Origin of the sequence: Hyphomonas sp., assembly GCF_018402285.1 — a bacterium.
Classification (GTDB): Bacteria; Pseudomonadota; Alphaproteobacteria; order Caulobacterales; family Hyphomonadaceae; genus Hyphomonas.
Window position 1 is genome coordinate 164629 of sequence record NZ_JAGYJH010000003.1, and the last position, 54248, is coordinate 218876.

The window sequence follows — 54248 nt, forward strand, 5'->3', positions numbered from 1 at the left end:
CATTGGCGACAAAGTCGGACGGGATTGCCATCACGGGCTCGGTAAAGCCCGGCTCCGGGGCGCGGCGCGCCTCATACATTGGCTCGAAATAGCCGGTGAAGCGCGGCTTTCCGGCCGGATCGATTATCTCCACCGGGACGAACAGGGATTCAAACACGCGCCGTGCGGCGGCCTCATCGAGGGGCGCGGACAGGGACGCGCAGGCCGGGGACCAGTCTTCAGCCGTGCCCGCCCAGGCGGCACTGCGCGAGAGCGGAGCATCCCAGGCGCGGCGGCCAAAGCGGTCGCAAGTCCGGCGGAAAGCTTCCAGGGACGCGGCAAGCGGCGCGGACTGCCAACCGGGAAGGTCGCGGTAGCTTGCGGGGGTGGATGCAGGCGGCGGCGTTGTCAGCCCGGGGATTTCCCCATGCCCGGCTGGCGGCAGGGCAGCAGGCGGAGGGGACGACTGGCAGGCAGCCAGCAGCGCGGCGGAAAAAAGAAGCGTGGCAAAGCGGATCATGGCCCCGTTGTTATGCCGCGAAACCTCTCGAGCTGTCACCTGAGAGATGTGTCAGCCAGCGGCATCCACATCATCCAGCAGCCAGTTGGGGTCGCTGGAGGAAACGTCGCGCATGAAGGTCCAGATTTCGCGGGCGAGCCGGGTCGTCTCGCCATCGCCAAGCTCGGCCTCATAGCGAACCATGACCCGGGCCATGCTGCCGTCGAGTTCGGCGCGGTCGATTTCCGCCTTCTTGATGCGCAGCAACTCAAAAGGACGTGCGCCTGTGGTGTCGCGCTCGGCAATGGCTGCGTCCCAGGCTTCGTAGACGTCATCATCCAGCAGTGGGCGCAGCGCCGTGCGGTCGCCGCGCGCATAAGCGGCCACGATCATCTGATAAGCAGCCTTGGCACCGCGCATGAACTCTTCGGTGCGGAAAGTCTGATCGGCATTGTAGATGTCTTCCAGGCCACCCGCCGCCGGGCCGGTGAAGACCGGGCGCTCGTTGTCCACACGGCGTGGCATCGGGGTCGGCGCCTCAGACTGAGGCGCGCGCTTGTCCGGGGCCGGCGCGGGACGCTGCATCGGGCCATCATCCCCTCCCCGGCCAAGGGCAGAGTAAAGACGCCACAGGACGAACAGGGCAACAGCCGCAAGGATTAGGACTTCAATCAGCGGATTGGACATGTTGGCGGCGAAATCCTTCAGTCGGAGAAAAGTGTCTTGGGCAGACATAGTGCCAACACTGCCCGGTTGCCAGCCCATGCGTTGCACCTGGCAGGGCTGCATGCTAGGCGCGTGACCCTAACTTAGAGGTGGATAATGACAGATACGACCGCCCCCGGGAACCCCACGCCCGGTCAGCAGCCCGCCAATCCGCCGAGCCTTCGGGTGCTCGGCCAGTACGTGAAGGACCTTTCCTTCGAAAATCCGGGCCATCCGCCGGTTCAGACCCAGCCCAACATCGATCTGGGGATTGACGTGGGCGCTGCGCCGCATGCCGATGGCAACGGGATGTTCGAGGTATCCCTCAAGCTTTCGGCCAAGGCGTCTGCAGGCGAGACCGTCCTGTTCATCTCCGAACTCGACTATGCTGGCCTGTTCCAGCTGCAGAACGTTCCGGAAAACCAGGTCGAGGCGATGCTTCTGATCGAATGCCCGCGCCTTCTCTTCCCGTTTGCGCGGCGCATCATCGCCGAAATCACGCGTGAAGGCGGTTTCCCGCCGCTGCTCATCGATCCGGTAGATTTTGTCGCGCTCTATCAGTCCCAATACCGGCGCGCTGCAGAGCGGGCCCAGAACGGAAACGGCCCTGCGAGCTGATCGCGTCCTAGAGTGAAGATTTCCAGAGCGCGTCAGGCCCAAGCTTTTCGACAAACGCAGCGTGGGCGGCGCGCTCTGCTTCGGTCACCAGCGACGGCAGCGGCTCCGGCCGCTGCAGCGCCATGGGCCGCTCGTAGCCTTCCCCGCCAAAGTTTGGCTCGAAACTGAACGCGCGGGCCCGCCCGCCGAGCAGCTCGAGATAGACGCTCGCCAGCAACTGGCTGTCGAGCAGCGCGCCGTGGAAGGAGCGGCTTTCCAAAGAAATATCAAACCGCTTGCAGAGCGCGTCGAGGCTGGCGGGCGCCCCGGGATAACGCTTGCGCGCGATCTGTACGGTGTCGATCCAGCGGTCCTCCGGGATGATGTCGCGCCCGCAGCGCTTTAGTTCCATGTTGAGGAAGCCGCGATCAAAGCTGGCATTGTGGGCCACAAGGGTCGCGTCTCCGAGAAAGTCCAGGAACGCATCGACGATGACCGGATTATCAAACGAAGGCTTGTCGCGCAGATCGGCGTCGGTGATGCCGGTAATCCGGATCGTCGCTTCGGAAACGGGCATGCCGGGATTGATCAGGCGACGGAATGTCTTGCCGGTCGGAATGTGATTGATCATCTCCACGGCGCCTATCTCGATGATCCGGTCGCCTTCATTCGGGCTGAGGCCCGTCGTTTCGGTATCGAATGCGATTTCACGCACGCGCTCGCTCATACGGCCTCTCCTGAAGCGATTCGGTTCATCAACGAGATGATGGCGCGGACATGGTCGCGTGCAAAGTCGAAACCATGGGCTGTCGACAGGATAAAATCAGCGCGGGCGCGTTTTTCGGCGTCCGGCATCTGGCGGGCAAGGATCGATTCAAAGACGTCCTGCGTCATGCCCGGGCGGGCGAGCACACGGGCCTTCTGGATATCGGGCGGCGCGGAGACGACAAGCGTATAGGTGCAATGCCGGTTGCCGCCGGTTTCGAACAGCAGCGGGATGTCCAGCACGGCGAAGGGCGCGCCCTCCTCCTTTGCGCGGCGGCGGAAGTCGAGTTGGGCCTCCCCGGCGAGCGGGTGGACGATGCCTTCCAGGCGTTTCATGGCGTCTGGATCACCCAGCACCCGGGTGCGCAGTTTCTGTCGGTCGATAGCGCCCTGAAGGCTGACGCCGGGAAAGGCTTCTTCCAACGGGGCAACGGCAGCGCCACCTTCAGCGTAAAGGGCGTGCACCGCTGCGTCCGCGTCATAGACCGGCACGCCTGCATCGCGGAAGAGGCTCGCCGTGGCAGATTTGCCCATACCGATGGATCCAGTGAGCCCCAGGATGATCATGAGGTTGCCTCCACGAGCTTGCGGCATCGTGCATGGGCTTCGGCCATGTCCGGCAGGACGCCGAACCAATGCTCGAAGCTGATGGCGGCCTGGGCCACAAGCATGCCGAGCCCGTCCAGAACGCGCCAGCCCTTGCTGCGAGCTTCGGCCAGGGCGGCCGCTGCGCCCCGGCCATAGCTGATGTCATAGAATATGCCGCCCACCGTTTGGGGCAGCTCCAGGTTTCCGCCTGAATGGCCAAGGCTCAGCGTGTTGACGGCAACTGCCGCCGAGGAAAGATGCTGCATCGCCTCTTTCAATCCGAGCACCCGCGCGCCGGGCGCAAGGTCGCGCGCCAGCGCTTCGGCGCGGGCGACTGTCCGGTTGCAAATGGTCAACTGGGCGCCGCGTTGGGCAAGCACGGAGGCAACCGCGCGGGCCGAGCCCCCTGCCCCGAGAAGGAAGATGTCGCGCCCGGCAACATCGATGTCGCCATAGTCGAGGGTCATGGCAAAGCCCGGCGCGTCCGTGTTCTCGCCAATCCAGCCATTATCCCGGCGCACGAGGAAGTTCACCGCGCCGAGGCGTTTGGCTGTTTCGCTGGCAGAGGTGGCGAGCTGCAGCGCCTCTTCCTTGTGCGGAAGCGTGATGTTGAGACCGATCACCCCCTGACGACCAAGAGCGTCGAGACCGGAGGGCAGCTCGCCTGCCTTGACCTCAAAGGCCGAATAGACCGCGTCGATGTGGTTGGCACGCAGCCATCCATTTTGGATGAAGGGTGAAAGCGAATGGGCAATCGGATCGCCCACAACGCCGAGAAGATGCGTCATGTAGGTAGCACTTTCCGGATACGGAGGTAGTCAAGAAGCGGCAACAGCGGCAGGCCGAGAATGGAGAAATAGTCTCCCTCGATCCGCGTGAACAGCTGCGCGCCTGGACCCTCGAGCTGGTAGGCCCCCACAGTCGAGAGAAGCGCCTCGCCGCAAGCCGAGACATAACTGTCTATGAACTCTTCAGTCAGCGGGCGTATGGTCAGTTTCGGACGGGCGAGATGGCGCCAAACAGGCGCGCCATCCTCGCAGATGACAATCGCGGTTTCCAGCGTGTGGGATTTTCCCGATAGCTGGCGCAGATGGTTCTTTGCAGCCTCAAGGTCGGCGGGTTTGTCGAAGGCTTGGTCGCCGAGCGCGAGCATCTGGTCGCCGCCAATCACCAGGCCGGGGCGTTTGGCTGATATCCGCATGGCCTTAAGTTCAGCCAGCTGCATCGCCTGCTCACGCACAGGCAGCTGGTTGGCACGCATGGAGTTTCGGAAGGCTTCCTCGTCCACGTTGGGCGCGGCGCTTTCCGCCACGACACCTGCAGCGGCCAAAATGGCGCGACGGCTCTTGCTGGTGGAGGCAAGCGTAACGGCGAGGCTCAAGAATGCCCCCAGCGCTCATGCAGCAAGTTGAGAATGCCAGCCGCAGTTTCTTCCACAGAGCGGCGCGAGACATCGATCGTCTTCCAGCCATTGCGCTGGAACAGGCGGTTGGCCTGGGTGATCTCGTCGCGAACTGCTTCCTCATCGGCGTAGTCTGTGACCTCGTCCTGGTTCAGCGAGATGAGCCGCTGGCGGCGGATCTGCACGAGTCGTTCGGCAGAAATCTTGAGGCCGACAACGAGGGGTCCCTTCTCGCCAATCTTTTCCATGAATTCGGGAAGCGGCACACCGGGAACCAGCGGGATGTTTCCTGCCCTCACCTTGCGGTTGGCAAGATAGACGCAAGTCGGCGTTTTGGAGGTTCGGCTGACACCTAGAAGGATGACGTCCGCGCCAATCAGGCTTTCCACATTCTGGCCGTCATCATGGGCGAGGGTAAAGTTGATCGCTTCCATCCGCTCGAAATAGTCCTCGTCTAGGGCATGCTGACCGGCAACCCGGTTATTGGCCGCAACGCCCAGATGGCGGCTCAGCATGGCGATCGAGGGGTCAAGCACCGGCAGCATCGGAATACTCCGCTCACGGCAGAAGGCTTCAAGCCGGGAGCGGAGGGCTGCATCTGAAATCGTGAACCAGACAACGCCGGGAGCCGCCTCGATCTCGCGCATCACGCGCTCGAGTTGCCGTTCGGACCGGACAAGGTAGTAATTGTGCTCAAGGGGCTGCACATTCTCGAACTGGGCACAGGCAGCGCGCTGGATGGCGTTCAGCGTCTCGCCCGTACTGTCGGAAACGAGATGCACATTGAAATAGATACTGGGGCGTTGAGGCTGGGTCACGATAGCTGTCTTGCCGGTCTGAAACCGATTTCACAAGGGGTGTGACTCGCTTGTGGAATTCCAAATCACACACAGGGATTCACAGGCGACTCACAATTGCAGGATTCTCACCTCGGGAGAGTCACCCTGCGTTCTCCTCTGTGACTCCCACACGGTCATTTATACCCTGTTAACCATTGACTCATTTCGGGTTTGAAACGTCATAGGGTCGCGGGTCAATCTGTGACTTGCCTGTGGATTTGCCGGGATAACCCGTTAACAGACAGGTTATCCTCGAATCCCTCGGGGTTATAATCATAAGCGCCCTGACGGGCATTTGAGTTAGATCGGGAAGGGGGCTGCGTGGCAACGTCCGTTAAGAAACTGCTGGCTGTACTGTCAGGTGAGGCTGTGAAGCCGCCACCGGTGTGGATGATGCGCCAGGCTGGGCGGCATCTTCCAGAATATCTGGAGACAAGAGCGCGGGCGAAGGACTTCCTGGATTTCTGTTACACTCCCTCTCTAGCGAGCGAAGCCACCCTCCAGCCCATCCGCCGTTATGGAATGGACGGGGCCATCCTCTTTGCCGACATTCTGCTCATCCTGGACGCGATGGGTCTGAAAGTGGCTTTCGAGAAGGGTGAAGGTCCGCTGGTCGAGCAGATTGAAACCCCTCTCGATCTTGCTCGGGTTACCCCCCAGAAGGCGGCAGACCGCCTGTCACCTGTTTACGAGACAGTGTCGCGGGTGAAGGCTGCCCTGCCCCCTTCTACCGCGCTGATCGGTTTTGCCGGCTCGCCCTGGACCGTCAGTCTTTATGCGATCGAAGGCCGGGGAAAGACCGACAAGTCCGCCGCCTGGCGCTGGGCCCATGGCCGGCCGGATGATCTGGCCGCTGTCATGGATCTGGTGATCGAGGCAACAGCCGAATACCTCGCCCGTCAGGTAGATGCCGGCGCTGACGCGCTGATGCTCTTTGACAGCTGGGCAGAGGGCTTGCCCGACAACATCTTCCGCGAGGTCGTGATCGCCCCGACGAAAAAGCTCGTGGCCCGGCTGCGGGAGATGGCGATTACGGTTCCAATCATCGGCTTCCCGCGCGGCGCAGGTGTTATGCTGCCCGAATATGTCCGCGAGACAGGCGTTACCGCTGTTGGCCTTGATACGGCCGTCTCCCCGACCTTCATCAACGGCGAACTCCCGGCAGGCTTTCCAGTGCAGGGTCATCTTGATCCCCTGCTTCTTATCGAAGGGGGTGGGCGACTTGACGCACGCGTCCGCCAATTGCTGGACGCATACAACGGTCGCCCCCATATCTTCAATCTCGGTCATGGAGTTCGCCCCGAAACCCCCATCGCGCATGTCGAACGTGTGCTCGACCTGATCAGAAACGAATAGAAAGTGAGAGCCGAAATGGGCCGCCGGATCGCTGTTGTGCTGTTCAATCTTGGGGGTCCTGATACTGGAGATGACGTTCAGCCGTTTCTAAAAAATCTATTCCGCGATCCTGCCATCATCCGGGCACCGTTGCCGGTGCGTTGGTTGATTGCCCGGTTAATTTCTTCCCAGCGTGCCCCGATGGTGAAGCAAAACTATGCTCTGATGGATGCTGGCGGCGGGTCTCCCCTCCTCCCGGAAACTCGCAAACAGGCCGATGCGCTTCAGGCCGAACTGGGGCGGCTCCTCCCAGGTGATGAAGTGCGCTGCTTCATTGGAATGCGCTACTGGCACCCCTTCACAGAAGAGGCCGCTACCGAAGTGGAGAAATGGGGCGCGAACGAAGTGATCCTGCTGCCGCTCTACCCGCAATTCTCGACCACGACGACCGGGTCTTCCCTCACCGCCTGGAAGAAGGCTTTCAAGGGAAACTATCGCACGATCTGCTGTTATCCGTTTGAAGAGAGTTTCGTTTCTGCCCATGTCGACCGCATCATGGAAGCCTGGGAGCGGGCGGGCCGGCCTGACAAAGTCAACCTCCTCCTCTCCGCGCACGGGTTGCCGGAAAGTGTCGTCAAGGCGGGCGATCCCTATCAATGGCAGTGCGAGGCCATGGCGGAAATGATCGCCGGGCGCGTTCCTGCCGACTGGGAAGTAGGGGTCTGTTACCAGTCCCGTGTGGGCCCGCTGAAATGGATCGGCCCTCCTACCGAAGAAGAAATCGCCCGGATTTCCGAACAGGGCCGCAACATCCTGATCGCGCCGATTGCTTTTGTCTCCGAGCATATCGAGACGCTGGTGGAACTGGGCGAAGAATACCGGCTGGTCGCCGAAAAGCACGGCGCAGCGAGCTACACCCGCGTGGAAGCGCTTGGCGTTCATCCTGGTTTTATCGGGACGCTCGCTGGGGAAGTCCTTCAGGCGCTTGGCATGAAAGAAGCGATCCGGTCCTGCGCCGGCGGTCGTCTCTGCCCGTCAGGCTGGAGCGGCTGTCCGCATGCAGAATTGAAACAGAAAGCCGGCCTGCGTATTACGGAAACCGCCGGCTGATGGGAGCGCACCAGTGGATATCTACAACTGGCTGAAGGCCGGTCATATCATATTCGTGGTCGCGCTAATGGCAGGCCTGCTCGTTTTCCCGCGCTACAAGATCCACCAGCTTTCGAGCCAGCCGGGCGAGCCCCTGTTTGAAACCATGAAGAAATCATCCGGCCAGCTCCGGATGATCATCCTCAATCCCAGCCTGGTCCTGGTTTGGCTCTTTGGCTTGGGCATGGTCTATGATGACTGGCAGCGTGGGGGCAGCTTTATCTGGAAGGATGGTTTCACGCGAAACTTCTTCTGGTCCTCGTCCTTTCAGGGCTGCACGGATACTTCATCGGACTCGGCAACAAGGTCGACCGCGTGACTGGAACGGTTCAGGCGAAGACACTTCGGATGCTGAACGAGGTTCCGTTCCTCCTGATGATTGGCATCGTCATCCTCGTGATCATTCGGCCTTTCTGACACGCGCCCCGCCACAATCGCTTGACGCGCGGCCCGTTTCTGACAGATAACCCTCTTGCTGGTTCGCCAAGTCCTTTGGCGCCGCGATGTTTTTTCGCCCGGCCCCTCCCCTTTTGACTTCTAAAGTCCGGATACTGCCCGAATGGCTTCCACGATGCTCGACAACCTTACCAGCGTGACTCTGCGCGAACTCAAGGCGAAGTCGCCTGAGGAACTTCTGGCCTATGCCGAAGAACTTGAGGTCGAAAATGCTTCCTCGATGCGGACGCAAGACATGCTGTTCGCGATCCTCAAGGAGCTCGCCGACAGCGAAGTCGAGATCACCGGCCAGGGAGTTCTGGAAGTTCTCACAGACGGGTTCGGCTTCCTGCGTTCGCCGGAATCCAACTACCTGCCTGGCCCGGACGACATATATGTCAGCCCCGAAGTGCTGAAGAAAGCCAACATCCGCACCGGGGACACTGTCGAAGGCCCGATTGTCGCCCCCCAGGACAGCGAGCGTTATTTTGCCCTCACCGATGTGAGCCGTATCAATTTCGAGGAACCGGAGAAGGCCAACAAGAAGGTCCACTTCGACAACCTCACCCCCCTCTATCCGGAACAGCGTCTCAAGATGGAGAGCCGCGATCCGACCAAGAAAGACCGCTCCGGCCGGGTCATCGACATCGTCTCCCCGATCGGCAAGGGCCAGCGCGCCCTGATCGTCGCGCCGCCACGGACGGGTAAAACGGTTCTGATGCAGAACATCGCCGCCGCGATAGAAGAGAATCATCCCGAATGCTATCTCATCGTCCTGCTGATCGACGAGCGCCCTGAAGAAGTGACGGACATGCGCCGCACCGTGAAGGGCGAGGTGGTTGCCTCAACCTTTGACGAGCCGGCAACACGCCACGTCCAGGTTGCCGAGATGGTCATCGAAAAGGCGAAGCGCCTTGTCGAGCACAAGCGCGATGTCGTCATCTTGCTCGACTCGATCACGCGTCTGGGCCGTGCCTACAATACGACCGTCCCCTCCTCCGGCAAGGTTTTGACCGGCGGTGTGGACGCCAACGCGCTGCAGCGCCCGAAGCGCTTCTTTGGCGCCGCGCGCAACGTTGAAAATGGGGGCTCACTCACAATTGTTGCCACCGCGCTGATCGATACCGGCAGCCGCATGGACGAAGTGATCTTCGAAGAGTTCAAAGGCACGGGTAACTCCGAGGTCGTTCTCGACCGGAAGATTGCCGACAAGCGTACCTTCCCGGCGATCGACATCATGAAGTCGGGCACGCGGAAAGAGGAACTCATCACGCCCCAGGACCAGCTGTCGAAAATCTACATCCTTCGCCGCATCTTGGGCCCTATGGGCGCCAACGATGCCGTGGACTTCCTGCTCGACAAGCTAAAGCAAACGAAGACCAACGACGAATTCTTCGAAGCGATGAAAAACTAGAGGCAGGACCAGATGGCCGCGCGCGACACAATCTGCGCTCTGGCTTCCGGCTCGCCGCCTTCGGCCATTGCCGTCCTTCGGATTTCCGGTCCCGGTGTCTCCGGGATCGCAGCCTGGATGCTGGCGTGCGGTTTGCCGGAACCGAGGCGCACCTCTCTTACATATGTATATGACGCAACTGGCACGCTGATCGACCAGGGCCTCGCGCTCTACGCCAAGGCCCCGCAGTCCTATACCGGCGAAGACACTCTGGAGCTTTACCTGCATGGTGGGCCGGCGGTCATAGACCATGCTCTCCGCGCGCTTACCTCCACTCCCGGCGTGCGCCTCGCCGAACCGGGAGAATTCACCCGCCGGGCATTCGAGAACGACAAACTCGATCTCACAGAAGCCGAAGGCGTAGCCGATATTATCGAAGCCGAAACCGGCGCCCAGAAGGCCCAGGCTCTTCGCCAGCTCGGTGGCGGCCTCACCGAAATTTATGATGGCTGGCGCGATGCACTGACCGGCGCGCTCGCTCTCGTCGAAGTCATGATCGACTTTCCGGATGAAGGCGATGTTCCGCTCGACACCCTTCGCCCAATCCTTGAGCTGCTGGACAAGGTAATTGCAGAGATCGAAGCCGCGATCGGGGACCGGGGTGTGGGCGAGCGGATCCGGGATGGTTTCCGCATCGCTATTGTCGGCCCGCCGAATGCCGGCAAGTCCTCCATCCTAAACCGGCTCGCCCGCCGCGAAGCCGCCATCGTAACTGATATTGCCGGGACCACGCGCGACATTGTCGAGGTCCGCGTTATCCTCGGCGGCCAGGTCGTGTGGATTGCTGATACGGCAGGGCTGCGCGAAACCGAAGATGTAGTCGAAGCCGAAGGGGTCCGCCGCGCGCGGCGCGCTGCCGCCGAAGCCGATCTACGCATCCACGTCATCGATGGCGCAGCCCCCTCCCCTACCCCGGGGCCGGTCGAATCCCAGGACATCGTCGTCTTCAACAAGGCCGACGCGTGCCCGGCGGTCCTTGCGCCCGATGGCGCGCTGCAGGTTTCGGCGGCGACCGGCGAAGGCATAGACACGCTTGAATCCTGGATCGCGCGCTTTGTCTCCGGCCGCGCCGCTTCTGTCGAAGCTCCTGTCATCACGCGTGCTCGCCACCGAGAGAAACTCGCCGCCGGCCTCATGAGCCTAACCGCCGCGAGGGTGGCTCTTGCTGATGATGCCGGCGCCGAACTCGCCGCCGAAGACATCCGCATGGCCCTTCGCCAGCTCTCCTCGGTGATCGGCAAGATCGATGTCGAGGACGTGCTCGGCGCGGTCTTTTCCCGCTTCTGCATCGGAAAATGACCCCTAGGGTTTGGCGCCCTCCGGCGTTATATACCCGCCTCTAGCTGCGCTTAAGGGTTGGTTAATGCCGGACTTCCCGGATTTCGACGTTATTGTCATTGGCGGCGGCCATGCCGGCTGTGAAGCGGCTGCCGCCTCTGCCCGCTTTGGCGCGCGCACAGCGCTCATCACCCACAAGCGCTCGACTATCGGCGAGATGAGCTGCAACCCCGCAATCGGTGGTCTCGGCAAGGGTCACCTTGTCCGCGAGATCGACGCACTTGATGGAGTCATGGGGCGTCTCGCCGACAAGGCGGGCATCCAGTTCCGGATGCTGAACCGGTCCAAGGGTCCTGCCGTCTGGGGCCCCCGCGCTCAGATCGATCGCAAACTCTACCGCGAAGCGATGCAGGCCGAGCTGGCCGACTATCCCAACCTCACGATCATCGAAGACGGCGCCGAAGACCTCATCGTCGAGGGCGGCGCAATTGAGGGTGTCATCGGGCTCACCGGCCAGCGCTATGGCGCGGCCAAGGTCGTGATCACGACGGGTACCTTCCTGAAGGGCGAAATCCATATTGGCGCCAAACGCCTCCCTGCCGGCCGGATTGGCGAAGCGCCAGCCATTGGCCTTTCCGACCGGCTCTACTCCATCGGACTCCCGATGGGCCGTTTGAAGACCGGCACGCCCGCCCGCCTCGATGGCCGGACCATCCATTGGGACCGGCTCGAGATGCAGCCGGCTGATGATCTGCCGATCCCGTTCTCCTTCCTCAGTTCGGAGATCACGGTGCCCCAGGTCCAATGCGGCATCACCTGGACCACGCCTGAAACCCACTCGATCATCGAAGCTCATATGAGCGAGTCGGCGGTTTATTCAGGCGCCATCTCCGGGCGTGGGCCACGCTATTGTCCTTCCATCGAGGACAAGGTGAACCGCTTCGGAGACCGCGACCGGCATCAGGTCTTCCTGGAGCCCGAGGGCCTGGACGATAACACTGTCTATCCGAACGGCATCTCCACCTCGCTCCCCGAAGACGTCCAGGAGACATTTATCAGAACGATCCCCGGTCTTGAGGACGTGGCCATCCTTCAGCATGCCTATGCCATCGAATACGATTATGTCGATCCGCGTGCGCTCAGCCCCGCTCTGGAAGTCAAACTCTTGCCGGGCCTTTACCTGGCCGGCCAGATCAACGGCACGACCGGATATGAAGAAGCCGGTGCCCAAGGCCTCATGGCGGGTCTCAATGCGGCGCGCGCCGCTGCCGGAAACGAGCCCGTCATCTTCGATCGCGCTGAAGCCTATATCGGCGTTCTGATCGACGACCTTGTCACGCGCGGCGTGACTGAACCCTATCGGATGTTCACTTCGCGCGCTGAGTACCGTCTCGCCCTGCGCGCGGACAATGCGGATCAGCGGCTCACTCAGCGCGGAATAGAGGCGGGCGTTGTGGGTGAAAGGCGGGCCGGAATGTTTCACGTGAAACATCGGGCTCTGGAATCGGCCCGTACACGTCTCAAATCGCTCAATCTCAGTCCGGCCGCTGCCGTGAAGAATGGTTGGTCCGTCAATCAGGATGGCCGGGTCCGCTCGGCCTGGGAGTATCTCTCTTACAAGGAGATCACCTTTGCCCATCTGACCGCAGTCTGGCCGGAGCTTTCCGACCTGCCGGCCGACATTGCTTCACAGATCGAGATCGAAGCGCTTTACTCGGCCTATCTTGATCGCCAGGCCGACGACGTCGCCGCGCTTCGCCGGGATGAAGCGCTCAGCATCCCCGCAGATCTGGATTTCGATCTCATCGGCGGCCTCTCCAATGAGGTCCGCCAGAAACTCAAAGCGGTCCGGCCGGGCACACTTGGTCAGGCCGCCCGGATCGAAGGCGTCACACCAGGGGCACTGACGGCGCTACTCGGGCATGTCCGCCGCGTCCGCAAAGCAGGGTAGCAGATGACAGGGCAAGACGACCGCGCGGCCTTCCTGGCCGCCAACGATGTTTCACGTGAAACATTGGACCGCCTCGGCCAGGTGATCGCCACACTCGATGTCTGGCGCCAGAAGAGCAATCTCATTGGTCCGAAAGAATGGCCGCAGATTTGGACCCGGCATGTCGGCGACTCATGGCAGCTTCTCGATCATATTGCTCAAACCGCCCGCGTCGTTGATCTCGGATCCGGCGCCGGCTTTCCAGGACTCATCATCGCTGCGGCGCGCCCATCGGGTCACGTGACCATGGTCGAAAGCGTTGGAAAGAAGTGCGCCTTCCTGCGCGCGGCCATAGACGCTGCCGGTCTGCCCGCATCCGTGCATCAGGGCCGCGTCGAAGCAGCGCCACTGATTTCTGCGGAATTCGTCACGGCGCGCGCATTTGCGCCCATGCCGGAACTCCTTGATTATGCTGCGCCCTGGCTTCGGAAAGGTGCGGTTGGCGTCTTCCCGAAAGGCGAACGCTGGAAAGAGGAATTGACTGCGGCTAGGCAAAGATGGAATTTCGCTTATGAAGCGATTCAAAGTCGCTCTGGTGGGTCAGGCGTCATCTTGATTGTCAGGGAGGTGTCTCGTCGTCATGACTAGGCCCAGAATTTTTGCCGTGGTGAACCAAAAGGGTGGGGTCGGAAAGACCACGACCTCGATCAACCTCGGAACAGCCCTCGCCGCCGTCGGCCGCCGCGTTCTCATCGTCGACTTCGACGCTCAGGGAAACGCGTCCACCGGCCTTGGCATTTCACGTGCCGACCGTCTCATGACCTCCTACGATCTGGTCGTGGACCGGGTGGCGCTCGAAGAGGCGGTGCTGTCCACCATCGTTCCGCGCCTCGACATCGTGCCGGGCGATGAAAACCTGTCAGGCGTCGAAACCGAGCTCGCTGGGGATGCCCACCGGTCCTACCGGCTCAAGGAAGCACTTCATTCCTACATCGACCGGGTCGAGCAGGGCGGACTCGTCAAGTATGACTATGTCCTGATCGATTGCCCGCCATCCTTGTCGGCTTTGACGCTCAACGCAATGACGGCAGCTGACGCTTTGCTTGTACCGCTGCAGTGCGAGTTCCTTGCCCTCGAGGGTCTCTCTCAGCTTTTGCGCACTGTTGAAGTCGTCCGCTCCGGTCTCAACCCGACGCTCGAGATCCAGGGCGTCGTTCTCACTATGTATGACCGCCGCAACAGCCTCTCCGATCAGGTCGCCAATGAAGTGCGCGCCTTCTTCGGAACAAAGGTCTACAACACCGTCATTCCGCGCAATGTCCGCCTATCCGAGGCGCCGTCCTTCGGCAAGCCGGCGCTCCTCTATGATTACCGTTGCCCGGGCAGCGAAGCCTATATCCGCCTCGCCTCCGAAGTCCTGCAGCGGGAGAAGGCGAGGGCGGCATGAGTGATCCGGCAGAAGACAATCGTGGGCGCCCCAGCCGCCTAGGCCGGGGGCTCTCTGCGCTCATCGGTGAAGTCGAGGCGATGAATGTCCGCCCGGCTGCGCAGCCTGCAGCCCAGGTCGAGGCAGGCGCCGCTGCGCCACCGGCCGCACCAGGCCAGGGGACGAGCGAGATCGCGCTCGACCTGATCCGCCGCAATCCGGCCCAGCCGCGGCGCACCTTCACCGAGGAAAACCTGCGCGAGCTTGCCGACTCGCTCAAAGCAAAGGGCGTCCTTCAGGCGATCCTTGTCCGTCCCGATCCAAAGGAAGAGGGCAAGTACCAGATCATCGCGGGGGAACGCCGCTGGCGCGCGGCTCGTATGGCAGGGCTCTCGTCCATTCCGGCGGTTGTCCGCAACGTCGATGAGCTCGAACTCCTGGAGATCGGCATCATCGAGAACGTCCAGCGCTCCGATCTCAACCCGATCGAGGAGGCCGAGGCCTATGACGCGCTGATGAAGCGTTTCGGCCGGACCCAGGAAAGCCTCGCTTCCAGCGTCGGCAAGAGCCGCGCCCATATTACAAACACGCTCCGCCTGCTCCAGCTTCCGGAGAGCGCGCGCACTCATGTCCGCGAAGGCCGGATCAGTGCCGGCCACGCCCGGGCCGCGCTGGGCGCTCCCGATCCAGAAGCCCTCATCGAGCTGGCAGTGGATAAGGGTCTCAGCGTCCGCGAGGTTGAGGCCCGTGCCCGCGACGCGCGCAGCAACGCGCCGATCGAAACGAAGTCGATGGACAGCTTTGTCCCGCCAGTGAAGGACATCAACACCGAAGCGCTCGAGGCCGACATCAGCCGCACGCTCGGGCTGGATGTTGATATCCGTCATGGACGGAACGGCGGCGAGATCCGGATCAAGTACCGCGACCTCGAACAGCTCGACGAAGTTTGCCGCCGCCTGACCGCTAAGCGCCGTACGGCGGAGTAGCGTCCAGGCGGGCTTTCTGAATAAATAATCCGTTAACGAACTTTTTCGGCAACCCGGGCCAGATCGTTTATCAGCAGACGGATAACCGGATCTCCCGTAGGCCCGGACAGCTTGATCTGGCGCTCGGCATCATGAATACGCTCCATCACGCGCATAAGGCGCCGTGCCGGCCATTTGCCGAGCCGGGCCCGGTAAGCGGGCCATTCATTCGGCCAGATCGGCGGGCGCAGATATTTTCCGGGATTGGCATCCCCGCCCGCAATCTTTTCATGCGCGCTCAGCATCCGGACGACTTCCATCTGCAGGGAGCGGAGAATCGAGATGCCGCTTGTTCCGTTCTCAGTGAGTTTGTCGAGCGCTGTCTGGGCCTCGCCCGGCAGGCCATCAAGCGTTGCGCTGATGGCGCCGGAGATTGCCTGCTTCACATCCGTCGCGGAAAGTGCGCGCACGTCTTCCAGGGTCAGCGGCCGGCTAAGGCCGCGGGCATAGAGGGCAAGCTTCTCGATCTCCGAATTGGCGAGGGCGCGGTGTCCGGGTAAATCGCCCACGAACGCGTCCAGGGCAGGGGGGTCTATGACGGCCCCTTCGGCGAGCAGCGCGGTCTTCACCCGGCTCGCGACATCGGCTTCCTCTTCAGCGAAAAGCTGCAGGCACGCAGCCCGCCGCGCGCCTTCAACCGCCCCGCGGAGTTTGGACTTTGCCGGAAGGCTGCCCGCTTCGATGATCAGCTTGGTCGCAAACCGCCCCGGGTCTGCGTCACCCATCTCGATGGCTTCCCCGAGCAGGGCGGCAATCTTGTCGCCGCTCGTGCGTACGCGCACCGCCCTTGCATCTCCCAAAAGCGAGACCGCTTCGAGGGCGTCGAACAGCAGGGCGGGTTCTTTCTTGATGGCATCGTCGTCGAGGAGCGTGACATCCATGCCCTGCTTGCCGCCCCATCCTGCGATCAGGGCCTGTCCGGCATCATAGGCTAGGCCTTCATCTTCACTGAAGGCGAGCACGGCCCAGACTTCCGGATCAGGCCGCCGGGCGAAACCTTCCGCCGCGCGCCCCTTGTGCAGCATCAGGCGCCCGTGAATTTCAGGCGGATGTCATCGGCAATCTGTTTGGCCAGTACCCGCATCGCCCGGTCCCCGGCATTGGTCTGTGCGGCGATATCGCCATAGGGCGAGTCTGGAACAAGGAAGCCGGTCTCCACTGAGGAGCGTCCGGTCATGCTGGTATTCTCGCCCTCAAGCCGGTAAACGCCCGTCGCAAGCATGCTGGAGCGCGAGGCGGCACCATCAGGCTGAAGGGCGAGGCGGCTGAGATTGCTGTCAAGATTGACCGTCAGCGTCACCTTCTCCGTCAGCCCGGGAACACCGATGGCCAGCTCCTGCTGAAGCGCGCGGCGAAGCATGTGCCCCTGGCGTCCATCAATGGCAGCCACCTCGATCAACCCGCCTTCGGCATATTTCCCGTTGACCGGTGCATAGACCGGCTGGAAGCCGCAGGCGGCCGTGAATACGAGCAGGAGGGCAGTCAGGACGAACTTCATGAGACCACGATATTCACAATCCGGCCGGGCACAACAATCGTTTTCTTCACGCTCTTGCCCTCGATGAAGGAGGCCACCTCAGGCAGCGCCTTGGCCGCGGCTTCCACATCACCGGCTGCCATATCCTTCGCCACGGTGATTTCCGCGCGCCGCTTGCCGTTCACCTGAACCGCCAGCGTCACGGTATCGTCCACCACCAATGAAGCATCCACCTCCGGCCAGCTTGCCTGTGAAACAAGGTCTGTCTCGCCAAGGCGCTCCCAGCAGGCTTCGGCCAGGTGCGGCATGAACGGCACGAGGCAGCGCGCCAGCATGCCGGCGCCCTCAGCCCGCGCGCCGACGGTCGCCGGATCGCTCTCGGCTTTCTTCAGCGTGTTCACCCATTCATGCACCGTCGCGATGGCGGAGTTGAACCGGAACTCGTCGATCGCCCGGTCGATCGCGGCGACCGCCCTGTGGTTTGCCTTGCGCAGGGCCACCGACGCCTCGTCGCTCCCCGGGGCAGGGAAGGGGCCCGTTTCCGGCAGGGCATCGACGAACGACCAGATACGCTGCACAAACCGCGCCGCGCCCTCGGCGCCAGACTGTGTCCATTCGACATCCCGTTCGGGCGGAGAATCCGAAAGCACAAACCAGCGCGCCACATCGGCTCCATAGGTGGCGACGATGGCGTCGGGGTCGACCGTGTTCTTCTTCGACTTCGACATCTTCTCGATGGCGCCGACCTTGACTGGAAGCCCGGTCGCAATCTCGATCACCTGGCCGTCCTTCCGTTCGATGGCGGTGGGCTCCAGCCATGTTCCAGCCTCGGACTTGTAGGTCTCGTGCGTCACCATACCTTGCGTGAAGAGGCCGGCAAATGGTTCGCCGGTCGGCAGGTCCAGTTCGCCCACATCCCGCATCGCGCGCGAAAAGAATCGTGAATAGAGAAGGTGGAGCACAGCATGTTCCACCCCGCCGATATACTGGTCAACGGGCAGCCAGTAAGCGCGCTCCTCGGGATCGGCCACGCTGGCAAAGCGCGCATAATACCAGGAGCTGTCCACGAACGTGTCCAGCGTATCGGTCTCGCGCCGCGCCGCCTTGCCACATCTGGGGCAATTCACATGCTTCCAGTCCGGGTGCCGGTCCAGCGGGTTTCCGGGCACATCAAACGTCACGTCCTCGGGCAGGCGCACGGGAAGATCTGTCTCCGGAACACCCACGACCCCACAATCCTCGCAATGGATCACCGGGATCGGGCAGCCCCAATAGCGCTGGCGCGAAACGCCCCAGTCGCGCAGGCGGTAGTTCACCTTGCCCTGGCCCTTGCCGGCGCTTTCAATCCTCACAATTGCGGCGCGCTTGGCGTCCTCGATGGAGAGGCCATCAAGGAAACCTGACTTATATATATGTCCGGGTCCGGTATAAGCCTCGGTGCTGACTTCAAACGTTGCTGCGTCTGCACCCGACGGCAGAACCACCGGAAACACGTCCAGCCCGAACTTGCGGGCAAAGTCGAGGTCGCGCTGGTCATGCGCCGGGCAGCCGAAGATGGCGCCGGTGCCGTATCCCATCAGCACGAAGTTCGCGATCCAGACCGGCACCGTCCGTCCCGGCTCGAACGGATGGGCAACTGTCAGCCCGGTATCAAAGCCCAGCTTCTCTGCTTTCTCGATGGCTTCCTCGCTGGTGCCGATCTGCGCGCATTTCGCCCGGAACGCCTGCAGCGCGTCCGATTGTTCCGCCAGCTGAAGTGTCAACGGATGATCCGGTGAGAGCGCCACAAAGCTCGCGCCGAACAGCGTGTCTGGCCGCGTGGTGAAAACGCTGATGCCTTTCTCGAAGCCGGCGGGCGCCGCCCCGTCAAAGGCAAACGTCATCTCAAGGCCTTCGGACCGGCCAATCCAGTTGGCCTGCATCGTGCGAACCTTTTCCGGCCAGCGCTCCAGCTCCTGAACCGCTTCCAGAAGGTCATCCGCATACGCAGTAATCTTGAAGAACCACTGGGTCAGCTCGCGCTGTTCGACGGGCGCGCCCGAGCGCCAACCGCGCCCGTCGATCACCTGCTCATTGGCAAGCACAGTGTTGTCCACCGGGTCCCAGTTCACTTTCGAGGCCTTGCGATAGACAAGGCCCTTTTCCATCAGCTTCAGGAACAGGGCCTGCTGGGCGCCGTAATATTCGGGATCACAGGTCGCAAACTCCCGGCTCCAGTCCAGCGACAGGCCGAGCTTCTTGAACTGCGCCTTCATCGAGGCGATGTTTGAATAGGTCCATTTGCCTGGATGCACCTTGCGTTCCATCGCTGCGTTTTCCGCCGGCATGCCGAACGCGTCCCATCCCATCGGGTGGAGCACATTATAACCCTTGGCGCGCTTGTGGCGGGCAACCACATCGCCCATCGCATAATTGCGCACATGGCCCATGTGCAGGCGGCCGGAAGGGTAGGGGAACATCTCCAGTACGAACGCCTTGGGCGCACCGGGTGCCTCGGCGGGCGACCGGGTCCGGAATATGTCGGCCTGTTCCCAGGCCTCACGCCAGTGGGGTTCCGCTGTTTGCGGGTCATAACGGGTGGCCATCTGCGGCTCCCTTGAAAGGCATTGAAGCGTTACGGGCGATTAACGGCGCTTTAGCCGATCTGCGAGGTTCGTAGAAGTCGCGCTCGTTCAAGAATCTTGTTTTCCAGCTGGATTGCCGTTTCCGGATCGGCTTCGGCATCCGTCCACTGGCCCTCGGTGTTCACCTGCCGGTAAACCGTCACCTTCACGCCGTCGGCGCGCAGGCGGGAGTCGAGGATGAATACAGTTGCCTTGACCCGCTCGTTCGGGGCGTCCGGAAAGGTCTTCCAGTCATAGGCAATGATGCCGCCGATCGGGTCGGTCGTCTGGATGGGAAGCGTGTCCATCGTATCCAGCGTGGCGCGCCACAGGAACGGGTTCGATGCGCCGACCGACTGGACCACCTGAGGGCCATCATTGGCTCCGCTGCGCGATTGGCAGCCAGAAACGAGCAGCAGGCCGGTAAAGGCGGCAGTGAGGATCGGCTTGATCATGTTCATTTTCCGCGTGCAATTCCTTGTTGACGGGCCGTGTATAACAAGGGGGTTGTGGCCTCGCCAGTATTGATATGCGCATGGCTGTTTCCGCCATGCTGCCCGGAAGGGAGAAACATCCGATGCTTAACGCTCGCCTGTTCTGTCTCGCGCTGACGGCGCTTGCGCCTGCCGCCGCCGCACAGGATGTCTGGGATGATCCCGGCGGGGTCGAAACGGATGTCAGCTTCAGCGGCGCTTTGGTCGTCGCCCCAGAGGCAGACGAGTTTGCCCTTGGCTTCGCAAAGGCAGGTCTCTCCCTCAACTATGTCCTGATGAGCGGGGCCGAGATCGGCGCGGTGGCGAGCCTCGAAGCCCAGTTGGACCACCCAGCGCGGGCCGGTTTCAGCGGCGTTTTCTCCTCTGTTGCCGGGGCAGGGGACGCCCCGGGCGGTGCGTTCAGCGGCCTTGCCCGCGGCCCGGCAGCAGAAGACGCAGACCTGCGCTTCAGCCTTGAGACTGCCTTCATCTATATAGACGGCGGATATGGCGAAGCGCGCCTAGGCGCAGATGACGGCATCTCCACCCGCTTCTTTGAAGGCGGGCCTGTCCTCTTTGCCCATGCCGGTCTCGTCAATCCCGCGCTCGATCACTCAGGCGAGGTCATTGCCCGCACAGATCATGATCTCACCGGCCCCGCCGCCAAGTTCAGCTACGCCACCCCCCGCATCCTTGGCCTGCGGGCCGGGGTATCCTACACGCCCGAAGCTGATCGCCGCGGCCTTGACCGGGATCCGGCACGCAGCCTCCCCGGCGCCCCCCTGCCAGAGATTGAGAACGCTTTTGAAGTTGCCCTCAACCTCTCCCGCCGCCTGCCGCAAAGCGGCGTGCGCCTGCGCGCCGGTGCCGCCTACAGCCAGGCCAGCACGCGTTATCCAGCCGGCCCCACGCTCTACGGTGATGTTGAAACCTGGTCGGCGGGCGCCTCGGCAGAATTCTCGCAATTCCGCATCGGCGGCAGTTATCTGGAATCGAACAATGGTGTTTCCGGCCGGCCGGGCGATTATTCCGCCTGGGCCGTCTCCGCTGCCGTCCCCTTCGGCAAGATCGAGGCAGTCGCAGAACTCGCCGGCGCAGAAGATGACGCTGCCCGCCTCACAAGTGACAGCTGGCAGCTGGGTCTTGCCTGGTCCCCGGATGACGCCTGGCGCTTTGCCGCGGGCTGGCGCGAGGTGGATACTGAAAGCTCGATACCTGGACTTCCCCTGGCCGCCCGCGAAGGGCGAAGCAGCGGCATTGTGATCGAAATCACACGATCCCTGTAAATCCCCGATTTTTCAGAATGTTAATCTTCCATTAAGCGGCCTCCCTCACTATCGTCTCTGGTTGGGAGCCATCATGCGCGCAGATATCGTCCTTTCCTTTGCCTTAGCGGCTGCAGCTTTTGCGCTGCCGGCTGTTTCGCAGGAACGCGTGACGGGCGACGCGATTCGCGTGGAAGCACCCACCCTCTCGGAAACCAATTCGGCCCGTTCTGAATGGTATCGCCAATTCTCCGAAGGCAAGTCGCCTGAATCCCGACTCCAATGGCAGGCAGAGCCCAATCAGGACTTCTCGGTCCAGATCGGCAAGGATTCCCGCTGGCAGCTAAATCTCGACAAGGTCACCCGCCCGGGTGAGACCTACCTCCCACGTGAGGAAGTCCAGGCCGGCGCAACCTTCCGCATTACGCCCCGCCTCTCGGTTGGCGGTGAAGTGCGCATCGGCGCAGAAGAGCTCGACTCCTCAACCCGCTGGGAAAACCAGGAAGTCGAAGCCGGTATCCGCCTGAAGTCCGCCTTCAAGTTCTGATCCACTGACCCTCGCATGTTTGCTGGCGGCTCCTTCCTGGCCGCTTCATCCTTTTTCGTCATCCGTTTGGACCCCGAAACACTTCCACCCGTCAATCGCGGCCAGTCCGGCCGCCTTCGCAATTGAGAGCCCATTATCTGGATTCACGCCTCCAAGCGCGTAGACCGGGTAGGGCAGGGCGGCCACCAGCTTTCGAAAGCGCAGCGCGCCGATGGGATCTTCCGCGCTCGTGCTGCGCGACGGGAACACGGCCGAAAAAAGGATCGCATTGATCGGAAATGGCCGGAAATGGCTGGGATTGTCCCCGAAATGGCCGCTCATTGTCTGGATTTCGAACCGCCCGCGCCACTTGCGGGATGTTCCCGCCATCCGCGCAGGCCAGTGCACCCCGTCCGCGCCGATCTTAGCGGCCAGCGCAGCATCTGCCCCGATCAGGAAGAAAATCCCCCGCTTCCGGCAGAGTTTCAGCAGCCGTCGCGCCACCGCTTCTCGGCCATCCGCCCCGAAATGCCGGTAGATCACCCCCCAACCAGACGGCAGCCAGGCCGCAATGGTCTCCGGGTCGGGCGTCCGCTGCGGATCAGTCAGGAAAAACGCTGGCGGCAATCCCACTGGCAAATGCCGCGCGGCAATGCGCGCCGCCATCCTCGCCTTGCGCCGCTGCCGGGATTGGGGTTTCTCACTCATCACCATGACTGATAACCTGAACCAGGACATTGCCAACCGCCGCGTCGCTATCCTCGCTGCGCTGGCGGCCGCGCACGATCCTGCGCCAGAGCTCATCGCGGTCTCCAAATCCCAGCCGGACGAGGCCATCGAAGCCATTCTCGCAGCCGGACAGCGGGTTTTTGGCGAAAACCGGGTCCAGGAAGCCCAGCAGCACTGGGACCACCGGCGGCTAAGCCATCCGGGCCTCATCCTTCACCTCATTGGTCCCCTGCAGTCTAACAAGGCGGCTGATGCTGTTCGCCTGTTCGATGTCATCCAGACGCTCGACCGAGAGAAACTCGCCGGCGCGCTCGCTGATGCCATGGAAAAGGAAGGCCGCCGTCCTAAGCTCTTCATCCAGGTGAACACCGGCGAAGAGCCTCAGAAAGCAGGCGTTTTCCCCTCAAAGGTCGGCTATCTTCTCCGCTATGCGCGGGAAGAAGCGGGCCTGGCAGTCGAGGGCCTGATGTGCATTCCGCCCGTCGATGAACCTGCCGGTCCCCATTTCGCCCTCTTGAAAAAGATCGCTCACGATTATGGCTTGCTGAGCCTCTCGATGGGCATGAGCGGGGATTACGAACTTGCTGCCCGCTATGGCGCCACCCATGTCCGCGTCGGCACGGCCCTGTTCGGCGACCGGGCAAAAGCCTAGGCGCCTATCTCAAGGGTCGAGCCGCCCTCAAGGTGCCGCAACACCTCGCGAAGATCGCCCTCCGCCAGGGCCACGCAGCCTTCGGTAGGCACATAATCTGGCCGCGCCACATGCAGGAAAATCGCGCTGCCCTGTCCTGATACCGGCGGATCGTCATTATATGCCAGCTGCACGACCAGGTCGTAGACCCCGTCCTCCCGCCACATCCGCTCATGGCTGGCAGGGAAGGGGAGGGTCACCAGGCGGTTATAGGCGCGGTGCCCGGGCGCGTCGCACCAGCCATCGTCCGGCCGCAGGGCAATCGCCGGAATACCGGTTTCCGGCGCAGGGCCCTTGTCAGGCCGGTACCAGACCCGGCGCACGGGCCAGATGCCGATTGGCGAGGCGCCGTCGCCCTCGCGCTTCTCGCCGGCCGCCTTCACGCCCCCCTTGCCGAGCGCGCAGCGCACCGAAAGGCCATGCCCCTGTAAGCGTCCCCCCGAAAAGGCAATGAAATGCGCCATGGGATCCGTCCTCCCGTTCTTGTTATTGGCTAATCAGGTGCCACCTTTCTATGCAAGCGATTGGCGTGATCAGCGCAGCGAAGGGTGAGAAAACAAACATGAGTGCAAGGAAGTTCATTCTGATCGTCGATGACGAGGAAGATCTGCGCGAAACCCTTGCCGAGCAGTTCGAGCTCAGCGACGGATTTTCAGCCCTTACCGCCGCTTCCGGCGAGGAAGCCCTTCGAAAGGCCTCCGAAGAGCGCATCGACCTGGTGATCCTCGATGTCGATATGCCCGGCATGAATGGCCGCGAAGTCTGCCGCCAGCTGCGCGAGAAGGGCATTCGTGTCCCGGTCATCATGCTGACGGGCCGATCGGGCGAAAGCGATACGGTCGCAGGCCTTGAGGCCGGGGCGAACGATTATGTCGCCAAGCCCTTCAGCTTTGCCGTCCTCCTTGCCCGGGTCCGCTCCCAGCTGCGCAGCTTCGAGCAGACCGAAGACGCAACCTTCGACATCGGCCCCTATGAGTTCCGCCCGTCCACCAAGGTGCTGCGCACAAAGGAAGGCCGCCGCATCCGGCTCACGGAGAAAGAAACCGAGATCCTCAAATACCTCTACAGGGCAGGGGGCAAGCCGGTCGCCCGCGAGACGCTGCTCGCAGAGGTCTGGGGCTACAACGCAGCCGTCACCACCCACACGCTGGAAACCCACATCTACCGCCTCCGCCAGAAGGTCGAGCCCGATCCCTCCAACGCCCAGCTCCTGCTGACTGATACCGGCGGCTACCGCCTCAGGCCTTGAGCGTCAGGCTGACCGGCGCATGATCGGATGGTTTCCATCCCCCGCGCCAGATGGGGTGGATCATATAGGAACCGACCTGCACGTCCTCCATCGCTAGCTTGTTAGCCCAAATATGGTCGAGTCGGCGGCCCCGGTTGGAAGCGGCCCAGTCAGCCGCGCGGTAGCTCCACCAGGTGTAGAGCTTTTGATGATCGGGCACGGCGAGCCGGGCAATGTCCTCAAACCCGGCTGACTTGCGCGAATCTTCCAGGCGCCCGGTTTCCTCGGGCGTATGGGACACGATGCCGAGCAGTTGCTTGTGCGACCAGACATCGTTCTCATGCGGCGCAACATTCAGATCGCCTACCAGGACGCGCTTCACGCCCTTCTTGAGCTTCTTGTAGCCCGGGCCGAGCCGGTCCAGGAAATCGAGCTTGTGGGCAAACTTGTCATTGGCGTCCGGGTCGGGAACATCCCCGCCCGCTGGCAGGTAGATGTTGTGGATCTCGAGGCCTGAAGGCAGCCGCGCAGCGATCACCCGCGCATGGTTTTCCCGGCATAGATCAGGCGTATCCACCAGCTCCAGCGGCAGGCGCGAAGCGATCGCCACCCCGGCATGGCCTCCCCGCTGGCCGCGCATCACAACATAGGGCAGACCCATGTCCTTGAAGGACTTCAGCGGAAACTCGCCGTCCTGACATTTGGTTTCCTGCAGGCACACCACGTCTGACCCTTCCGCCGCCACGAAGGCTTCGACATTCGGCGCCCGCAGGCGAACCGAGTTGATGTTCCAGGTCGTGATCTTGATCGGGCGGGTCATGCCCCTCGCTAACACCTGCCTCTGAAACGTCAACGCGCCCGAACGCGGGGAGTTCGGGCGCGCCGGACGCAGGTGCATGCGTCTTGATGTCCGGATGTCGCGCACCCGGTTCGGCGGAGGAAGGTATCGCAGCGGGGGGTCGGTGCTGCGCAGTTTCCTATCGTCGATGTGTCATTTATGTCACGGCGAGCAAGTTTCTCCAAATTAACTCGCCGTAACCGCGATCACGCTTTCGTGTCAGTTGTTGTCGAAATCCCGCAGGATGAACAGGCGCGGATTGAGCTTCGCCCCGGTCTCGACATTCGACAGCATCACCGAGGTGGCTCCGCCGTTGGCATCTGTCGTCCGCCAGCCCACGAGCGAGTTGTCGGCCGCGGCCAGCACGAGGGTCAGGGTGCCCTCCATCTCGCCAGTCTTGTCCTCGACCGTGATGTTGGTGCGCCCGTTGGAGCGGCGCACGTCCAGCACATCGGCCTGGCTTTCAAAGTCCATCCGCTCACTCAGGAGCAGCGACAGCGGGGTCGAGCCCAGTGGCACGCGGTCGGTCGTCTCCAGGTCGGCGTCCTGCAGCGCAACGGTCGTCCCGTCGCTCACCATTAGCAGCGGCACAGGGTCATCATAGTCAAACCGCACCTTGCCGGGGCGCTGCATGGCGAACTGGCCGGTCGACAACGTGCCGTCGGGCGAAGTCTGCTCGAACCGGCCGCGGGCCGTCTTCACGCTCGCCAGCGCCTTGGATGCTTCCTTCAGCACGGCGGCGCGCTCGGCGCCTGACAGTTGCGCGGCCACGGCCGGGGTGGTCACAACTGGGCTTGCCGGCGCCTGTTTCAGGGCCGGTAGCAGGGGAGAGGCCCCGGCAATCATTGCGGCAGCGGCAAGGGGAGCAAAAAAGTTCATCATCGTTCTGGCCTCCTTTAACATGACCATACGGGGAGCAGCGCTACACTTAAGCGCCTGAACCGGGCCTAAACAGGGCCAGCAGCATAAATTCACCTGGCAACTGCGGCTGAGCCGCCCGCCTGCTTGCGCAAGCCGGACTTGCGTCCCATCTTTGCGCCCGAAACAGAGGGAGTTTCCATGAGCAACGCTGCGCTTCAGCACACCAAGGACAGTACAGACCAGGGCTTCATGGCCGATGTCGTGGAGGCATCCATGACCCAGCCGGTGATTGTCGACTTCTGGGCGCCCTGGTGTGGACCCTGCCGCACGCTTGGTCCGATCCTGGAAAAGGTGGTCGAGGGCAAGAAAGGCGCGGTCAAGCTCGTCAAGATCAACACCGAAGAGCACCCCGCCTATGCCGGCCAGCTTGGCGTGCGCTCCATTCCGGCGGTTTACGCCTTTGATAAGGGCCGCCCGGTGGACGGCTTCCTTGGCGCGCTTCCCGAAAGCCAGGTGCGCGCTTTCGTCGAAAAGCTCCTCTCAGGCACCGACGACGCACAGATGATCGCCGAAGCCCTCAAGCAGGCCGACGCCGCCAGCCAGCAGGGCGACATTGCCCTTGCCGCAGAAATTTATGTCGCGATCCTGCAGCAGGAGCCGGAAAACATCGCCGCCATCGCGGGCCTTGCCCGCTGCCACCTTGCCAATGGCGACAAGGAACAGGCCGAAGCCACCCTCGCCATGGTGCCGGAAGCCAAGAAAAACGATTCCACCATCAAGGGCGTGCGCCTTGCCATTGAGATGATGGCCGATGCCCCGCCACCAAGCGAACTCGATGCTGCCCTCACCGCTGTCATGGCGACCCCGGGCGATCACGACAAACGCTTCGAGCTGGCCGAGCAATATGCCGCCGCCGGCAAATACCAGGACGCCGCCGATCACCTCCTGATCATCCTCACCGCCAAGCTCGACTGGGAAGGCGGAAAGGCGAAAGACAAGCTGCTGAAAATCTTCGAGGCCGCCGGCCCGACCGATCCGGTAACGATCGAAGGCCGCCGCCGCCTCTCATCCCTGATGTTCGCGTAAGCTCAAACCTGCCCGCGCCGGGCGAAAGGAAAATCATATGGCGCCGTATCGCAAGACAGCAGACCTGCCTGCGACGCTCGCCGTGTTCCCGCTCCCCGGCGCGTTGGTCTTTCCGCGATGGCAGTTGCCGCTCAACATTTTTGAGCCGCGCTATCTCAACATGATCGATGATGCGATGAGCGGCTCGCGGCTCATTGGCATGGTTCAGGCGCTCGGCGGCCCGCGCCACCAGCCTGCTCTGGCTGAGATCGGCTGCGCCGGGCGTCTCACCGGCTATTCCGAAACGCAGGACGGGCGTTACCTGATCACCCTCACCGGTGTCTGCCGCTTCGCCATTCGGCGGGAGCTTGATGTCACGACGCCTTACCGGCAGGTCACGCCGGACTGGGACCGCTTCGCCCATGATCTCGCCGCCCCGCCGGAAGGGGAGGGAAGCGTGCGCCAGTCCCTCGTCGAAGCGTTCCGCGCCTACGCTGTCGCCAACAGCCTCGAAGCTGACTGGTCGGCGATGGAAGACGCCTCTCTGGAAACCCTTGTTCACGCGCTGGCTTCGGGTTGCCCCTTTACACCGATGGAAAAGCAGGCCCTGCTCGAAGCGCCTACCCTTCCTGAGCGGGCAACCGCCTTGACGGCCCTCCTCGAGTTCGGCAGTGCGCCGGGCGGCGACAGCCAGGTGCAATAGGAACCGGAACATGAGCGAGCTGCCTGAAGATACGCCGCGCGACGAGACAGCTGCCTTCACGCCAAACGGCGTTGATCCACGCCTGCTCGAAATACTGATCTGCCCGGTCACCCGCCAGCCGCTGGCCTATGACCGATCGCGCAATGAGCTTGTCTCGAAGAATGCGCGTCTCGCTTTCCCCATCCGGGGCGGCATACCCATTATGCTGGAAGAAGAAGCCCGCGACCTCGATGAGGATAGCGGCGGCCTGGAAACCCCTTCGCCATGAACGCCCAGTCTTGGCCGGTCAAGCTTGCCTTCCGCGCAGGCGCGCAGGAGCTCCTGGCCGAATTCGAGGATGGCCGCTCGGGCCGCGTGGACTATCGCACGCTGCGCCTGGAAAGTCCGTCTGCGGAAGTCCAGGGCCATGGCGGCGGGCCGAAACCACCCCCGCCGATCGTCCCGGATGATATCCGCGTCGTCAAGGCAGAGCCGGTCGGGCGCTACGCCGTGCGCCTCTTTTTTTCCGACGGCCATTCCAGCGGTCTCTACACATGGAATATTATCCGTGCCCTGACGATCAGAGACTAGAAATTGGGCATTCAACGCATCAGGCTGGGAAGGCTTTCCTGATCGGCGCTCGCCTGCCGGGCAAGGGCCTGGCGCACCGGCGCAATCCTGTTGGCCGCTGTCAGCGCGAGCGACCGCAGCGGCTTGAGCAGCACATTGTCATTGGAGAAGGTCCGGTCGACGGCGTCCATGAAGAGGGCGGTGGAGGCTGAGTCAAACCGGCGCCATTCGCGGTAGCGAGCCAGCACGGTCTCGCTCCCCGGATCAAGGCCCACCTCGCGCGCCTCAAGGATCACATCATAAAGGGCCGCGGCATCCTTGAAGCCGAGATTGAGGCCTTGTCCGGCCAGCGGGTTGATACGCCGCGCCGCGTCGCCCAGCAGCGCCACGCGCGGCCCGGTCATGTCGCGGGCAATCTGCATCACCAGCGGATAGGCGAGCGGCGGCCCGTCCAGCGTCATCGGCCCTGCAAACTCTGCAAACCGCGCGTTCAGTTCAGCCTCGATGGCCTCCACCGGCATCTTCGTCAGCGTCTCGGCGGCACCGGTCTTCATGTACCAGGCAAGGTTGGCCCGGTTGCCGGGCAGGGGAAGGGTCGCAAACGGGCCTTCGGGGGTAAACAGCTGCCGGGCGATCCCGCCATGCGGCCGGGAGAGCTGCACGTCTGCGGCAAACACCGATTTGCCATAGCTGCGCCCTTCAGTGCCGATCCCGGCTGCCTGGCGCACCGCTGACTGCATCCCGTCACACGCTGCAATCAGCGCGCAGCGCACGCGGTCTCCGCCCTCAAGCCGCACCGCTGCGCCAGAGGGGAGGGCGTCATAGCCTGAAAAACGGGCGCCCCGCTTCCAGACGAGACCACTGGTTGCGCCTGCCTGACGGTCGAGCGCGGCCTGCAGCGCGGCGGCCGGCACCAGTTCGCCAAGCGGTTCGCCGCCGCCGTCTGGCAGATCGGTACTGGAGAACGCCGCCCAGGGCGCGCCAAACCAGTGGGTGCCACCATCGACCGCCTCCAGCCCGTTGAGGGGCTCGGTCAGGCCTTCCAGATCGGCCTGAACCCCCGCCGCGCCGAGCATCCGCCAGCTGCCGCGCACAATCGCAAAACTGCGTGTATCTGTAGCAGGCGTGCCTGTTTCCGGGCGCGCATCCACTAGCACGGTGCGCAGCCCGGCCCTGGCAGCCAGAACCGCCAGCAAGGTGCCGACCGGTCCGGCACCGATGACCGCAAGGTCAGCCTCGAGAGGGGCGGGGATCGGAGTGTCTGACATGTAAATCAGGTAGCTCTGGCAGCCCTTCGGGTCCAGTGATGGCGCCCGTTTGGGCGATTGGCCGCATCTCTGCACAAGTTCTGACCAGCATGCGGCTGAATCGGATGCCGCCTTTGCGTCATGTGCGACTTTTCCGGGCAGGCACAATCATATCGCGGTGGGAGAGCGCTGGGGGTCAACCGGGCTCTGCGTGACGAAATGGCAAGTAAGGAGGGGCCAATGGGCCAAATGATTGGACGATGGATCCGCGGGGCGATGCTTGCTCCGCTGGCACTGCTCACCGCAGGCATGGCATTTGCGCAGGAAGATGATGTGGCAGCACGTCTGGCCGCGCTCGAAGAGACGGTGGCCGGAAGCGCCAGCGCCTATGTGGACAACAGCTATCTGTTCCTGATTGGCGGCCTGATCGTCATGTTCATGGCGGCGGGTTTCTGCATGCTGGAGGCAGGCCTCGTGCGTTCGAAGAACGCTGCGATGCAGTCCACCAAGAACGTAACCCTGTTCGCCGTTGCCGGACTGATGTTCTGGCTCACCGGCTACAACCTCGCCTATCCGGGCGATGCGACCCTCTTCAGCGGCCTGTTGCCGACCAATTTCGCCTTCTGGAGCGGCGGGGACGTCTCCCTTGAGTCCGAGAGCGGCTACGCCCCGGCATCTGACTGGTTCTTCCAGATGGTGTTCGTCGCCACTGCCGCCTCGATCGTCTCGGGCACCGTGGCCGAACGCGTCAAGCTTTTCCCCTTCCTCATCTTCACCGCTGTGCTGACCGCCTTCATCTATCCGGTCGTTGCCAGCTGGGAGTGGGGCGGCGGCTATCTCGACAGCGTCTGGAGCTTCTCCGACTTTGCCGGATCGACGCTCGTTCACTCGACCGGCGGCTGGGCAGCCCTGACCGGCGCCATCATCATCGGCGCCCGCAAAGGCAAGTATTTCGGCAGCACGGTCAATCCGATGCCGGGCTCCAACATCCCGCTTGCGGCCCTTGGTACCTTCATCCTGTGGTTCGGCTGGTTCGGTTTCAACGGTGCCTCACAGCTTGCTGCCGGCACCGCTGCCGACATCAATTCGGTCGCCCAGATCTTCGCCAATACAAACATGGCTGCAGTCGGCGGCGTCCTTGCGGCGCTCGTCACCACGGCCATAATGTACAAGGGCAAGATTGACGCCACGATGATCTTCAATGGTGCCATCGGTGGCCTCGTCTCGATCACTGCCGAACCGCTCGCTCCCTCCATGGGCATGTCGGTCGTCATTGGCGCAGTCGGCGGCGTGCTTGTCGTCCTCACGGTGCCGCTGCTCGACAAGTTCAAGATCGACGACGTGGTTGGCGCCATCCCGGCCCACCTTGTCTGCGGCATCTGGGGCACGATGATCGTCCCGCTCACCAACAGCGGCGCCAGCTATGCCGGTCAGGCTGTCGGCGTTGCGCTCACCGCGGTCTTCGTTGTGGTCATCTCCTCGATTGTCTGGCTTGCCCTCAAATTCACGATGGGTGTCCGTCCCAGCGAGGAAGACGAGGAAATGGGTCTCGACCGGGCAGAGATCGGCCTGGAAGCCTACCCGGAATTCTCCAACCGCTGATCCAGCGCTCACAAGAGTAGAATTCCACAGACCATTGGCCCCGGCGGAGCGATCCGCCGGGGCCTTTCACATTCCACGCCTGCGCGAAACCCCTGCCAGAATTGCAGTTTCTTTCAAATTTCACGCAGTCCGTTTGCAGGGCGTTAAGCCTAACAGGGGCAAGGTGAAGGCCCGCACCAGAGCCAAGACGGAGCGTCCTCACCGATGACAGATTATGCCAGCCGCGACGCAGAACTCCGCACGGTCAGTGATCCCGTCTGGAGAATTCTGACAGGCGCTGCCGCGTTCGGCGCCGGCGTCTTCGTGTGCGGCGCTGTCGGCTCCTACACGCCCACCGATCCCAGCTGGAACGCCGCCACCGGCGCGGACATCCAGAACCTCTTCGGATCGGCCGGCGCCGTCTTCGCAGACCTTGCGCGCCAGACCTTTGGCTGGTCGGGTTGGATTGCCGGCCTCGCCTTGATGATCGGCGGCGCGATGCGCGCCGTGCTCGTCGGCAAACCGCGCGTGCGTCGCTGGGTGATGGGCGCTGTCTCGGTGCCGCTCTCGGCCGCCTGCTTTGCGGCCTGGCCTGTGCCTGAATCCTGGCCGCTGAGCGCCGGTCTCGGCGGCATGGCTGGGGACGGCCTCTTCAATCTGACCGTCCTGCCGTTCCGTGTCCTGATGCTGCCCTCGCCGGAAGCCTGGGCTGGTTTCCTCACCGGCGGCCTCGCTCTCTGGACCGCGCTTTCAGCTCTCGGCTTCGGCCGCCGCGATGCCCAGCTCCTCCAGGAAACTGCCACACGCGGCGCCCTCCAGGCGCGCGGGGCAGGGGGCATGCTGCTGCGCATCGGTCAGAAGCTCGTCACCCGCGCTCCGGCCCTGCCGCACGACACCGTTACCACCACGACGACCTCCACCCGCGAAGAGCGCACGCTCATCATCAAGTCCGATGACGACTATGTGCCCACCTCCCGCTACCTGCGCGACCTCGATGACGAGGACGAAGACACCTACGCCCGCAACGAAGACGATGAGAGCTGGGACGACGAAGACGAGGAAGACGGTTACGCCGCTGCCAATGACGAGGACGAAGACGCTGCCCGCCCGCCGCGCTTCACCTTCTCCAAGCCCGCCCAGGTGCCCCGTTCGGCCTCGGTGCCCAAGGTTGCCCAGCCTGAGCGCCGCCGCGCCGCTGCCACCCGCCTGCCGTCGATAGACCTGCTGCAGGAACCCGAAGAGCGCCGCGAGATCATCGATGAGGAAGCTCTCATCGCCAAGGCCGCGCGCCTTTCCGAAGTCCTCAAGGAATTCGGCATTCGCGGCCGCATCAAGGAAGTGCGCCCCGGACCGGTGATCACCCTGTTCGAAATGGAACCGGCTCCGGGCGTCAAATCCTCCCGCGTCATCTCCCTGGCCGACGACATCGCCCGCTCGATGAGTGCCGTCTCGGCCCGCGTCGCGGTCGTGCCGGGCAAGAACGCCATCGGTATCGAGCTGCCCAACGAAGAACGCGACACGGTCTGGCTGCGCTCGCTGCTCCAGTCGGATGCCTATGCTGGCAACCGCGCGAGCCTTCCCATGGCGCTGGGTGAAGATATCGGCGGCGTGCCGACTGTCGTTGACCTTGCCAAGATGCCCCACCTCCTGATCGCCGGTACCACCGGCTCTGGTAAATCGGTCGGCGTCAACGCCATGATCCTGTCGCTGCTCTACCGGCATACGCCCGAGCAGTGCCGCTTCATCATGATCGACCCGAAGAAGCTCGAACTCTCCGTCTACGAAGGGATCCCGCATCTCCTGGCGCCCGTGGTCACCGAGGCAGACAAGGCCGTCAACGCGCTCAAATGGACCGTGCGCGAGATGGAAAGCCGCTACGAGTTGATGTCGAAAGCCGGCGTGCGCAACCTCGCGGGCTATAACGAGAAGGCCGCGAAATACCGCGCTGCCGGCGAAGACATGACCCGCAAGGTCCAGACCGCGTTCGATGACCGGGGTAAGCCAGTCTATGAAACCGAAATCCTGCCTGTCGACCATATCCCCAACATCGTCGTCGTGATCGACGAGATGGCAGACCTCATGCTGGTCGCCGGCAAGGAAGTGGAAAGCTGCGTCCAGCGTCTCGCCCAAATGGCGCGCGCCGCCGGCATCCACCTGATCACCGCCACCCAGCGTCCGTCCGTGGACGTCATCACCGGCACGATCAAGGCCAACTTCCCGACCCGTATCTCCTACATGGTAACCAACAAGGTCGACAGCCGCACGATCCTCAATGAGCAGGGGGCCGAGCAGCTCCTCGGCATGGGCGACCTCCTCTACCAGGCCCCCGGAAAGAAATCCCAGCGCCTGCATGGGCCCTTCGTGGCCGATGAGGATGTGGGCGCCGTTGCCGACTGGCTGCGCGAGCAGGGCGAGCCTGACTATGTCATGGACATCCTCGAGGCGCCGGATGACGGCTCCACGGGCTCGGCCGTGATGGATGCCATCCTCGGCACGGGCGGTGGCAGCGATGATGATGAGGGCCTCTTCTCGCAGGCCGTCCAGATCGTGGTCCGCGACCAGCGCGCCTCCACCTCTTACCTGCAGCGGCGTCTGAAGGTTGGCTACAACAAGGCCGCTGGACTGATCGACCGCCTCGAAGAAGAAGGCGTCATCTCCGCGCCAAACCATGCCGGCAAACGCGAAGTCCTTGCCGGCGGTGGCGGCAACGGCAAGGCCAGCGCAGCTTAACCCCATTTCGAGCCATGGTGGGCCCCCAAGGGGCGGCCCCCGGCCTTCCATAGAAGGAGGCGGGGGCCATTTTGGTTTTGCGCGGTGGAGATTGGGTCTTGCTTGATTGCGGGAGGTTAGCGCTCACCCCATCGGATAAAGTATTTCCCGGGAGACCTTGTCACACGCCTTCATCACATCCGCCGGCAACACCAGGTCGCCCGCCGCTAGAATATCCGCCAGCTGATCAAACCTCGAAGCCCCGACAATCGTTGACGCCACAAAGCTGTGCTGCTTCGACCAGGCCGTCGCCAGCGTCACCGGGCTGATGCCAGCGCCCCTGGCGATCTCCATATAGCGCGCCGTCGCCGCCAGCGACTTTTCGTTGACGAAGCGCTGCGCCATCGCCGTATGGCGCCCGCCCCGGTTGGCATAGGCGGAAAACCGCGCGCCGTCGGGAAACGCCCCATCCTGGTATTTTCCCGAAAGCACGCCCCCGCCGAGCGGCGAATAGGGAATGAGGCTCACCCCCTCGCGCTCGCAGATCTTCGACAGCGCGTCTTCAAATCGGCGATTGTTCAGCGAGAAATTGTTCTGGATCGTCTGGTAACGCACCGTGCCGAGACGGCTGGACGTCTCGATCGATTTCATTAGCCCCCAGGCGTCCTCATTGGAACAGCCGACAATCCGCACATAGCCTTCGCGCACGAGGTCATCGAGTGTCTCCATCGTTTCGTCAAAGGCTGTTCCATGATCGGGCCAATGGGTCTGGTAGAGGTCGATATAGTCTGTCTGAAGACGGGTCAGGCTCGCCTCTACCGCCCGGCGGATATTGTGCCGGTCGAGCGCGGTCATCTCGCCCCGCTGTGATCCCTTGATCCAGCCATGCGAAGGGCCGCAGACTTTCGTGGCCAGGATGATCCGGTCGCGGTCCTTGGTCTTCATCCAGCGCCCGAAAATCTCCTCGGTCAGCCCGCCATACTTGATGTCGGGCGGCACAGGATAATTTTCGGCCGTGTCAAAGAAGTTGATCCCGGCGTCGAGGCTTGCATCGAGAATGCGGAAGGCTTCCTTCTCGTCGGTCTGGGTGCCGAAGGTCATGGTGCCCATGCAGATGTCGGACACATAGATGGCGCTCTTGCCAAGGCGGCGATGTTGCATGGTGTTTCTCCCGGATTGATTTTCTGGCGCCACCCTAACGCCGCCCGCGCCAAGCGCCAGTCACCCCCGCCCGCGCTCTCCCGGGGGAAGGCACCCTTCTGCCTCCAGGATATCCAGCGCCGGCGCCAGCCCCGCCTCATACCGGCGCCACCTTGCCAGCGCCGAGGTGTAAAGCGGCTCGCGCACCTGCGCAGAGGAGGCGGTCGCCACCGGCGCAGCATTCTCGTGAAAGGCAAGGCAGGCGGCTTCAAACGGCAGACCGCAGAAGTCCAGGAGGCGCCGCGTCTCCGTCTCCAGATCGCCAACGACCTGTTCATAATGGACCACGGTGAACCGCTCCGGCGGCAGAACCTGTTCATAGTGTCGCACCAGCCGGTCAAACCCGGCATAGTAGCGGGCGGTATCCTCCAGCGTGTAGGCATAGTTGTAATAGGAGAAGCTCGTCGCAAACATCTGCCGGTAGTTTGACAGCACCGTATCGGCCGGATGCCGCCGCAGGCAGATCACCCGCGCCCCCGGCAGCGCTGCCAGGATCACCGGCGCCAAAAGGATGTTCAGCGGCATCTTGTCGGTAAACCGTCCCGCGAGACCGAGGGAGGCGCGAACGCTTTCCAGATACGCTGCTCCGAGGGCGGAGAGATCAATCCTGCCGGCCGCGTCCAGCGTTTCAGGATCAAGCACAAGGTTCGACGGCGTCCGGGCCATCCGCTTCAGGCCGAGGGCAAAATCCGAGAGCTCTCCGGCAGGGGAGAGGGCGCTGTGGCTCGAAAGGATGCGGTCCACCAGCGTCGTCCCCGTCCGCGGCATCCCGCAGATGAACACCGGCCCGCCAGCACTTTCCCTTCGCTGGACCGGCATCGCGCCCGCCGCGCGCGCCGCCGCCTCAAACAGTGCCGCATCCCGCTGAGGCTCATGCCGGATCAGGCGCCGCTTTCCGTCCTTTGCCCGCGCCAGCCACGCAAGCGCCTCACCCGGCAGGCCGAGGTCTTCACAGGCCTTGGCGAGGGCATGGCCGATCCGCAGCGCCGCGTCGGCGTCCTGCCCCTGCCGCCCGAACATCTCTTCCAGCGCCGCAATTGCGTTATCCTCCGCCGTCTGTCGGGTGATCTGCACCAGCGAAGGCAACCCCCGCGTGTCAGCGGCATCTGCCGCAGCGCACGCGCGATAGGCCTCCCGGGCGCCGTCAAGGTCGCCGGCAAACTGCAGCGCCGCGCCGTGATTGTACTGATACCCGGCATTGAGAGGCTCTGCCGCCGTGGCCCCGGCATAGAAGGGCAGGGCCTGCCCATGCAGCCCCGCCCTGCTCATCACCACGCCGATCGTGTCCAGAGTGAATGCATCTTCCGGCGACAAGGCGCCGGCTGCGCGCGCGCAGTCAATTGCTTCCGTGCGCCGGCTCAGCGCCAGAAGGCAGCGCGCCTGCTGGGCCAGCGCGCTGGCATTGCCGGGGTCAAACCCCGCCGCAATCGCAAACAGTTCTTCGGCCTTGCCGGTATTGTCATGGTCGAGGGCCAGCTGGCCGAGCAGGTAGTAGGCCTCAGCCGTATGCGGGGCGTCTTTCAGCACAGCCAGGCATAGCGCGTGTGCTTCCCTATAGGCCTGCAACCGCAGGAGGCGCGCGGCTTCTGCGAGCCTTGGGTCAGCCGAGCGCGTGCTGGAAAAGGTCTCCTGCAGGGTCAGTCTCCTTGGGCTGCATCAGTTTTGGGCAATGGCGATGCACTTTGCTGCACACGCCGGAAAAATCAAACCCGCGCCCGCAGCCACCCTTGCCGCCCCGCCGGGGTGCACAGCTTCTGGTCACGTCCAGAGAACGAAAAAACGACCAGAAAAAGGTACAAGGATGATCCGGAAATATCTGCTCCTGTCGGCAAGCGCCGCAGTTATGGCCACAGGTCTGGTTCTACCAGCCACCGCCCAGGAAGACACCGAAGACGAATTGCGCGTCGAGGCCGTCACGGTCACGGCCACCCGCCGGGCCGAAAGCGTCCAGGACATTCCGCTCAACATTTCGGCAGTGGGTGATCAGCAGATTACGGAGCAGGGCTTCGACGAACTGGCTGACGTGCTCGCCTATGTTCCCGGCATCAACATCGTTGACCGGGGCGGTCGCCAGGGCAACCCGCTGATCGTGCGCGGCCTCAATGCCGACGGCCTCGGCTCGGGCGATGGCAACAATAATGGCGGTGGCACGGTCGCCACCTATATTGGCGAAGTCCCTGTCTATCTCGACCTCAAGCTCAACGACCTTGAGCGTGTCGAAGTGCTGCTCGGGCCCCAGGGTACGCTCTACGGCGCCGGAACGCTTGGTGGCGCCATCCGATACATCCCGAAGAAGCCGGACTTTGCGGGCGACACGTTTGAAGTGCGCACGGAGCTTTACCAGTATTCGGAGGCCGATGACGTCTCCTATGACACCGGCGCCACCTTCAACAAGGCGCTCGCCCCGAACTTCGCAATCCGCGGCTCGATCGATTTCGAGAATGATTCCGGCTTCATCGACTATCCCTTCGTAGTGCGCGAAATCGGCGTTTCTGATCCCGACCCGGACTTTTCTGATCCGGCCGATGTTGCCGCAAACCTTCGCCGCATCACCGATGCCGACAGCGAGGAAACGATCTCGGCCCGACTTGCCGCGCGCTGGGAGCCTCTGCCGTGGCTCGATACAACGCTCACCTATTATCTACAGCAGTCAGATATCGGTGGCCGGCGTGGCTCCAGCGCCCGCTCCACCGTTCCGGCCGGGGATTATGAACTCGCCAAGCGCGTCGAAGAGCCAAACGAGATCACAAACCAGCTTCTCGCGCTCGAAGTCGTCGCCGATCTCGGCTTTGCCGAGCTGACCTCTGCGACGGGCTATTCCCGCTTCAATGATGTCGGCCAGCGCGACCAGACCGATCTCCTCATTACTCTGGAATATAGCTACGAAGCCTTCCCCACCTTCACCTCCTTCACGCGGGAGAAGGGCAGGGAAGCCCGCATCAACCAGGAACTCCGGCTGGTCTCGACCACGGAAGGTCCGCTCAGCTGGATCGTGGGCGCGTTCTACAACCAGTTTGAAGGCGCTGGCTATTCAGCCGAATACACGCCGGGCTATGCAGCATTTGCCGGCTTCAACCGCCCGGACGATCTTGAATATTATTCGCAGGCCTTTTCCAAGCTCGAGGAATCCGCCCTCTTCGGTGAGATCGGCTACGAGATCACCGACAAATGGACGGTCGCGGTCGGCGGGCGCTATTACCAGTACGATCTTGAATCCTTCAGCGATGTCGACTTCCCCTTGTTTGACCCCGGCTTCCTCCCGGTCGGCGTCAGCTCGCTGGAGGACAGCCTGCGGTCCGACTTTGCCGCCGGCAGCCCCAATGGCACAGAGCGGACCGGCCAGTCGGACGAAGGAACGCTGTTCAAGTTCAACACCGCCTATCAGTTTACGGAAGACCTGCTCGGCTATGTCACGGTGTCGGAAGGCTACCGGATAGGCAACCAGAACGGGGTGGCCGTCTGCCCGGCCTATGATCCCACCGACAACCAGCAGGGCGCCTGCGCGCTGCTTCCGGGCCAGCAATTTGGCCCGGGCGCGGGCGACATCTCAACACGGGACGAAAGCCAGTACCTGCCGGACACGACAACAAACTATGAGCTCGGCTTCAAGTCGACCCTAGCCGGCGGACGCGTCACGCTTAACGGCGCGGTCTATTATGTCGAATGGACTGATCCCCAGCTCACCTCGGCCACCATCAACGCCTCCATCCCGATCACGGTCAACGCAGATGGCGCCGAATCAAAAGGCTTCGAACTCAGCGGCAACTGGCTCGTCACGGAAGACTTCTCCGTACGCGGCAGCTACAGCCATTCGGAGGCGTCTCTTACGGCCCCTGCTCCCGGCCTAGTGGGCACGATCTCGCCGCCGGGCTTCGGCACGGTCCTCCTTGATGGCCAGGACGGCGACCGGCTTCCGGGTTCGCCCGAAGACCAGTTCTCGATCTTCGGCTCTTATGTGCATGACCTGCCCTCGGGCCGTACACTGACCATCAATGGCGGTTATGCCTGGCAGGGAGATGTGCTCAGCCGTACCGGGGATCTCGGCGGCGGTCTGACGCTCGGCAGCTATGGCGTTGCCAACGCCTCGGCGGTGTATGATGCAGGCAAGTGGCAGGCGACGCTCTTTGTCAACAACCTCTTTGACGAATACTACGAAACCGGCGTTGTCAGCTCGCCCCTCTTCAACCAAGTCCTCACCGACAGTGATGGCGGTCCGGTATTCACCCGCTCCTTCTACACCTATGTCGGCGCGCCGCGCGCGATCGGCATCCGGGCCAACTACAAGTTCGGCGAATAACCCCAGGGGAAGAATGCCCAACCGGAAAGGCCGCCCCTCACACGGGGCGGCCTTTTCACTTTCGGAGAGCCAGCGCCCAGCGGCGCATATTCCGGGTGGCGGAAGCTAGCGGCCAGGCATATAGCACGCCGCCATGAGCCCCGCCCTTCGCCTTGGATTTCCCGCCGCGCTTCTCTCCTACCTGATCTGGGGGAGCCTGCCGCTTTACATCCGCGCCATGCAGCATATCGGCGCCCTGGAGCTTCTGGCCCACCGGGTCATCTGGTCAGTTCCCACCGCCATCCTCTTCATCGCGATTGCCGCTAACTGGCGGGACGTGCGCGCCGCCTTCACTGGCAGCAACCTCAAATGGCTCACTCTGTCGGGCCTGCTGATCGGCGTGAACTGGGCGATCTATATCTGGGCGGTCAATGCGGGGCGCACGATGGAAGCGTCGCTGGGCTATTACATCAACCCGCTCGTCAACGTTCTGTTCGGCATGCTGATCTTCTCCGAGACGCTACGCCCGGCCCAATGGGTCGCTGTCGCCATCGCCGCCATTGGTGTCGGTGTCATGGCCTTCGCCTTCGGGCGCGTTCCCTGGGTGGCGCTCATCCTCTGCATCACTTTCGCCTGCTATTCGGTCATCCGCAAGAAGGTTGCCATCGACAGCCGCGCCGGCTTCCTCGTCGAGGTCGCGCTGCTGGCCCCGGTCGCGCTCGGCTGGCTCATCTGGTTTGCCACCACCCAGCCCGAAGGCCGCTGGATGGGGGAAGGGGGCACTGACATTCCGCTCCTGATGGCGGCGGGCCCGATCACGGCGATCCCGCTGATCCTCTACGCCCTCGCCGCCAAGCGCCTGCGCTTCTCCACCATCGGCATGATGCAGTATATCGGTCCGACCATTCAGTTCCTGATTGCAGTGCTCGTCTTCAAGGAAGGTTTCGGGATGACCCACGCCGTTGCCTTCGGCTTCATCTGGACGGCGCTTGTCGTCTTCACCGCCGACAGCCTGATGGGCGACGCCAAGGCCCGCCGCCTAGCGCGCACCGCGCGGCCTGCCTGAATCTGCCTGAACGCGCCAAGAAAACAGCGGCCTCCCTCGGGAGACCGCTGCAAGATAATCGCATGACGGACATGGAGAGCTCCAGATCCGTCTCTCCCTCTGCAACTGGCGTGCCAGCAACAGGATCAGCCTCGCGGCGGCATCAGCGCCAGCCAGATCGCAATCGCTGCCAGCATGGACGCAAAGGTCAGCCGCGCGCCCAGCGAGGTGCGCCAGCGCTCCAGCCGCCCGCCCAGCTGGCTCGCCAGCAGCACGATCCCGATATGAACGAGCGTCGCCACCGTCAGATGGATCAGCCCCAGCACGAGGCTTTGCATCCAGACCGGCCCGTTCGCCGGGTCCACGAACTGCCCGATCAGCAGTACATAGAACGCCAGCGCCTTGGGATTGAGCACATTGGCGATGAACCCGCGCCGGAAGCCACGCCCTCCCGCCCCATCCACTGGCCCGCCCGCGCCCTTGTCCATCAGCGCGTCAGCTGCCAGATACAGCATGAACGCCACCCCGGCCCAGTGCAGCGCGGTCAGCACCGCCGGCGCGCTCGCAATCAGCGCGGTGAGGCCGGTAACGGCCGCCAGAAGCTGCAGCGACAGGCCGGACGCAATCCCGGCAACTGCCGCAAACCCGGCCTTGCGTCCCTCTTTCAGGGTCAGCGCCGCCAGCCAGCCCATGTTCGGGCCGGGCGTCAGCTCAATGATGGCGACGGCAAAGAGGAATGCGGCCCAGTCCAGCCCGCCGAGCATCACTCACAGACAGCCATAAGCCGCCTCCACAAGCCGCGCTGCGCGCGGATCACCCACCAGCGAGGACGACTGCCGGTTCATCACATAGGCCGCCGCCAGCTCGCGCGCCGGATCGGCAATAGCCATCGACCCGCCCCAGCCCGAGTGGCCGAGCGTCTCGGGGTTGGGGCCGAAACTGCCATGGTTGTTGATCATGATGCCCGCGCCGAATTTCGTCGGCATCGGCAACACAAGGTCGGGCCCGTCCACGCGCGGCCGGATCAGCGCCTCCAGCGTGTCGCCCCGCAGAAGCGTCTTTCCCCCGGCCACCGTGCCGCCGCGCGCATAGGCCTCGTAAAGGCTCGCCACGCCAAGCGCCGTGCCATGGCCGTTGGCAGAGGGGATCTCAATCTCCCGCCAGGTCCGCCCGGCCCGGTCGGGCGAAGACCATTTGTAGACAAACGCCGCCCGGCGCTCCGGCGTCAGGTTGCCCAGCGGCGCCAGCGTCCTCGGCCGCAGCATGTCGCCCACGCGCGGCTCGTCTTTCTCAGGCAGGCCAATCTGGAAATCGATACCTGCCGGCCCGCAGATGTCCTCTTTCAGGATCGCACCCACTGTGCGCCCGGTGATACGTTCGACCACCTCGCCCAGCATGTAGCCCCAGGTCAGCGGGTGATAGCCATGCGCGGTACCCGGCGGCCACATCGGGGGTAGGGCGGCAATTGCGGCGGCGCAGATGGGCGGGTCCAGCCAGATCGCCGGGTCGATTTCCGATTCAAAGCCCGGCAGCCCCGCTTGATGGCTTGCCATCTGGCCGATCGTCACCCCGCCTTTGCCTTCAGCGACAAATTCCGGCCAGACATCGCAGACGGGCGTCTCATAGCCTGCGGGAAGGCTCTCCACTGCCATCGCCAGCACCAGCGCCGAGATTCCCTTGGTCGCTGAATAGATCGGTACGATGGTCGTCTCGTCCCATAGGCGTTCCTTTGCCCGGTCGGCCCATCCGCCGCGAATGTCCACCAGCGTCTCGCCGCCGATGCGCAGAGCAAAACACGCACCCTGTTCCTCGCCGCTGGCAAAGTTTGCCTCGAAGGCTTCCCTGACTGGCTCAAAGCCGGGGGCAACAAAGCCGGAAACGGGCGTGTCGGTCATTCAAAAGGCTCCGCTGTCACATTGATTTCAGGCTGGAAACAGGCCACCCCTTCGACCCCATGAGAACCCTGTCCGTCAAGGAGGCAAGCCCCATGTCCACCCCGCACCGTCCCCGCCGCTCCTGCCTCTACATGCCCGGCGCCAACGCCCGCGCCCTGGAAAAGGCCCGCGAGCTGCCCGCCGACACGCTGATCCTGGACCTGGAAGATGCCGTCGCCCCCGACGCCAAGCAAGAGGCCCGCGACGCCGTCCGCGCGGCTGTATCTGTAGGCGGGTATGGCCAGCGCGAGATCGTCATCCGCATGAATGGCCTCGACACGCCATGGGGTCATGACGATCTGCGCGCAATCGCCACGTCCGGCGCCCATGCCATTCTCGCGCCCAAGGTGACCGGCCCCCGCGATATCGAACGCCTCAGCACCCTCCTGAAGGAAGCGGGCGCGCCGGACTCCACGGCCCTTTGGGTGATGATCGAAACGCCGCTGGCGATCCTCTCCATCAAGGACATCGCCGCAGCGTCGATCGGCACGCATCTCACCACCTTCGTCATGGGCACGAATGATCTGGCCAAGGAATACCGTGCCCGGATGACAGCCGACCGGCTTGCCTTCCAGGCCGCGCTCCAGCTCTCCGTCGCCGCCGCCCGCGCATATGGCCTTGTGGCGATCGACGGCGTCTATAACGACATCAAGAACGAGAACGGTTTCCGCAATGAATGCGAACAGGGCCGCGATCTCGGCTTTGACGGAAAGACGCTGATCCACCCCTCCCAGCTGAAAGAAGCCAACCGCATCTTCGCCCCGAGCCCCCATGATGTGGAACAGGCCAAGGCCGTCATTGAAGCCTTCGCCGACCCCGCCAATGCGGGGAAGGGCGTCCTGAAGGTTAACGGCAAGATGACAGAGCTCCTGCACCTGGAAGAAGCCCGCCGCGTCGTGGAGATGGACGCTGCCATCCGCGCGCTTGCCTGAAAACGGGTGCTGGGGGAGGGGCGCCCTGGAAGGCGCCCTTTACCCAAGTCACGCGCCTTAAAAACCCAATTATACCAGTTCCGTATCAGGAAATTGGGGTCATCTTCTCCGCTCGCTCCAAGCCCATGCAGTTCTCTCTCCGGCATGGATCCGAATTCTCAGCTCCCGGAATACTATGCACTGAACGAGCTGCTCGGACGGGCGCGGTTCTTCATCTTGGCGCTGGTCGCGTTCATCAAAATTGCCCTTCGCCGTCTCCCCGAGCACCCCTCGCGCCACGCGCTGGGCTATATCACGCGCCGCACTGTCCTTCTGATCGCCAGCACGCTGGGAATACCCACTCCAAGGCGCCCTCCGGCAAGGCCGCCGCCGGCGAAGGCAAAGCTTGCGCCCGGTCCGCGCCCACCGCCGACCTCGACCGGCAAAACTCCCGGCGCCCACCGCGCTCTCAGCGAGACTGCCTTCAGCCTCCTCCGGGAACTGACAAACGCCGCCTGTCGCACCCTCACCACCAACACCTCCTGACGCTTGGCGGAATTCTCCGTCCCTCTCGCGCTGTGCAACCGGGGACATAGGTAACGTTTTAGACCGGGCAGATGGGTGACAGTTTTCACGGCGTGTTCCGTGGTCTGCTTGGCTTGATACAGTTCAGGCGTTTCTTCTGGTCGATGTGTCCGAGGAGGATAGGACCGATGTAGACACCTCCCCTGCTTGGCGCAGGAGGATAAGGGCGCTTCGCCGCTGCTGACCGAACTGGCCCCCTCGACACGCGCCCAAAGGCTCCTACCTCCATTCCAGGCAATGCTCAGGAGATCTCCCATGACCTACATCCTCATCCACAATCCCGGTTGCGGCTCGTCGAAGAAGGGGCTGGAGCTTCTCAAAGCCAATGGAATCGAGCCGCAGATCCGCAAATACATGAGCGCTGCCGAACGCCTTAGCGTAGAGGAACTGAAAGACATCGCCAAAAAGATGGGCACCAAATCCCCCCGAGCCTTCCTTCGCGAGAAGGACGCCGCAGCCGCCGGCCTCGCCGAAACTGCGCCTGACGCGGAAGTCTACGCCGCGATGGCAGAGAACCCGAAGCTCATCCAGCGCCCAATCGGCCTGAACGGCAAGAAAGCGGTGCTCGGCCGCCCGAATGAGAAACTGCTCGAAATCGCGTGATTTCAGGGCTTCAGGAGCCAATTCGGTCAAATTTGATCGATTGGCTTCGCGCTTTCTCAGCCTTGCTCGGCGATAACGGCTCCCATGTTGCTCATCGCCCTATCTACTGCCGGTCTTCTCCTTGCCTTTTCGGCCTTCGCCGCCTTCGGGCTGCCCTGGCTTCTCATGGGGAACCGGGCCTTTGAGGAATTCTCCGAGCGGCGCGACCAGCAGATGATGGCCTGTGTCCTCGGCACGGCGGCCGTCACGCTAGCCTGCGTCCCACTCCTGCATTCAGCCTTCGTTTCGGCCAACCCGCACCTGCAGCTGTTTGCTGAAACCGTCATGGGCGTTCCCGAGCGCTTCTGGAGTTAAGCGCCGGAACCCGCTAAAGGCTCGCCCATCAGAAGATGAGGGCAAGCTATGGTGACCAGCACGAAATCCAATCCGGGCAATTTCTTCGAGGATTTCAAGCCCGGCGAAACCCTGATTCATGCCACCCCGCAAACCGTCACCGAGGGCGACATCGCCCTCTACCGTGCGCTGACAGGCAATCGCTACGCCCAGTACTCCTCCGCCGAGTTTGCCAAGGCCGCAGGTCTACCCGGTCTCTGCGTGGACCCGCTCCACGCCTTCCACGTCGTCTTCGGCAAGACCGTTCCGGACATCTCCCTCAACGCCGTCGCCAATCTCGGCTACGCCGATGGCCGCATTCTGCGCCCGGTCGAGCCGGGCGACACGCTGCGGGCCAGTTCCGAAGTGATCGGCGTGAAGGAGAATTCCAACGGCAAGACCGGCGTTGTCTGGGTGCGCACCAAGGGCCTCAACCAGCGCGGCGAAGAGGTGATGAGCTATGTCCGCTGGGTGATGATCAACAAGCGCGACGCCGCCTCTCCGGCACCCGAGGAAGTCGTGCCTAATCTGCCTTCGGCAGTCGCTCCGGCAGACCTCACCGGCTTCCCGGAAATGAAGGCCTGGCCCTTCGCCCAATCTGGCAGCCGCCACGTCTTCGAGGATTATGAGACCGGCGAAAAGATCAGCCATGTTGACGGCATGACGGTGGAAGAGGCCGAACACCAGATCGCCACGCGCCTGTACCAGAACACGGCCAAAGTACATTTCGATTCCTATGGCCAGAAGGCCAGCCGCTTCGGCAAGCGCCTCATCTATGGCGGCGTGGTCATCTCGATCGCCCGCTCGCTCGCCTTCAATGGCCTCGAAAATGCCGGCCAGATCCTCGCCATCAATGCGGGCACGCATGTGAACCCGCTGTTTGCCGGCGACACGGTCTATGCCTGGAGCGAAGTACTCGCCAAGGCCGAGCTCTCGGACACCTGCGGCGCCCTGCGCCTGCGGCTCGTCGCGGTGAAAGACGCTGACCCCGCCGCCTTCATCCACAAAGACGCGGCCGGCAAGCATGACGCCCGCGTCCTGCTCGACTTCGACTACTGGGCCGCCATTCCCCGAGCCCGCTAGCGGAAGGTTGCAGGCACCCTATATTGAGCCCATGGGCGGCTATCCTCCATATACGGGCTTCACCGAGTTTGCGATTGCGCTGGGCGTGATCCTCTCGGCGATTGTCAGCCTGCTTGGCACCTCCAGCCGCAAGCGGATGGTGGCGATTGGCGAAGCGCGCCTGCAGGACCTCTCCGAAATGACCGGGATCTTCGACCCCAAACAGCTTTTCGCGGTCTTCGGTCCGCCGGACATGGGCCGCATCTGGCGCAATGTGACGCTGCATGACGTCCGCCAGGCAAGGGCCCCGGCCGGCTGGCTGATGTCGAGCGACCTTGTGGACTATGCCTGCGTTCTGGCCGCCCTTGCCGGCATGGCTTTCAATTACCCCTTCATTCCCCTGCTTTTGCTCGGGGCGTTGGGGGTTCAGGCGGCGGGCTGGATTGTATCGGCCCGCGTTCCGAAATAAGGGGCAGGGGGGAGTGCGCTTTCGCGCGTCAGGGCAGGTCGAGGGATTTCGGACATGAAGCTCTGGAAGATGAACGGCGCAGGCAACGCCTTTGCCATATTCGACGCCCGCTCCACCGCCTTCACGCCGAGCGTGGAGCAGATCCGCAAGATCGCCGCTGACCTGAAAGCCGATCAGGTGATCGCGATGGAGCGTGATGCCACCAAGGATGTGTTCATGCGCATCTGGAATTCGGACGGATCGGAAGTTTCCGCCTGCGGCAATGCCACTCGCTGCGTCGGCCTCCTGATGCTGGAGGAGACGGGCAAGGACCGCGTTACCATCCAGACCGAGGCCGACATGCTGCGCGCCTACCGCGCCGAGGGCGGCCTGATCACTGTGGACATGGGCGCCCCCCTGATGGGCTGGGAAGACATTCCGCTTTCGGAAAAGATGGATGTGCGCGGCGTTGACGTGAAGATCGGACCCATCGACGCGCCGATCCTCTCGCGCCCCGCTGTCGTTTCGATGGGCAATCCCCATGCCGTCTTCTTCGTCAAGGATGTGGACGCCTATGACATTCCCGCCATCGGCCCGCTGGTCGAATGGCACCCCCTGTTTCCCGAGGGCACGAATGTCGGCTTTGCTCAGGTCATCGACCGGAAAACGATCCGCCTGCGCGTCTGGGAGCGCGCCGCCGGACTGACGAAAGCCTGCGGCACCGGCGCCTGCGCGGCCCTTGTCTGCGCGGCCCGCGCCGGGCTCACCGGCCGCAAGGCCCGAATGATCCTCGATGGCGGCGACCTCTTCATCGAATGGCGCGAAAGCGATGACCGCGTCTACATGACCGGCCCGGTCGAGCTGGAATTCGAAGCGCAGATCTGACCCCCTGATCAAGGGCTTGCGCCGGGCGCCGCGCCCGTTCAGTCTGATGGGTAAAATCATGAGGAATCCCGCCATGCGTGCAGCCCTGATCCTTGCGCCCCTCCTGCTGGCCGCAGCCGCAGCCCAGGCCGAGCCCCTGATGGTCACCAAGGGCCAATGGAGCGTGACGCAGGACATCTATTACGATGCCACCGCCAGTGGGCAGCCGATTGATCTCCCGCCGGAACACTCCACGATCGACGAATGCTGGTCGCTGGACGAAGAAGTCCTGATCGATGAAAGCATGGTCGAGATGTTCGAAGGATGCCGGTCAACCGGCGCCGCCAGCAGAACCCTTCGGCCTCGACATCGGCCTCGCCTGCAATTTCGACGGGATTGATATGGGCGGCGGCGTGCTATTTTCCGTCAGCCATGACAAGAACAGCTTTGTCGCGCAGGTCGACCTTGCCAGCGTCAGCGCCGACCCGGTCGATTTCAAGACGCATATACTGATGATCGGCCACCGCACTGGCACCTGCAAAGCCCCCGGCTGAGGCAAAACGGGGCTACACGCTTGCAATTTAGCCCCATCGGCGCGATCTGACGGGCCTTATGGCTGATACTGCTCCTCCTTCTGGCCCGACCGTCATCACACTCGGATGCCGCCTTAACACCTACGAGTCCGAGGTGATTCGCCGCCATGCGCAGGAGGCCGGCCTTGGCGAAGCGGTCATCATCAACACCTGCGCGGTCACCTCCGAGGCCGTGCGCGGCGCCCGCCAGGCGATCCGCCGTGCGGCCCGCGAAAATCCCGGCGCGCCTATCCTGGTGACGGGATGTGCCGCCCAGACTGACCCGGAGGCCTTCGCCGCTATGCCCGAAGTCACCCGCGTGATCGGCAATCATGACAAGATGAAAGCCGAAACCTGGAAAACCGCTGACTTGCTTGGCGGAGAAGAGAAAGTCCGCGTCAACGACATCATGAGCGTGCGTGAAACCGCCGTCCATTTGATCGACGGCATTGACGGCCGGGCGCGGGCCTATGTTCAGGTCCAGAATGGCTGCGACCATCGCTGCACCTTCTGCATCATTCCCTATGGAAGGGAAACTCCCGCTCGGTCCCGGCAGGGGAGGTGGTTGCGCAAGCGCGCGCCCTCGCCGCCAGCGGACATCATGAAGTCGTGCTGACGGGCGTTGACCTCACCAGCTGGGGCGCAGACCTTCCGGGTACGCCGCAACTCGGCAATCTCGTCCAGCGCATCTTGAGGCTTGTGCCCGAGCTTCCTCTCCTGCGCATTTCCTCCATCGACGCCATCGAGATGGACGAAGCCCTTCTTGAGGCAATGGCCGAGCCGCGCCTTGCCCCCTATCTTCATCTCTCGTTGCAGCATGGCGACAATCTCATCCTCAAGCGGATGAAACGGCGCCACAACCGGGAAGAGGCCATCGCGCTCACCCAGCGCCTGCGAGACCTCCGCCCTGAAATTGCTCTGGGTGCAGACATCATCGCCGGTTTCCCGACCGAGACAGAAGCCCATTTTGAAAACTCCCTCCGCCTGATCGAGGAGTGCGGCCTCTCGTTCCTCCACGCCTTCCCCTACAGCCCGCGCCCGGGAACGCCGGCGGCAAAGATGCCCCAGCTTGCCAAGCCCCTGGTCAAGGAACGCGCCGCCCGTCTGCGCGCGGCAGGCGAGGCGGCATTGATCCGGCATTTTGATCGCCATCTCGGAGAGGTGCGCGAGGCACTGATCGAGCGGGGAACCGCCGCGCGCCTGCCGGATTTCACGCAGGTAAAACTTGGGTCTCAGGCAGGGGAGGGTGGACGCACGGTCCCCGTCCGGATAACCGGCCATGACGGCAAACAGCTTCTTGGAACACCCCTCTCATGATCCTCTGGTTCGGCAAGAAAAAGAAACTCGACGAGGCCAAGGCCGCCGGCGAGGCGATGCAGGCGCCAGAGCTCAGCGCCGAAGAGATCGCCGCGCTGGAAGCGGCCGTCGCCGAAAAGGCCGAGATCGAGCGCAAGGTCGCCGAGGCAAACCTCGCCTGGGAAGAGCGCCAGCGCCGCGAAGCCCAGGAAGCCGAGGACGAAGCGGTCCGCGCCAAGGCGGCTGCCGAGCTGAAACTTGCTCGAAGACCGCCGCGAGCATGAGCGCCTCCGCGCCGAGGCCGCCGAAGCCGCGCGCCTTGCCGCAGAGGCCGAAGCCAATGATCCGGGCCTCTTCGGGCGCCTCGGCGAAGGCCTCGCCCGCTCCACGGCGAAGCTCACTGAAGGCATCGCCGCGCTCGGCCGCCGCAAGCTCGACGACGCATACGCTTGAGGAGTTGCAGGACCTGCTGATCACCTCTGACATGGGCACGCGCGTGGCTGCCCGCGTCACCAAGGGCATCGCCAAGGGCCGCTTCGACAAGGAAATTTCGGGCGACGAAATCCGCCTCGCGCTCGCCGAAGAGATCGAGGAAATCCTCAAGCCGCGCGAAAAGGTCGTCGACTTCTCCGATGGCCCGCGCCCGCGCATCGTTCTCTTCGTCGGCGTCAATGGCTCGGGCAAGACCACGACCATCGGCAAGATCGCGTCCAAGCTTCAGGATCAGGGCGCAAAGGCTCTGCTGGTGGCCGGCGATACGTTCCGCGCCGCCGCCATCGAACAGCTGAAAGTCTGGGGCGAGCGGGCGGGCATCCCCGTCATGTCCGGCGCGCCGGGGGCGGACGCTGCGGGTCTTGTCTACAGCGCGGTCGAGCGGGCAAAAGCCGAAGACCTCGACCTCGTTCTGGTGGATACCGCCGGACGCCTGCAGAACAAGACGGAGCTCATGTCAGAGCTTGCCAAGGTTGTCCGTGTCGTGAGGAAGATTGATCCGGATGCCCCGCATGACGTGATCCTCGTGCTCGATGCCACGGTCGGCCAGAACGCCCTCAGCCAGGTCGAGGCCTTCCGCCACACTGCCGGGGTCACCGGCCTGGTGATGACGAAACTTGACGGCACCGCCAAGGGTGGTGTTCTGGTGGCGATTGCCGAGGCTCACGATCTGCCGATCCACTTCATCGGCATCGGCGAAAAAGCAGAAGACCTCCGCCCGTTCAGTGCGGAGGCCTTCGCAAAGGCGCTGGTCGGCATCAAGGCGCCTTAGGTTTACTCGGCGGCCTTCGCTACGCTCCGCCCATCGTCAAAGATCTCCTCGATCTGGCGCTCGAACAAACGGGCGATGGCAAAGGCAAGCGGCAGGGACGGGTCATACTTGCCGGTCTCGATGGCGTTCACCGACTGGCGGGACACGTCAAGCAGGTCAGCCAGATGCTGCTGGCTCCAGCCCCGCTCGGCCCTCAGGATACGGATCATGTTTTCCATCCCACGCCCTCTCAGACCGTCTTGCCAACGGTCTGGCGCAGATGCGCAAGCCCGTAGAGGAAGAAGAAGGCCGGCCCGAACAGGAAGAGCGGAACATCCGGGATCACATTGAACCGCTCAAGAAAGCCGATCACGAAGATGATCCCGGTCAGGGCGACACCCCCTTCGGTCAGGGCCTGCAACTGGCGCAGGCGGGTATATTCATCGGTCTCCCGCACCAGCCGCAGGATCGACCAGAGGATCGCCACCAGCGGCAGCGACACGCCAAGCGCGGCGGCCGTCCGCATTCCGGTGGAGGCGGTGTCCATGTCGATGAAGGTCAGCGCTGCTGGCAATCGCCACACAGTAGAGCGTCATCATCGGCACGAAGATGTACAGGTATCGCTTGTTTGCAGTCCGAAAGCCTTTGGGTTGGGTCATGGGAAAGCTCCTTGTCAAGTTTCCTTGTCTATATGACAAGGGACCTTGTCATGTAAAGGGTCCTTTACAACAAATCTTTCGGCGTGTCCCTGCCTTGATCATTCCGGCGCGGCAGGGCCGGCCGGGATGATCAAGGTGCTTGGGGCGGGGCACAGTCTCATTCCGCCGCCATCGCCTGGGCCGGGGCTGCCTGCTCGCCGCGCACAAGGCGGCCGGGCAGCTTGCCGGTCGGCTCGCCGTCGCGGTGGGTGATCTCGCCCTTGAGAACCGTGGCGGTGTAGCCCGAGGCGCGCTGCATCAGGCGGCGCCCGCCGGCCGGCAGGTCGCGGATCACGCTGGGCAGGTGAAGCTTCAGATTGGCGAGGTCGATGACGTTGAGATCAGCCCGGTATCCCGGCGCGATCAGGCCCCGGTCCCACAGGCCGATCCACTCAGCCGTCTTGCGAGACTGGCGGTAGACGATGCTCTCTACAGAAAGCTTCTGCCCTTGCGTCCTGTCGCGGACCCAATGGGTCAGCATTGTCGAGGTGAAGGAGCCGTCGCAGATCATCCCCACATGCGCGCCGCCGTCGGATAGGCCGGGCAGGGTGGCCGGGCTCTGCATCATTTCCAGGATCGGGTCGAGGCTTCCCTGCGCATAGTTGAGGAAAGGCAGGTAGAGCATGCCATTGCCCTCCCGCTCCAGCATCAGGTCGAGCGCGACCGCTTCGGGCGAAACCCCGCGTGCCTCTGCCATCGCTGCAAGCGTATGCTCAGGCCCCGGCTCATAGTTCACCGGATCGGTGAGCTGGAAGATCTTGCCAAAATTTCGCAGCATGGATCTGGCAAACGGATTGTCCGTCTGCGGCGCATCCGCCAGAAGCCGGGCGCGAAAATCCGGGTTGCGCAGCCGCGTCACGCGCTCCGCCAGCGGAAGATCGGCAATCTGGCGATAGGTGGGGTGGGCGCTGAACGGGTTCATTGTCAGGTCAAGGCCGAGCAGAACACCCACCGGGCGCGGAGCGACCTGCGCGCGGATCGGCAAACCGTCTGCGGCGGCCGCCTCGATCGCCCCGAGCAAATGCCGCCAGCCATTGGGTGCCACATCCGACTGAGCCAGCGACACAGACAGTGGTCGCCCGGTTGTCTCGACAATCCGGCGCAGCATCGCCGCTTCCTTCTGCGGATCATCAAAGTCGGACACAAATTGCAGTACGCCGCGCCCGGCTTCGGCAAGGCCCATGCCGATGCCGGTCAGCTCTGCTTCAGAGGCTGTCAGCGTGGGCGTCGGCTGCCCGTCAGAGGTGCGGTGGTTCAGCGTGCGCGAGGTGGAAAAGCCCATCGCGCCAGCCATCACGGCTTCCTTGGCGAGCTTCGCCATCGCGGCAATATCCTCCGGCGTCGCCTCTTCCCGGTTGGCGCCCCGGTCGCCCATCACGAACACGCGCAGCGCGGCATGGGGCAGCTGCGCGCAGACGTCGGTGTCAAACCGCCGCGTGGAGAGGAAATCAAGATAGTCCGGAAAACTTTCCCACGCCCATGGCAAGCCCTGCGAGAGAACCGGGAAGGGGATGTCCTCCACGCCCTCCATCAGGCGGATAAGCCGGTCATGGTCCTCGCTCTTGCAGGGCGCAAAGCCGACGCCGCAATTGCCCATGACGACCGTGGTCACTCCGTGCAGCGAAGACGGGCTGATCGCCTCGCCCCAGGTCACCTGCCCATCATAATGGGTGTGCAGGTCCACAAAGCCCGGCGTGACGATCTGGCCGCGCGCATCAATCTCCTCGATACCCTTGCCGCTGACCTTGCCAACCTGCGTGATGACGCCGCCGGAAACGGCCACATCGCCCTCGAAACCCGGTGCGCCGCTGCCATCAATGATGGTGCCGCCGCGAATGATCAGGTCGTGCGTTGCCATGGGTCTTCCTCCGGTCGTCTCTAATCTCGCCGCAGGATGCCTCAAGGGCAGGGGGTGTCAAACCCTGACGCCGCTTCCCCCTGCGCTTAAATGCATTTGGAGCAAGGCAGCTTTCACCGCTCTGCCCCTTCAGGCTCTCGGTTGTCAGGCGGCCTTTATGGCGCGGCCAATGTGTCTTCCAGACCATCGCGCTCACGCCCGCCGAACACCGCGGCGCCCTCAGCAACAAAGGCGCCCACCATCATGGCCAGCGCCGTGGCGATGGCGAAGGTGGCACTTGCGGCGCGGCCCGCATCGGCCTATTCCGGGCTTCTTCACCGGCTATTGCGATTGCCGAGAACGCCATCTGCACGCGCGCTTCGGCTAAATCGACGTCCAGCGAGGCCCGCTCGGCAATATCCGCGCCGGCGAGCGGTAGAGACGATCCGTGATCAGATCGGCGGGGGAGGGCGCTCCGTCGACAGAAGCAATCACAGCGGTCGTCCACCGCTGTCGTCGCGGCTGCGTCCCCGCCCAGGGCCAATCGGTCGCCGCTGCCATCAGCGTGCTTGCCACGGTCCAGGTCAGCAGGCCGTGCACCGTGTCACCAAAGAAAACCCCGTCCTGATGGATAGACCAGCGCGAGCGCACGCGGCCAGCGAAGTACTCGCCCACCACCGAAGCAAATATCTGGGTGAGAATGAGCCAGAGGACCGTCACGGTGCCAATCGCTGTTATCGACAGCCCATCTCCTGCAAAGGGAGACATCGCCCCAAAACCAAAGGCGGAGCCAAGCACGGCCAGAACAATCGAGAGGCTGAGCGCGGCCAGCCCGCCGGCAAAAACCGCAGACCAGCTGACGGCAGGCGTCGCCCAGCCGGGAAGGGCTTCGCGCACGGCGCAGATATCGATCCATCACCCATGTGCACCACCTCAGAATATCAAGAGAAGGAGAATGATGCCCGGAATCGGAACACCCAGAAACCAGCGTAGACTATCTTTGCCCATGTCCGTCGCCTCCGTGCGGGATTGGCCCGTCTCCCGCCTCAAGCGGGCAACGCGCAGAGCATGCCCCAACCAACGCGGCAGCTGCCCGATCGTTCCCCCGCCAGGCCCGCCAATAGGCCGGATCCGGACATATCTTCCACTCGCGCAAAAAGAATACTATGCGAGGCCGCCATGCCTGCCTCGCTTCTCCCGGTTGTTCTCTGCCTTCTCTCTGCGCTGACGGTCGCGATCACCAATGTCATGGTGAAGCGCGGCGGGGACGTGCTGACCGCGCGGGCAATTGTCGCCATCGTCATGGGACTCAGCGCCCTGCCGCTCCTGCCGTTTGCGCCCCTGCCCCCGCC

The 54248-nt window shown here is 63.2% G+C and carries 60 protein-coding genes and 1 pseudogene (2 of these 61 only partly in view); 37 read left to right on the plus strand and 24 right to left on the minus strand.

Annotated features, from left to right (window positions below):
* Positions 1–499, minus strand: the 5' portion of a protein-coding gene (locus KG722_RS03230) for an MltA domain-containing protein (protein ID WP_213269403.1). Its footprint begins 728 nt before the window's first position; only the first 499 of its 1227 coding nucleotides appear in the window; its start codon is at positions 497–499; its stop codon lies beyond the left edge, outside the window.
* Positions 500–550: 51 nt separating this feature from the next.
* Positions 551–1165 carry a Tim44/TimA family putative adaptor protein gene (locus KG722_RS03235; protein WP_213269405.1) on the minus strand — a complete coding sequence of 205 codons (615 nt, stop codon included), beginning with the start codon at positions 1163–1165 and terminating at the stop codon, positions 551–553.
* A gap of 135 nt (positions 1166–1300) precedes the next feature.
* Between KG722_RS03235 and secB the strand changes: the two genes are divergently transcribed.
* Entirely contained in the window at positions 1301–1801 is a 501-nt protein-coding gene (gene secB, locus KG722_RS03240) for a protein-export chaperone SecB (protein WP_213269407.1), read from the plus strand.
* 7 nt (positions 1802–1808) lie between these two features.
* On the opposite strand, the gene dnaQ is transcribed toward secB, so the two are convergent.
* From dnaQ to KG722_RS03265, 5 genes are read right to left on the minus strand one after another with little or no spacing between them, the layout of a single operon-like run.
* The gene (gene dnaQ / locus KG722_RS03245; protein ID WP_213269409.1) at positions 1809–2507 is read right to left on the minus strand and encodes a DNA polymerase III subunit epsilon; all 699 of its coding nucleotides are present in this window, start codon (positions 2505–2507) and stop codon (positions 1809–1811) included.
* Positions 2504–3112 carry a dephospho-CoA kinase gene (gene coaE, locus KG722_RS03250; protein WP_213269411.1) on the minus strand — a complete coding sequence of 203 codons (609 nt, stop codon included), beginning with the start codon at positions 3110–3112 and terminating at the stop codon, positions 2504–2506. Before coaE ends, dnaQ begins: the two co-directional genes overlap by 4 nt.
* On the minus strand, positions 3109–3921 hold the full coding sequence (gene aroE / locus KG722_RS03255; RefSeq protein ID WP_213269413.1) for a shikimate dehydrogenase: 813 nt from the start codon (positions 3919–3921) through the stop codon (positions 3109–3111). Before aroE ends, coaE begins: the two co-directional genes overlap by 4 nt.
* On the minus strand, positions 3918–4514 hold the full coding sequence (locus KG722_RS03260; RefSeq protein ID WP_213269415.1) for a Maf family protein: 597 nt from the start codon (positions 4512–4514) through the stop codon (positions 3918–3920). The genes aroE and KG722_RS03260 overlap by 4 nt, the downstream gene beginning before the upstream one ends.
* Positions 4511–5353: a pyruvate, phosphate dikinase/phosphoenolpyruvate synthase regulator gene (locus tag KG722_RS03265; RefSeq protein ID WP_213269417.1), complete on the minus strand. Its 843-nt coding sequence runs from the start codon at positions 5351–5353 to the stop codon at positions 4511–4513. Before KG722_RS03265 ends, KG722_RS03260 begins: the two co-directional genes overlap by 4 nt.
* 342 nt (positions 5354–5695) lie before the next feature.
* Between KG722_RS03265 and hemE the strand changes: the two genes are divergently transcribed.
* The 10 genes from hemE (at position 5696) to KG722_RS03315 (ending at position 15366) form a co-directional block, all read left to right on the plus strand.
* Positions 5696–6730, plus strand: a complete 1035-nt coding sequence (hemE, locus tag KG722_RS03270; protein ID WP_213269419.1) for a uroporphyrinogen decarboxylase — start codon at positions 5696–5698, stop codon at positions 6728–6730.
* Between the two features lie 15 nt (positions 6731–6745).
* On the plus strand, positions 6746–7819 hold the full coding sequence (gene hemH / locus KG722_RS03275; RefSeq protein WP_213269421.1) for a ferrochelatase: 1074 nt from the start codon (positions 6746–6748) through the stop codon (positions 7817–7819).
* A 13-nt stretch (positions 7820–7832) separates the two neighbouring features.
* The gene (locus tag KG722_RS03280) at positions 7833–8177 is read left to right on the plus strand and encodes a CopD family protein (RefSeq protein WP_213269423.1); all 345 of its coding nucleotides are present in this window, start codon (positions 7833–7835) and stop codon (positions 8175–8177) included.
* Complete coding sequence (locus tag KG722_RS03285) at positions 8132–8275, plus strand: CopD family protein (RefSeq protein ID WP_300998361.1); 144 nt, start codon at positions 8132–8134, stop codon at positions 8273–8275. The genes KG722_RS03280 and KG722_RS03285 overlap by 46 nt, the downstream gene beginning before the upstream one ends.
* A gap of 142 nt (positions 8276–8417) precedes the next feature.
* A complete protein-coding gene (gene rho / locus KG722_RS03290) occupies positions 8418–9707 on the plus strand; it encodes a transcription termination factor Rho (RefSeq protein ID WP_366909982.1) in 1290 nt (429 codons plus the stop codon).
* Between the two features lie 12 nt (positions 9708–9719).
* Positions 9720–11045, plus strand: coding sequence for a tRNA uridine-5-carboxymethylaminomethyl(34) synthesis GTPase MnmE (mnmE, locus tag KG722_RS03295; RefSeq protein WP_213269428.1), 1326 nt, complete (start codon positions 9720–9722; stop codon positions 11043–11045).
* A gap of 64 nt (positions 11046–11109) precedes the next feature.
* Positions 11110–12975, plus strand: a complete 1866-nt coding sequence (gene mnmG / locus KG722_RS03300) for a tRNA uridine-5-carboxymethylaminomethyl(34) synthesis enzyme MnmG (protein WP_213269430.1) — start codon at positions 11110–11112, stop codon at positions 12973–12975.
* 3 nt (positions 12976–12978) lie between these two features.
* Positions 12979–13602, plus strand: coding sequence for a 16S rRNA (guanine(527)-N(7))-methyltransferase RsmG (rsmG, locus tag KG722_RS03305; protein WP_213269432.1), 624 nt, complete (start codon positions 12979–12981; stop codon positions 13600–13602).
* Positions 13595–14401 (plus strand): ParA family protein, encoded by an 807-nt coding sequence (locus KG722_RS03310; RefSeq protein WP_213269434.1) that lies wholly within the window; start codon positions 13595–13597, stop codon positions 14399–14401. Before rsmG ends, KG722_RS03310 begins: the two co-directional genes overlap by 8 nt.
* Positions 14402–14481: 80 nt before the next feature.
* Positions 14482–15366, plus strand: a complete 885-nt coding sequence (locus KG722_RS03315) for a ParB/RepB/Spo0J family partition protein (protein ID WP_366910214.1) — start codon at positions 14482–14484, stop codon at positions 15364–15366.
* A gap of 32 nt (positions 15367–15398) precedes the next feature.
* Here the strand turns inward: KG722_RS03315 and holA are convergent, their stop codons facing one another.
* Genes holA through KG722_RS03335 form a run of 4 tightly spaced genes read right to left on the minus strand, consistent with a single transcriptional unit; the run spans position 15399 to position 19940 of the window.
* Positions 15399–16430 carry a DNA polymerase III subunit delta gene (gene holA / locus KG722_RS03320; protein WP_213269438.1) on the minus strand — a complete coding sequence of 344 codons (1032 nt, stop codon included), beginning with the start codon at positions 16428–16430 and terminating at the stop codon, positions 15399–15401.
* Positions 16430–16903, minus strand: a complete 474-nt coding sequence (locus KG722_RS03325; protein ID WP_213269440.1) for an LPS assembly lipoprotein LptE — start codon at positions 16901–16903, stop codon at positions 16430–16432. The genes holA and KG722_RS03325 overlap by 1 nt, the downstream gene beginning before the upstream one ends.
* Positions 16900–19467 (minus strand): leucine--tRNA ligase, encoded by a 2568-nt coding sequence (gene leuS, locus KG722_RS03330; protein WP_213269442.1) that lies wholly within the window; start codon positions 19465–19467, stop codon positions 16900–16902. The genes KG722_RS03325 and leuS overlap by 4 nt, the downstream gene beginning before the upstream one ends.
* Before the next feature lie 50 nt (positions 19468–19517).
* The gene (locus tag KG722_RS03335) at positions 19518–19940 is read right to left on the minus strand and encodes a DUF3576 domain-containing protein (RefSeq protein WP_300998207.1); all 423 of its coding nucleotides are present in this window, start codon (positions 19938–19940) and stop codon (positions 19518–19520) included.
* 122 nt (positions 19941–20062) lie between these two features.
* Here KG722_RS03335 and KG722_RS03340 point away from each other — a divergent pair, with 122 nt between their 5' ends.
* Positions 20063–21244 carry a porin gene (locus KG722_RS03340; RefSeq protein ID WP_213269446.1) on the plus strand — a complete coding sequence of 394 codons (1182 nt, stop codon included), beginning with the start codon at positions 20063–20065 and terminating at the stop codon, positions 21242–21244.
* A gap of 73 nt (positions 21245–21317) precedes the next feature.
* Positions 21318–21770 (plus strand): NtrZ family periplasmic regulatory protein, encoded by a 453-nt coding sequence (locus tag KG722_RS03345; protein WP_213269448.1) that lies wholly within the window; start codon positions 21318–21320, stop codon positions 21768–21770.
* Positions 21771–21815: 45 nt separating this feature from the next.
* Here the strand turns inward: KG722_RS03345 and KG722_RS03350 are convergent, their stop codons facing one another.
* On the minus strand, positions 21816–22457 hold the full coding sequence (locus KG722_RS03350) for a thiamine phosphate synthase (protein ID WP_213269450.1): 642 nt from the start codon (positions 22455–22457) through the stop codon (positions 21816–21818).
* A gap of 4 nt (positions 22458–22461) precedes the next feature.
* Between KG722_RS03350 and KG722_RS03355 the strand changes: the two genes are divergently transcribed.
* Positions 22462–23130 carry a YggS family pyridoxal phosphate-dependent enzyme gene (locus KG722_RS03355; RefSeq protein WP_213269452.1) on the plus strand — a complete coding sequence of 223 codons (669 nt, stop codon included), beginning with the start codon at positions 22462–22464 and terminating at the stop codon, positions 23128–23130.
* On the opposite strand, the gene KG722_RS03360 is transcribed toward KG722_RS03355, so the two are convergent.
* A complete protein-coding gene (locus KG722_RS03360) occupies positions 23127–23633 on the minus strand; it encodes a L,D-transpeptidase family protein (RefSeq protein WP_213269458.1) in 507 nt (168 codons plus the stop codon). The two genes, KG722_RS03355 and KG722_RS03360, sit on opposite strands and share 4 nt — an antisense overlap.
* 98 nt (positions 23634–23731) lie before the next feature.
* Between KG722_RS03360 and KG722_RS03365 the strand changes: the two genes are divergently transcribed.
* Positions 23732–24418 (plus strand): response regulator transcription factor, encoded by a 687-nt coding sequence (locus KG722_RS03365; RefSeq protein ID WP_213269460.1) that lies wholly within the window; start codon positions 23732–23734, stop codon positions 24416–24418.
* Here KG722_RS03365 and KG722_RS03370 read toward each other — a convergent pair.
* Together KG722_RS03370 and KG722_RS03375 are read right to left on the minus strand one after the other, a co-directional pair.
* Positions 24408–25217 (minus strand): exodeoxyribonuclease III, encoded by an 810-nt coding sequence (locus KG722_RS03370; RefSeq protein WP_213269464.1) that lies wholly within the window; start codon positions 25215–25217, stop codon positions 24408–24410. The genes KG722_RS03365 and KG722_RS03370 overlap by 11 nt on opposite strands.
* Before the next feature lie 237 nt (positions 25218–25454).
* Positions 25455–26117 carry an outer membrane lipoprotein carrier protein LolA gene (locus KG722_RS03375; protein ID WP_213269466.1) on the minus strand — a complete coding sequence of 221 codons (663 nt, stop codon included), beginning with the start codon at positions 26115–26117 and terminating at the stop codon, positions 25455–25457.
* A 177-nt stretch (positions 26118–26294) separates the two neighbouring features.
* On the opposite strand from KG722_RS03375, the gene KG722_RS03380 reads away from it, so the two are divergent.
* Genes KG722_RS03380 through KG722_RS03395 form a run of 4 tightly spaced genes read left to right on the plus strand, consistent with a single transcriptional unit; the run spans position 26295 to position 28434 of the window.
* On the plus strand, positions 26295–27182 hold the full coding sequence (locus KG722_RS03380) for a co-chaperone YbbN (RefSeq protein WP_213269468.1): 888 nt from the start codon (positions 26295–26297) through the stop codon (positions 27180–27182).
* Positions 27183–27219: 37 nt separating this feature from the next.
* On the plus strand, positions 27220–27864 hold the full coding sequence (locus tag KG722_RS03385) for an LON peptidase substrate-binding domain-containing protein (RefSeq protein ID WP_213269470.1): 645 nt from the start codon (positions 27220–27222) through the stop codon (positions 27862–27864).
* Between the two features lie 10 nt (positions 27865–27874).
* Positions 27875–28132 (plus strand): Trm112 family protein, encoded by a 258-nt coding sequence (locus KG722_RS03390; RefSeq protein ID WP_213269472.1) that lies wholly within the window; start codon positions 27875–27877, stop codon positions 28130–28132.
* Positions 28129–28434, plus strand: coding sequence for a DUF971 domain-containing protein (locus KG722_RS03395; RefSeq protein WP_213269475.1), 306 nt, complete (start codon positions 28129–28131; stop codon positions 28432–28434). Before KG722_RS03390 ends, KG722_RS03395 begins: the two co-directional genes overlap by 4 nt.
* A gap of 11 nt (positions 28435–28445) precedes the next feature.
* Here KG722_RS03395 and KG722_RS03400 read toward each other — a convergent pair whose 3' ends face one another.
* Positions 28446–29681 carry an FAD-dependent monooxygenase gene (locus KG722_RS03400; protein ID WP_213269477.1) on the minus strand — a complete coding sequence of 412 codons (1236 nt, stop codon included), beginning with the start codon at positions 29679–29681 and terminating at the stop codon, positions 28446–28448.
* 219 nt (positions 29682–29900) lie between these two features.
* Between KG722_RS03400 and KG722_RS03405 the strand changes: the two genes are divergently transcribed.
* On the plus strand, positions 29901–31262 hold the full coding sequence (locus tag KG722_RS03405; protein ID WP_213269479.1) for an ammonium transporter: 1362 nt from the start codon (positions 29901–29903) through the stop codon (positions 31260–31262).
* Positions 31263–31466: 204 nt separating this feature from the next.
* Positions 31467–33971: a DNA translocase FtsK gene (locus tag KG722_RS03410; protein WP_213269481.1), complete on the plus strand. Its 2505-nt coding sequence runs from the start codon at positions 31467–31469 to the stop codon at positions 33969–33971.
* A 123-nt stretch (positions 33972–34094) separates the two neighbouring features.
* Here KG722_RS03410 and KG722_RS03415 read toward each other — a convergent pair whose 3' ends face one another.
* Together KG722_RS03415 and KG722_RS03420 are read right to left on the minus strand one after the other, a co-directional pair.
* Entirely contained in the window at positions 34095–35111 is a 1017-nt protein-coding gene (locus KG722_RS03415; protein WP_213269483.1) for an aldo/keto reductase, read from the minus strand.
* Between the two features lie 60 nt (positions 35112–35171).
* Positions 35172–36677 carry a sulfotransferase gene (locus KG722_RS03420; protein WP_213269485.1) on the minus strand — a complete coding sequence of 502 codons (1506 nt, stop codon included), beginning with the start codon at positions 36675–36677 and terminating at the stop codon, positions 35172–35174.
* 274 nt (positions 36678–36951) lie between these two features.
* Here KG722_RS03420 and KG722_RS03425 point away from each other — a divergent pair, with 274 nt between their 5' ends.
* Together KG722_RS03425 and rarD are read left to right on the plus strand one after the other, a co-directional pair.
* Positions 36952–39447, plus strand: a complete 2496-nt coding sequence (locus tag KG722_RS03425; protein WP_213269487.1) for a TonB-dependent receptor — start codon at positions 36952–36954, stop codon at positions 39445–39447.
* 133 nt (positions 39448–39580) lie between these two features.
* Complete coding sequence (rarD, locus tag KG722_RS03430; RefSeq protein WP_213269489.1) at positions 39581–40492, plus strand: EamA family transporter RarD; 912 nt, start codon at positions 39581–39583, stop codon at positions 40490–40492.
* Between the two features lie 125 nt (positions 40493–40617).
* Here the strand turns inward: rarD and KG722_RS03435 are convergent, their stop codons facing one another.
* Together KG722_RS03435 and KG722_RS03440 are read right to left on the minus strand one after the other, a co-directional pair.
* Positions 40618–41235, minus strand: coding sequence for a LysE family translocator (locus KG722_RS03435; RefSeq protein ID WP_213269491.1), 618 nt, complete (start codon positions 41233–41235; stop codon positions 40618–40620).
* A gap of 3 nt (positions 41236–41238) precedes the next feature.
* Complete coding sequence (locus KG722_RS03440; protein ID WP_213269493.1) at positions 41239–42366, minus strand: serine hydrolase domain-containing protein; 1128 nt, start codon at positions 42364–42366, stop codon at positions 41239–41241.
* Between the two features lie 92 nt (positions 42367–42458).
* Here KG722_RS03440 and KG722_RS03445 point away from each other — a divergent pair, with 92 nt between their 5' ends.
* The 13 genes and pseudogenes from KG722_RS03445 (at position 42459) to ftsY (ending at position 50382) form a co-directional block, all read left to right on the plus strand.
* Complete coding sequence (locus KG722_RS03445; RefSeq protein ID WP_213269495.1) at positions 42459–43337, plus strand: CoA ester lyase; 879 nt, start codon at positions 42459–42461, stop codon at positions 43335–43337.
* Between the two features lie 144 nt (positions 43338–43481).
* Positions 43482–43862 carry a hypothetical protein gene (locus KG722_RS03450; RefSeq protein ID WP_213269497.1) on the plus strand — a complete coding sequence of 127 codons (381 nt, stop codon included), beginning with the start codon at positions 43482–43484 and terminating at the stop codon, positions 43860–43862.
* 294 nt (positions 43863–44156) lie between these two features.
* A complete protein-coding gene (locus KG722_RS03455) occupies positions 44157–44504 on the plus strand; it encodes an ArsC/Spx/MgsR family protein (RefSeq protein ID WP_213269499.1) in 348 nt (115 codons plus the stop codon).
* 84 nt (positions 44505–44588) lie between these two features.
* Positions 44589–44858, plus strand: coding sequence for a hypothetical protein (locus KG722_RS03460; RefSeq protein ID WP_213269501.1), 270 nt, complete (start codon positions 44589–44591; stop codon positions 44856–44858).
* A 48-nt stretch (positions 44859–44906) separates the two neighbouring features.
* Positions 44907–45959, plus strand: a complete 1053-nt coding sequence (locus KG722_RS03465; protein ID WP_213269503.1) for a MaoC family dehydratase — start codon at positions 44907–44909, stop codon at positions 45957–45959.
* Between the two features lie 7 nt (positions 45960–45966).
* A complete protein-coding gene (locus KG722_RS03470; protein ID WP_213269505.1) occupies positions 45967–46407 on the plus strand; it encodes a hypothetical protein in 441 nt (146 codons plus the stop codon).
* Positions 46408–46461: 54 nt separating this feature from the next.
* Positions 46462–47271, plus strand: a complete 810-nt coding sequence (dapF, locus tag KG722_RS03475) for a diaminopimelate epimerase (RefSeq protein WP_213269507.1) — start codon at positions 46462–46464, stop codon at positions 47269–47271.
* A 73-nt stretch (positions 47272–47344) separates the two neighbouring features.
* The gene (locus KG722_RS03480) at positions 47345–47650 is read left to right on the plus strand and encodes a hypothetical protein (RefSeq protein WP_213269509.1); all 306 of its coding nucleotides are present in this window, start codon (positions 47345–47347) and stop codon (positions 47648–47650) included.
* A gap of 13 nt (positions 47651–47663) precedes the next feature.
* A complete protein-coding gene (locus KG722_RS03485) occupies positions 47664–47804 on the plus strand; it encodes a hypothetical protein (RefSeq protein ID WP_213269511.1) in 141 nt (46 codons plus the stop codon).
* Between the two features lie 58 nt (positions 47805–47862).
* Positions 47863–49139: pseudogene (gene mtaB, locus KG722_RS15365) on the plus strand (tRNA (N(6)-L-threonylcarbamoyladenosine(37)-C(2))-methylthiotransferase MtaB).
* The gene (locus tag KG722_RS14950) at positions 49136–49402 is read left to right on the plus strand and encodes a hypothetical protein (RefSeq protein WP_300998210.1); all 267 of its coding nucleotides are present in this window, start codon (positions 49136–49138) and stop codon (positions 49400–49402) included. The pseudogene mtaB and the gene KG722_RS14950 overlap by 4 nt, the downstream one beginning before the upstream one ends.
* Positions 49377–49571, plus strand: a complete 195-nt coding sequence (locus KG722_RS14955; RefSeq protein WP_300998211.1) for a hypothetical protein — start codon at positions 49377–49379, stop codon at positions 49569–49571. Before KG722_RS14950 ends, KG722_RS14955 begins: the two co-directional genes overlap by 26 nt.
* Before the next feature lie 4 nt (positions 49572–49575).
* Positions 49576–50382 (plus strand): signal recognition particle-docking protein FtsY, encoded by an 807-nt coding sequence (gene ftsY / locus KG722_RS14960; RefSeq protein WP_300998212.1) that lies wholly within the window; start codon positions 49576–49578, stop codon positions 50380–50382.
* Positions 50383–50384: 2 nt separating this feature from the next.
* On the opposite strand, the gene KG722_RS03500 is transcribed toward ftsY, so the two are convergent.
* The 4 genes from KG722_RS03500 to KG722_RS03515 form a co-directional block, all read right to left on the minus strand.
* Entirely contained in the window at positions 50385–50600 is a 216-nt protein-coding gene (locus KG722_RS03500; RefSeq protein ID WP_213269513.1) for a helix-turn-helix domain-containing protein, read from the minus strand.
* A gap of 11 nt (positions 50601–50611) precedes the next feature.
* Entirely contained in the window at positions 50612–50935 is a 324-nt protein-coding gene (locus KG722_RS03505; RefSeq protein ID WP_213269515.1) for a hypothetical protein, read from the minus strand.
* Positions 50936–51177: 242 nt separating this feature from the next.
* Complete coding sequence (locus tag KG722_RS03510) at positions 51178–52917, minus strand: amidohydrolase family protein (RefSeq protein WP_213269517.1); 1740 nt, start codon at positions 52915–52917, stop codon at positions 51178–51180.
* A 363-nt stretch (positions 52918–53280) separates the two neighbouring features.
* Positions 53281–53793, minus strand: a complete 513-nt coding sequence (locus KG722_RS03515; RefSeq protein ID WP_213269519.1) for a hypothetical protein — start codon at positions 53791–53793, stop codon at positions 53281–53283.
* Positions 53794–54075: 282 nt separating this feature from the next.
* Here KG722_RS03515 and KG722_RS03520 point away from each other — a divergent pair, with 282 nt between their 5' ends.
* On the plus strand, positions 54076–54248 hold the 5' end (the start) of the coding sequence (locus KG722_RS03520) for a DMT family transporter (RefSeq protein ID WP_213269521.1). 688 nt of this gene lie beyond the right edge of the window; the window shows 173 of its 861 coding nt (coding positions 1–173); its start codon is at positions 54076–54078; the stop codon falls past the right edge of the window.

Coding starts and splice junctions, on each gene's coding strand:
- KG722_RS03235 (WP_213269405.1), bottom strand. CDS start 1,165: ATGTCCAATCCGCTGATTGAAGTCCTAATCCTTGCGGCTGTTGCCCTG.
- secB (WP_213269407.1), top strand. CDS start 1,301: ATGACAGATACGACCGCCCCCGGGAACCCCACGCCCGGTCAGCAGCCC.
- dnaQ (WP_213269409.1), bottom strand. CDS start 2,507: ATGAGCGAGCGCGTGCGTGAAATCGCATTCGATACCGAAACGACGGGC.
- coaE (WP_213269411.1), bottom strand. CDS start 3,112: ATGATCATCCTGGGGCTCACTGGATCCATCGGTATGGGCAAATCTGCC.
- aroE (WP_213269413.1), bottom strand. CDS start 3,921: ATGACGCATCTTCTCGGCGTTGTGGGCGATCCGATTGCCCATTCGCTT.
- hemH (WP_213269421.1), top strand. CDS start 6,746: ATGGGCCGCCGGATCGCTGTTGTGCTGTTCAATCTTGGGGGTCCTGAT.
- rho (WP_366909982.1), top strand. CDS start 8,418: ATGGCTTCCACGATGCTCGACAACCTTACCAGCGTGACTCTGCGCGAA.
- mnmE (WP_213269428.1), top strand. CDS start 9,720: ATGGCCGCGCGCGACACAATCTGCGCTCTGGCTTCCGGCTCGCCGCCT.
- mnmG (WP_213269430.1), top strand. CDS start 11,110: ATGCCGGACTTCCCGGATTTCGACGTTATTGTCATTGGCGGCGGCCAT.
- rsmG (WP_213269432.1), top strand. CDS start 12,979: ATGACAGGGCAAGACGACCGCGCGGCCTTCCTGGCCGCCAACGATGTT.
- KG722_RS03310 (WP_213269434.1), top strand. CDS start 13,595: ATGACTAGGCCCAGAATTTTTGCCGTGGTGAACCAAAAGGGTGGGGTC.
- KG722_RS03315 (WP_366910214.1), top strand. CDS start 14,482: ATGAATGTCCGCCCGGCTGCGCAGCCTGCAGCCCAGGTCGAGGCAGGC.
- holA (WP_213269438.1), bottom strand. CDS start 16,430: ATGCTGCACAAGGGGCGCGCGGCGGAAGGTTTCGCCCGGCGGCCTGAT.
- KG722_RS03325 (WP_213269440.1), bottom strand. CDS start 16,903: ATGAAGTTCGTCCTGACTGCCCTCCTGCTCGTATTCACGGCCGCCTGC.
- leuS (WP_213269442.1), bottom strand. CDS start 19,467: ATGGCCACCCGTTATGACCCGCAAACAGCGGAACCCCACTGGCGTGAG.
- KG722_RS03335 (WP_300998207.1), bottom strand. CDS start 19,940: ATGATCAAGCCGATCCTCACTGCCGCCTTTACCGGCCTGCTGCTCGTT.
- KG722_RS03340 (WP_213269446.1), top strand. CDS start 20,063: ATGCTTAACGCTCGCCTGTTCTGTCTCGCGCTGACGGCGCTTGCGCCT.
- KG722_RS03345 (WP_213269448.1), top strand. CDS start 21,318: ATGCGCGCAGATATCGTCCTTTCCTTTGCCTTAGCGGCTGCAGCTTTT.
- KG722_RS03350 (WP_213269450.1), bottom strand. CDS start 22,457: ATGAGTGAGAAACCCCAATCCCGGCAGCGGCGCAAGGCGAGGATGGCG.
- KG722_RS03355 (WP_213269452.1), top strand. CDS start 22,462: ATGACTGATAACCTGAACCAGGACATTGCCAACCGCCGCGTCGCTATC.
- KG722_RS03360 (WP_213269458.1), bottom strand. CDS start 23,633: ATGGCGCATTTCATTGCCTTTTCGGGGGGACGCTTACAGGGGCATGGC.
- KG722_RS03365 (WP_213269460.1), top strand. CDS start 23,732: ATGAGTGCAAGGAAGTTCATTCTGATCGTCGATGACGAGGAAGATCTG.
- KG722_RS03370 (WP_213269464.1), bottom strand. CDS start 25,217: ATGACCCGCCCGATCAAGATCACGACCTGGAACATCAACTCGGTTCGC.
- KG722_RS03375 (WP_213269466.1), bottom strand. CDS start 26,117: ATGATGAACTTTTTTGCTCCCCTTGCCGCTGCCGCAATGATTGCCGGG.
- KG722_RS03380 (WP_213269468.1), top strand. CDS start 26,295: ATGAGCAACGCTGCGCTTCAGCACACCAAGGACAGTACAGACCAGGGC.
- KG722_RS03385 (WP_213269470.1), top strand. CDS start 27,220: ATGGCGCCGTATCGCAAGACAGCAGACCTGCCTGCGACGCTCGCCGTG.
- KG722_RS03390 (WP_213269472.1), top strand. CDS start 27,875: ATGAGCGAGCTGCCTGAAGATACGCCGCGCGACGAGACAGCTGCCTTC.
- KG722_RS03395 (WP_213269475.1), top strand. CDS start 28,129: ATGAACGCCCAGTCTTGGCCGGTCAAGCTTGCCTTCCGCGCAGGCGCG.
- KG722_RS03400 (WP_213269477.1), bottom strand. CDS start 29,681: ATGTCAGACACTCCGATCCCCGCCCCTCTCGAGGCTGACCTTGCGGTC.
- KG722_RS03405 (WP_213269479.1), top strand. CDS start 29,901: ATGGGCCAAATGATTGGACGATGGATCCGCGGGGCGATGCTTGCTCCG.
- KG722_RS03410 (WP_213269481.1), top strand. CDS start 31,467: ATGACAGATTATGCCAGCCGCGACGCAGAACTCCGCACGGTCAGTGAT.
- KG722_RS03415 (WP_213269483.1), bottom strand. CDS start 35,111: ATGCAACATCGCCGCCTTGGCAAGAGCGCCATCTATGTGTCCGACATC.
- KG722_RS03425 (WP_213269487.1), top strand. CDS start 36,952: ATGATCCGGAAATATCTGCTCCTGTCGGCAAGCGCCGCAGTTATGGCC.
- rarD (WP_213269489.1), top strand. CDS start 39,581: ATGAGCCCCGCCCTTCGCCTTGGATTTCCCGCCGCGCTTCTCTCCTAC.
- KG722_RS03435 (WP_213269491.1), bottom strand. CDS start 41,235: ATGCTCGGCGGGCTGGACTGGGCCGCATTCCTCTTTGCCGTCGCCATC.
- KG722_RS03440 (WP_213269493.1), bottom strand. CDS start 42,366: ATGACCGACACGCCCGTTTCCGGCTTTGTTGCCCCCGGCTTTGAGCCA.
- KG722_RS03445 (WP_213269495.1), top strand. CDS start 42,459: ATGTCCACCCCGCACCGTCCCCGCCGCTCCTGCCTCTACATGCCCGGC.
- KG722_RS03450 (WP_213269497.1), top strand. CDS start 43,482: ATGGATCCGAATTCTCAGCTCCCGGAATACTATGCACTGAACGAGCTG.
- KG722_RS03455 (WP_213269499.1), top strand. CDS start 44,157: ATGACCTACATCCTCATCCACAATCCCGGTTGCGGCTCGTCGAAGAAG.
- KG722_RS03460 (WP_213269501.1), top strand. CDS start 44,589: ATGTTGCTCATCGCCCTATCTACTGCCGGTCTTCTCCTTGCCTTTTCG.
- KG722_RS03465 (WP_213269503.1), top strand. CDS start 44,907: ATGGTGACCAGCACGAAATCCAATCCGGGCAATTTCTTCGAGGATTTC.
- dapF (WP_213269507.1), top strand. CDS start 46,462: ATGAAGCTCTGGAAGATGAACGGCGCAGGCAACGCCTTTGCCATATTC.
- KG722_RS03480 (WP_213269509.1), top strand. CDS start 47,345: ATGCGTGCAGCCCTGATCCTTGCGCCCCTCCTGCTGGCCGCAGCCGCA.
- KG722_RS14950 (WP_300998210.1), top strand. CDS start 49,136: ATGATCCTCTGGTTCGGCAAGAAAAAGAAACTCGACGAGGCCAAGGCC.
- KG722_RS03500 (WP_213269513.1), bottom strand. CDS start 50,600: ATGGAAAACATGATCCGTATCCTGAGGGCCGAGCGGGGCTGGAGCCAG.
- KG722_RS03510 (WP_213269517.1), bottom strand. CDS start 52,917: ATGGCAACGCACGACCTGATCATTCGCGGCGGCACCATCATTGATGGC.